Genomic DNA, 57,671 nt, shown 5'->3' with positions numbered 1-57,671 from the left:
TCAGACGAAAGTAAGACGATAAACAAAGAGTCTGTTGCGGTGCGAACAGACTCTTTAAATAGTACGTTTTTCGTTGGTTACTTAACTCGCGTTATAGTAAGTTTTGCCCCAGGGTTTAGGAATCGATGGTTAGACGCTAACGCCGAGTTTGCCAGTCCATCGTCTTGACTGATCACTCCGGAGTGAAAGGATACGGAATCATCAATATCATTGCGTGCAGCATTGAAGCCCTCTCCACCACCAGCAGGACCGGGGATTGTTGCGGCTAATTCATCATTAAGTTCCGTTCCCGAATCCCAAACATTCATGGTCATTTCAAATGTTTCACCAACCGCTAACGACTTTAGCGACAAGCCTGTTTCTCCAATAAATGCATCATTCGTGTTAACCAACATAGAAGCTACTGACACGTAGCCATACTCGATCGGATTCAGTGTAATACTTACCTCATCTGAGTGTCCTGGTAACAACAAGCCATTTCCTGATATACCTTGTTCAATATCTTCGACACTGTCAGCAAGAGCGATTAATTCGGCGTTACTCCCTCCTTCCGCAAGGTGTTCAAGTTCAATAGAGGCACTCTCACCAACACCAAAAAGCTCGTAATTGCTGTTATGTGCAAGCACTGCAAGGGGAGACATGGGCTGGTTTGAAGTAAGATTTTCCACGTTCACTGTATAACGGTAAGACTTACTCTTAGTCTCATTGTCGCTGCTCGGACAACCTGCGAGTAAACCAACCGAGGCAGCGATGAATAACAATCTGTATTTCATACATCCCCCTTACTTCACAACGATAGTGATCGTGGCAACAGGGTTCAGCCAACGGTGAGCAGTGTTATCAAGATCACTAATGCCTCCGGCTGTTTCGCTATCACCTAGGTTACCAGGATGGATATGAACGGTGTCGTTAGTGATTGCAGTTTCAACACCAGTACCGCCAGAACGAAACGTAATAAATGGGGGGGTGGGCATGCTTCCAGCCAGCTCATCGTTCGCTTCGGTACCAGCGTCATACCCTCTTAGGGTCGTTTTGTAAGTACCCGGCTGGGTGGGAATTTTCCAACTGTCCAACCCAACAAAACCGTCATTGGTAGGTAATAGCATCGCACTTAACGAAAGGTATTCATGGCTGCCTGTATCGATACTGAACGTTGTAGCAACGCCTGGGTTTAAAATGCCACCAGCAGGGTTCTCAACGACCACTCCACCAGCATTACCGATCAGTGTTGATAAGCCTGAGATATCGCCCCCTTCAGCCATTGACTCTAGCTCAACTGATGCAGCCTGCCCAGTACGAAACATGACTAAATCAGAGTCATGCCCTGCAACAATAAAAGGCGTAAAATAGATACCTTTAGTGGCATTGGTGATAGTGATATCGAGCTCTGCTGCATTCACAGATACTGACCCCATTGCCATCAAAGCTGAAGTAATTAAGAGTCCAAGTTGGGTCTGTTTTTTCATTGTGATTCCATCCTTAACTGAAAGAAATTTACCCAAGTCGGCAGCACTAACAGCGTTAAACTTGAGCGGGTCGCACGTTTAATCTCAAACGTTGCTGTTGTTACAATTAAGAATGCACGGCAAATCTATCAGCTCCTTCATCGAAATCTCATAAAACTCTCACAACTTTTTATCGAGTTCCTATCAAACGCCTTTACTACTTGCGCCTAGATGATGAGTATCTGACAATAACGCCACCTGTAGCGTATATCTGAAAATGTATGGTCAATCCGAAACTCATTGCTCTGTTACCTGATCTTGCTTCTTTTATTTTGGTCGTCAATGAAGGTAGCTTTACCGCGGCGGCAAAGCAGCTTGGGGTAACTCCTTCTGCACTAAGTAAACTGATCACCCGCCTAGAGAAAGCTTTGTCGGTTAAACTGTTCGAGAGAACAACTCGTAAGCTGGTCATAACCCAAGCCGGACAAAAAGTTTATGACCAAAGCATTGCCATGGTTAACGCTGCTCAACAAGCGATTGAACTTTCCGCAGAAGACCATGCTGAACCAACTGGTGCACTTACGGTTGCTGCGCCTGAAGCTTTTCTCAACTCAGTACTTCAACCGTTTGTCTTGCCATTTTTACAACGCTACCCAAATATCCAGCTCAAACTGCGTGCGGCCGACGGGGAAATTGACTTGTTTCGCCAAGGGATCGATGTGGCATTCAAACTGACCGACAAACCAGATGAAAACTTAGTATTGAAAGAGATAAGTAAAACCAACTTGGTTCTCTGCGCGTCCCCTCGTTACATCTCTACGCATGGAATGCCAAAGCACCCAACAGATCTCGAGACACACGACTGCATCTATTTAGCCGAAAACGATAAAGACAACATCTGGTCATTCTTCAAAGATGAGGCATTCCACTCGATTGCCGTAGCGGGGCGTTACGCAATCAACCACTCTCAAATGCGTTTAAACGGTGTGATGGCGGATCTTGGTATTGGAATCTTCCACGACTTCGTGGTCAAGGAAGCGCTTGAGCGAGGTGAAGTAATGGAAGTCCTGTCTGATTGGATGATCAAAAGTAACTACCACGGTGCGATTGCTATGCAATATCCGCAAACCAAGTATATGCCTGCTCGATTACGCGTATTCATTGACTTCGTCAACGAGCACTTAGTCGCGAAACAATAACTTAATAGCAAGAGCCAGCTAATTGCTGGCTCTTATTCGTTGATTAGTTAAATACCGCCTTCAGTCTCTCAACTCGATTAAACACTAGCCAATCCAAGGTTAACGCCACGACAATCGCTAAACCGCCTAAAGGAAAGGCTATGCTAATTGCTATCAAACTCACTAGCCCCGTTTTCCACACCCCAGGCTGCTCAAACTTAGGTGGAGCACCCAAAGATGCACGGCGACTTGGACGGCGAATCCACCACATCACGATACCTGAGACACAGATAAAAATGAAAGCCAAACAAAACAGCACATTCAACACTTTGTTTATCACACTGATGTCACCTTGATGAAGTGATACACCAGCTGCCATAAACTTGGCAAAGAGGCTGTAGTCTTGCCACGTTACATCGATCAATAAACGGCCTGAATATTGATCAAAATGAGAGGTTCTATCATCTCGGGGATCGGTAACATCACCGGCCATTGAATTAGCAGACACGGTATACACCCCGGTCTCAGAGCGAGGTAGATAGATCTTAAATCGAGTAAAACCTAATTGCTTCGCTTTTGCTGCGATTTCATCTATCGATATCGCACTATGGCTTCCCGTAAAGGAGTGCTCATCCATATTTGAATGGTCATGCTCTGCACCATCTTTCGATTCAGGGACAGGAGCGAGTTCGAGGTTCCAAGGCATTTCCTCAGACGCTCCATGGTTGAGATCTTTATGAAGCAATATTGACTCAGGTTTTTCACCCCAGGTGTAATAAGTGGGGAAAGTATTCCACCCCTGAACCATTTTAGCTCCCCAAATGCCCGCCCATGCTAGGCCAGAGATTAAAAAGAACAGGAGTACAATTGATAGAAGTCCGCCTAAGTTTGCATGTAAGTCACGTATCACAATGCGCGTGCCTTGTCCAAGGCGTACCTTCAGAAAACCCGCTCGGCTAGCGTTATCTCTAGGCCACCACAAATACAACCCAGTAACCAAAAGCAGAATGCTCAGACTGGCGGCTACCTCAATCAAGCGGTCGCCAACTTTTCCGATAAGTAAGGTGCCATGAATACTGTTCATTAACTCATAGATACTTTCGCTTCGATCTATCGTTCCTTGAACCTCTGCGTTATATGGATTCACCGCGACTACCAGCGACTCACCTTCTTCGTTTCGTATTGAAAAACGATTAGCAATTTTCGGGTCATTAGTAGGAGAAAATTGAGTGACGCTATAGCCAGGGAAAGTCTTCTTAACGGCCTCTAATTGCGTCGATATGGACGTAGTCTGCTCGTGAGGTGTCACGCTAAGAATAGAATCGTAACGAGCAAGTTCAATCTCATCATCAAAAAGCATCACTACGCCTGTGATAGACAGCATGAGCATAAATGGGATCACGAATAATCCTGCGTAGAAATGCCAACGCCATGTCATAAAGTAGATGGATTTTGAACGTGACGCTTCCTTGGGTTGAGGCTTTGTTGAGTTTCTCAACATGTTTATTTTCCTTTTTGCATTATTTTTCCTCCAAACGCATAAAAGCCACCGCACTAAATAAAATGCGATGTGAGTTCAGGCATTTGGAGTAGTAGTTGCTACTGAACGAGCAACTTTTTGACTTTACTGTTAATTATTTATAGTTATGCAGAAAGGAGCATCGGAGGGGCCCGAGGTACGGGAGTTTCAAAACGTCCACTTAGAGCCAAATAAGTATAACGATCTGAAACCACCAAACTCTGTCTTGAAAGTATTGGTGTCGTTGGAATTTCGTCATGATGGAACGTCGAGAAGTGGCTGAAAGGACAAGGCTTACCTTTATGGGTAACGGAATTATCGCCTTCTTCTACCTGAACCAATTCAAAGCCGTTTAACGTACATAGTGTCGCCCATACGCCCATGCTGTTACCATGAGCATTGATAACAGGCATCAAAGTCACTAGCACCCAACTAAGGGCACTAGCAACTAACATTGAGCGATAAAATGGAATTAATCTACGCATAACGGTGGCTTAACAAATTTGCCACAGGGTAACCAATTCTGATGACTAACTCAAAATATGCGTTGATAACTGATTACGACTTCACAGCTTTTTCACTAAACCATTAAAAAAACCCGCTAATCAGCGGGTTTCTCGATAGTTAAAAGCACTTAAGCTCCATACAAATCAGCCAAATAGCTTACTCCAAATGCTTGGATTGCGTTTGTCATGATATTCTTCTCGCAGCGCATCAACATGCCTCAACTCTTGTTTAGCGGCTTCAAGATCTCCCTGCTCTAGCTTTGCGTCTACCGAATCTAGCGCTTGTGATAACTTAGTGAACCCTTCGAAATAGATATCAAACTTCTCCGGCGGGTAGTCACCGCGTTTTGACTGCTCGACTAAGTCAGACAAGTTATCGATAGCCGTTTGCATTCCAGAAACTTCTGTTGCTTCAGCAGCTTGCTTAAACTCCACTTTCATCTGCTTCATCGTCGCTTTTAAATCAAAATCGGTAGCAAATGCATTCACCGAAATGGCTAATGCTAGGACTGGTAATATCTTTCTCATATCATTGTTCTTATTAGGTATTAAAAGTTTGCACAGTGTACTGAAAAATGCACTCTAACGCGGGGGATAATTTGTATCGACTTATAAATGGTCAAAGTCAGTAATTGCCGAACGCCCTCTTAGCTCCAAGAAACTTAAGAACTGCTTTGCACTACGCGTAATGACCTGCTCTTCCGGTACTGCAACCTTATCAAGCAGCTCGGATACTAAATTAAGGTTGCCTATGTCTTGGCAAAAATGTGCGTCGCTGCCAGTGGTAAAATAAACACCGATCTCTTTTCCGCGAGCCACTATTTCATAGCAGCGTTCGACGCTGCCTACTCGGCTATTCCCTTTCAAGGTTGTGTTGTTAACTTCAATGGCGACATTGTGCTCTTTGGCACAACGCAGCACCTTATCAAAGTCAAAGTCGTAATTTGGATTGCCAAGATGCCCCAATGCGTCAACTCGACCACCTTCGATTACATTCAACAGAGCCTCCGTGTGATCCGCTTTTTCCGCAGGCCTAAATACCGCCTCATGAAAACTCGCGATTGCCCAATCTAGATGACGATCCGTCGTAGGATGGATATCTACCTCTCCCTTGATATTGAGAATGTTAGATTCAACGCCTCGTATAATCCCAACCTCTTCAATGAATCGGGGCAATACACGTTGATTAGTAAAGAACCAGTAATGTGGAGCACCAGGCATGGATTCCGCATGGTCCGTCGTGCAAAGTAAAGTTAAACCTTTCTCTTTCGCAGCACGCGCATTCTCAACCAAAGTGCTGTAGGCGTGACCACTCGCATATGTATGAGTATGGGTATCAATCAGTAGTTTCATCGTTGTAAACACTCAGCATCGGGGATAAGCAATGTTAACAATGTTTTATTTCATTTTCCGCATTAAAAACCGAGCGCCGAGTTATACCACTGAATTTATGCAGTTCTACAACTTTCGACTAATACTTATTAAGTCAATAATAAAAGGTGAAGCATGAGAAAACGCAAATACTCACTCAGTATTCACATCACTAGCTTGTTTTTGATCTTAACCACTTTGGTGGGATCGGTACTCATTGCCATTAGCTATCGCCATGCTCAAGAGCTACTGTCAGGCAGTGCTAAAGAGCTGAGTGAAGAGAACAGCCGCCAACTTGAGTCTACATTTCAACTCAAAACCGGACCCATTCTAACAACTCTTGATTTTATGGCGTTGAGTCGAGTTGTCGAGCGAAACTCTAAGCCAGAGAAAGAAGTCAGATTTCTCACATCCCTGAACTTGATTTTCCAACGCAATTCAGGGCTTGTCGCCCTCTATTATGCAAACGAGCAAGGCCAATTTACCCTGTTTCGTGCCTTACGTTCTAACAGCGATAGAGAAAGATTTAATGCTCCCGCTAAAGCCGTCCTTATGGTTAACCAAACGTTCGTCAATGGTACAAATTTATTTCACTTTCTCGATGGCAACTATAAAGTACTGAAATCTAGAAAGAGCAACGACAACGAGTTTGACCCGCGTGTTCGACCATGGTTTTTGAACGCCGATAAAGATGGTGAAATTCGCCTAACTGAACCTTATTTCTTTTATTTTCTCCAAACTACCGGGGTAACCTTTTCACGTCGTAGCCCCGATGGAAAATCAGTCGTTGGTGCTGACTTTACCTTGAACTCACTCTCTGAACAAATTAGCCAACTGGGCTATTCCGACACCAGCAAGTTGATTCTGTTCGACAACCAATTCAATGTATTGGCACAACATCATAGCGATGTCGAGTTGGGCGGTGACCATCTAGAAAACCGAGAAAAGCTTGAGGAAAGCGTCTTTGCTAAAGTACTCGACCGCATATCCAGTCAAATATTGTACGAAAAAGGCTCAGTCAATGGTGTAGATTGGTCAATTACTCTGACACCTGTCAGTCTCAATCAGCATACCCGCATACTTCTGGCTGAAGCGACACCTCAAGACGACCTTCTCACCAACTTGCTTTCAATGAGAGATAAACAAGTCAAAGTCGCTTTTTCTCTTATGGCAATGAGTTTTCTCGTCGTCTGGATTGTTGCAAAGCGATTGGCGAACCCGTTGCAAAGTCTGATGTATCAAACCGACAGCATTGCCCGGTTCGACTTTAAGAAAACACGCTATTCGAAAAGCGTGATCAAAGAAGTCGCTAACCTTACGACCTCGATCGAACTAATGGAACACACATTGCACGATTTACTTCGCCTGCTACGGGAGACCGCAAGTAACCAAGACTTCTCAGTTTTAGCAAAAACCATCACCCACCAGAGCTATTTGGTCACAAGAGCCGAGACCATTGTTCTGTACAGCAAGGAGTCAAATGATAGTCCATATGAAATCTCAGCGAATCACGCAATAATCCCATTCAAAATTGACATCAACGAGTTTCTTCAATCGACAGCTTGGATTCAAAAAGATCTGTCAAAAGGCGAAGTTCTTCACTTTAACCGCGATGACAACACCGTCGCCAATTATCGAGAATCCCTTTATAACTCAGATTTCTACTTATTCCCCCTAATTAACCGGAGTAACGAATTGGTCGGTATTTTGCTGCTAGGGTATGAACGAGCTATTACCCAAGAGCAAAGCGATAAACACGCCTTCCTGAGAGAGTTACTCAGCTTCGCAGAATTGGCCAAGGAAAACATCGACAAGATCCGCCAACAAAAAGAGATGCTTAATGCATTTGTAGAGTTGATTGCATCAGCCATCGATACTAAATCCCCCTACACAGGTAGCCACTGTCAACGTGTACCTAAGCTATCCAAAATGCTGACGAAAGTCGCTTCAGAGGATAAACAGTTTTTCGCCCACTTCACTATGGACGACAGTGAATGGGAAGCGCTGCATTTGGCATCTTGGCTTCATGACTGCGGCAAAGTGACCACGCCAGAATATGTGATTGATAAAGCGACCAAGTTAGAAACCATCTATGACCGCATCCATGAAGTTCGAATGCGTTTTGAGCTACTTAAAGCTCAAGCTGAAATAGACTACTGGCAAGCAAAAGCGAATGATGAGAGCAACGAAGAAGACCGACTTGCAACTCTCACAACCAGACATCGCCAATATGATGAAGATTTTGCCTTCGTTGCTCAATGTAACATTGGCGGTGAAAGCATGGACGAAAAGTCAATCGAGCGCTTGAAACAAATCAGCCAATACAAATGGAAGCGAACACTGGATGACCAACTTGGCGTCTCATGGATCGAAAAAGAGCGCGCTGGCGAGCCAGCCACACTGCCAGTCATGGAGTCTCTCTTATTCGACAAACCTATGCACCATGTTCCTTGGCCAAATGATGTGAACCCGAAAGACATATGGCAAGAAGAGTTTGTTCTGCAACCTGGTGAGCTCAAATATAATCGCGGAGAGTTGTATAACTTGTCGATCAAAAGGGGCACTCTCAATGATGAGGAACGATTTATTATTAATGACCACATTATTCAGACCATTACCATGCTTAATCGCTTGCCGTATCCTGATCACCTAAAACATGTACCCGAAATGGCTTGTGGTCACCACGAGCGAATAGATGGCAAAGGCTACCCGAAAGGGTTGGCTGAAGATCAACTATCAGTACCGGCACGAGTGATGGCGATAGCTGATGTGTTCGAAGCTTTGACCTCAAGTGATAGGCCGTACAAAAAAGCCAAAACTCTCACTGAATCAATCGAAATCATGACCGATATGGCGATAACCGGACATATTGACCCTAAACTCTACATCCTGTTTTTGGAGCAATCGCTTGACAAAAAGTATGCAGAATTATTCCTGCACCAAGATCAGATCACCGACTTCGATCGCCCTACCCATATAAACAAAGTTAAAAACCATTTAAAGACTCAGTTTTGAGTCTTTAGATACACACTAAGATAGAATAATAACTCTATTTTTATACAAAATAGCAACAATTGATTTCATCAATAAAATCAATCCTCTATAGAAAAACCAGTCATTATTTAATCGATTGCCTTCCCAAAGGTTGATGTATATCAAATAGTCGTGGACAATACGCTGCCGAATCGAGTGTGAACTCGCTTTGCATAAGCAACACTTTGCTCAACATAACTCGAGCTTGTGCACTGTAGGTTTTACCTATCAAAGTAATAGGTAAGACCAATTATAAAAAATTAGGTACCACTGTTAGGTTTGGCTGCATGTAAGCGGCCCTCAATGGTCACAGAATAACTACCTCGTTTTTAAGGGAAAGATGATGGTAATACCAGAAAACAGCAGCATCGTTATTTTTGGTGCTTCGGGTGATTTGACTTATCGAAAGTTGACCCCAGCGTTATACCACCTTTACGCGAGTAAGCAGCTTCCAGAAAATTTCGCGATTCTCGGCGTAAGTCGAACAGAATACAGCGATGACTCTTACCGTGAAAAACTGAAGAACTCACTTCAGGAAATGGAAAAAACTGAGCCTGCTACGCTTGACGCATTCATTAATCATTTGCACTACCAAGCGATTAATACCTCCGATACCGCAGACTACAGCAAACTGGTTACCCGTCTTGACCAATTGTCAAACCAATATGGTTTCGAACAGCGTAATACCCTTTTCTATCTCGCTACGCCTCCAAGCTTATACAGTGTGATTCCTGCAAGTTTGGCCGCTCACGGATTGAACGGCGAAGATGACGGCTGGAAACGCCTAATTATTGAAAAGCCATTTGGCTATGATCTTGAGTCAGCTCAGAAGCTTGATAAAGAGATCCACGAGCATTTCCAAGAACACCAAATCTACCGCATCGACCACTACCTAGGTAAAGAGACCGTGCAAAACCTGCTGGTTTTCCGCTTCTCTAATGCCATGTTTGAGCCCCTGTGGAACCGTAATTTCATCGATTACGTTGAAATCACAGGCGCAGAATTCTTGGGTGTTGAAGAGCGCGGTGGCTATTACGATGGCTCTGGTGCAGTACGCGATATGTTCCAAAACCACTTGCTACAAGTTCTAGCAATGGTTGGTATGGAACCACCTGCGCAGATTAACGCAGACTCAATGCGTGACGAAGTGGTAAAAGTACTTCAATGTCTTAAGCCGCTTGAGGAAAACGATCTCCGTAATGACCTAGTATTGGGTCAATACACCGCCTCTGATGTGCGTGGCCAACACCTGCTTGGTTACCGTGAGGAAAACGGCGTAGCAGATGACTCTCGTACTGAGACTTACATCGGCTTGAAAGCACACATCAACAACTGGCGCTGGAATGGCGTACCTTTCTATGTGCGCACAGGAAAACGCTTGCCAACACGTGTAACTGAAGTGGTTATTCACTTCAAACAGACACCGCATCCAGTGTTTGGCCAAAATGCCCCTGAGAACAAGTTGATCATCCGTATTCAACCTGACGAAGGGATTCAAATGAGCTTTGGCCTGAAAGAGCCTGGTGCTGGCTTTAAAGCAAAAGAAGTGAAGATGAACTTCCACTATGCAGACCTGCAAGAGACTCAGATGCTTACCGCTTACGAGCGTCTGCTTCTTGATGCCCTTAACGGTGATGCTACTTTGTTCGCGCGTAGTGATGCGGTTGAAGCATGTTGGAAATACGTGCAACCTATTCTAGATTTCAAACAAGATCCACAAGCACTATTTGGTTACGCTTGCGGTACATGGGGACCAAAAGAAGCGGATGACTTGCTTCAACGTGATGGCCGCGCTTGGCGTTTCCCATGTAAAAACTTAACAGACACGGACTACTGTGAATTATGATCAATCATAAGATTTTCCAAACAGCCGATCAGGTTGTCGAAAGCCTAGCGAACGACATGAAAGCGTTTAGCGAACTAGATCGCCCTGTTCATATCTCACTCTCAGGTGGAAGCACGCCTAAAATGCTATTTAAGCTTCTTGCCTCAGAGGCTTACGCGACGTCAATTCAGTGGAAGAACCTACATTTTTGGTGGGGAGATGAACGTTGTGTGGCCCCAGATGATGCGGAAAGCAATTATGGTGAAGCCAACGCGCTACTTTTCAGCCTAGTGAATATCCCTGTTGAAAATATCCACCGTATCCGTGGAGAGGACGAACCAAAAGTAGAAGCGGCACGTTTCGCGAAAGAAATGTCAGACGTTATCCCTACTGAAAATGGCACGCCTGTATTCGACTGGATCCTTTTGGGCGTTGGTGCAGATGGCCACACTGCTTCTCTGTTCCCAGGTCAAACAGACTATCAAGATGAGAACCTATCTGTATTAGCGACTCATCCTGAATCGGGCCAAATTCGCGTATCTAAAACCGCTAAAGTTTTAGAAGCCGCAAAACGAATCAGCTACCTTGTACTAGGTGCAGGTAAAGTTGAAATCGTAAACGAAATTCATACCACTCCAGCAAATGACCTGCCTTACCCGGCAGCAAAAATCCAGTCCAAAGCTGGTGAAACGGAGTGGTACTTAGATTCTGACGCAGCAGCAAAAATCGCGTAGTGCGAGCGTCCTTTAGAAAGATTGGAGAGAAACAATGAAAGGTGATATCGGTGTAATTGGCCTAGCGGTTATGGGTCAAAACCTTATCCTAAACATGAACGACAACGGTTTTAAAGTTGTTGCTCACAACCGTACTGCTGCGAAAGTAGACGAGTTTCTAGAAGGCCCGGCGAAAGACACAAATATCGTTGGCGCATACTCTCTAGAAGAGCTAGTTGAGAAGCTAGAAACACCTCGTAAGGTAATGCTTATGGTACGTGCTGGTGACGTTGTTGACACCTTCATCGACAACCTAATCCCACTTCTAGACGAAGGCGACATCATCATTGACGGTGGTAACACTAACTACCCTGACACAAACCGTCGCGTAGCACACTGCCGTGAGAAAGGCATTCACTTCATCGGTACTGGTGTATCTGGTGGTGAAGAAGGTGCACGTTTTGGTCCTTCAATCATGCCTGGTGGCGCTCCAGAAGCTTGGGAAGCGGTTAAGCCTATCTTCCAAGGTATCTCAGCTAAAACTGACGCCGGCGAGCCATGTTGTGACTGGGTTGGTAACGACGGTGCAGGTCACTTCGTTAAGATGGTACACAACGGCATCGAATACGGTGACATGCAGCTAATCACTGAAGCTTATCAATTCATGAAAGATGGTCTGGGTATGTCTGCTGACGAGATGCAAGCAGTATTCGCAGATTGGAACAAGACTGAACTAGACAGCTACCTTGTTGAAATCACTGCTGACATCCTTGGTTACAAAGATGAAGACGGTGAGCCTCTAGTTGAGAAGATCCTAGACACAGCAGGCCAAAAAGGTACTGGTAAATGGACTGGTATCAACGCACTAGACCTAGGTATTCCTCTAACGCTTATCTCTGAGTCTGTATTCTCTCGTTGTCTATCTGCGCTTAAAGATCAACGTGTTGAAGCTGAGTCTCTATTCGGTAAGACAATCACTCCAGTTGAAGGCGACAAGCAAGAGTGGGTTGATGCACTACGTCAAGCTCTACTAGCTTCTAAGATCATCTCTTACGCTCAAGGCTTCATGCTAATGCGCGAAGCATCTAACGAGAACGGTTGGGACCTAAACTACGGTAACGTAGCACTAATGTGGCGTGGTGGTTGTATCATCCGTTCTGCATTCCTAGGCAACATCCGTGATGCGTACGAAGCGAACCCAGATATCGCATTCCTAGGTTCTGATGAGTACTTCAAAAACATCCTACAAGGCAGCCTAGCAGCATGGCGTAAAGTAGCAGCGAAATCTCTAGAGTCTGGTATCCCAATGCCATGTACGATTTCTGCGCTATCTTTCCTAGACGGTTACACAACTGCTCGTCTACCAGCTAACCTGCTTCAAGCTCAACGTGACTACTTCGGTGCTCACACTTACGAGCGTACTGATCGTCCACGTGGTGAGTTCTTCCACACTAACTGGACTGGTACAGGCGGCAACACTGCGTCTACTACATACGACGTGTAAGAAAATACTTAAAAAGGAGGAGTACGGTATTTATTAAACCCAGCGACTCCTACTATAATTAAGTTGCATATGGAGGATGTTAACTCAGTTAGCATCCTCTATTTTTTGAAACCTAAACAAGGAACGGCACAACTTCGTGTCGGCTATTGGTGGCTACTCTAACCTGGATGGTTAAACATTAATAATTTGAGGTTCTTAAGATGACTATTAATAAGTACTTTGTATTCGTTCCACAAGTAGAGGAACAAAACACTTCAAAGGACAATAAAGTGGTAACAGATAAGGAGACTCAACGTCAGGCTTTAGTAAAGCAAGCGCAGCAACAAGGCGGCTTGTGATCGGCTAGGTTTCAATTAGAAAGAGGAGCAGAAATGCTCCTCTTTTTTATTCGCTCAACAGCAGCAATCTCGTTAGTTTACGAAGAAAGTAGCCCAAGTGCTCTGAGTTTACGATAAACCGTATTGCGACTAACACCCAAGATCCGAGATACCTTGCTAACGTTGCCATTATTCGCTTGATAGGTCTCAATCAAAGTCGAGTTGAGCGTGGACTTCAAATCTAAAGTGGTACTCGCCGCCTTCATCGGCATTTGCTCTTGTAACAATGCACATAAGTGCGCGGGTATATGTTCAACTCTAAGCTCAGCTTCATCATTAGCGATAAGTGATGTGACCTTAAGTAAGTTATCTAACTCTCTAAAGTTGCCCGGCCAATGATAGTCGATTAGCAATTGCATCAAGCTGCTTGAAATCGTTTGAGGTACTTCTTTATATTTCGCATGAATGGCTTCAATTACGGCCGCTTTATCTTGACGAAGATTGAGTGAAGGCAATTTCACCATCAATCCATTGAGTCGATAGTATAAGTCCTCACGAAACCGCCCTTCTGAAACGAGTTTAGGTAGATCTTGATGCGTCGCAGCAATCACCTGAATATCGACTTGATAGGATTGCGTGGAGCCAACCGGCATAACGATCTTATCTTGCAACACGGAGAGTAAGCGGCATTGGGCATCTAGGGGCATTTCCCCTATCTCGTCAAGAAAAAGAATGCCTTTATCCGCTTGCCTAATTCTCCCCAAATAGCCCTGTTTGTTAGCGCCTGTGAACGCGCCGCCTGCGTACCCGAACAATTCTGACTCAATTAACTCTTTCGGTAATGCGCCGCAGTTGACCGTAACTAAAGGCTGGTTCCGTCTATCGCTTTGTTGATGTAGCGCCTTAACGAATTCTCCTTTCCCAACCCCAGTTTCGCCAAGGATCAATAAGCTAATGTCCTTCCCCATCACTCTAATGGCCTGCTGCCACGCTTGCTCAACGTTGTGGTCGCCATAGTGAAGCTCGGAAGAGGGATGTAAAGTCGATTTCCTACGCTTCTTCACGTTGAGGGAACGCTTTTCAAACACCAGTTCAGTTCTGTATTCCGGCTGTTTGAACAGGCTATCAAAGGATTCTCCAAGCAACGGAAAATCAGATATTAGCTGACTTGCGACTTGGTTGTGCGCCACAATCTGGCCTAACTCGTCAGCGATAACGATGCCTTGCCAGCCGCTATTGAGCACTGACTCACTCTGAGCCAAGTTAATTTGCATGACTCCACCTGGTGCACAGGTCAACAGTTGGTTTTCAACTAACTGAACCATGTTTTGAACCAACAGCTGAGTTGTTACATCATGCTTACTTTGCTCACTAGTAACATCAAGAATACCGACCAACTCGCCCTGATGGTCAAACAAAGGGCTCGCTGAACAACTAATGAAACGATGCTGTTTGATAAAGTGTTGCTCACCAATAATGGATACGGCTTTCTTCTCAAACAAAGCCGTACCTATCGCGTTAGTGCCTTTTAAACGCTCTTGCCAGCATGCACCAGATTCTAAAGCGATCGACATCAAACGCTCGCGGAACCGCTCTTGACCCCAGCTTGCCAAGATCACGCCTTCAGCATCTGTTAAAATGAGACGGCTATCTGTCCTCGCAAGAACCTGATTAAAAAGAGGCAATGCACATTGTTCCACCGCCTCAATCACGGCGTTTGATTTATGTAGACGCTCTTTGAGGAGAGCCCCCGAAACATGGATATCTTCTGGTTTCTTGATTTGTTTTAAGCCAGCGTTCAAGCTCCTCTCCCAAGAAGAAGCAAGCCAAGACTCTAACTGAAGCGTTTGTAATTCCATAGCTGTTCCATTTGTGAACAATTCAGGTGTTCCATTTTGGAACAGGTGAACAACTTGTTAACACCCGTTCTACGAATTTGTGTTTTAAACAACACTCTCTAAGTCTTGCTAACTCTAGCTCGGCAAACTTTTTACAACAAGTTTTTAACATCTGGTCTGTGATTTGCGTTATCGGTAGTGAAACAAAAAATTGAGTAACAACGAGTACTCAACAAATTAAACGAGAAACGTATAAGGATATTCTATGATTTACGCGCAACCAGGCAGCCCGGACTCTGTAGTCAGCTTCAAATCTCATTACGATAACTTTATTGGCGGGGAATGGGTAAAACCTACCAGTGGCGAATACTTCGACAATACGTCGCCAATAAATGGTCAACCTTATTGTAAAGTTGCTCGATCGACGGCGGCTGATATTGATCTAGCGCTAGATGCAGCTCATAACGTTCGAGCGCAATGGGCACAAACCAGCGTAACTGAGCGCGCAAATATACTATTAAAGATTGCCGATCGCATTGAGGCACACATCGAAGAGCTCGCGGTTGCCGAAACATGGGAAAATGGAAAACCAGTCCGCGAAACGTTGGCAGCCGATCTCCCCTTGGTTGTCGATCATTTCCGCTACTTTGCAGGATGTATTCGTGCCCAAGAAGGAAGTGCTGCAGAGCTGGATGTCAATACTGCGAGCTACCACTTCCCTGAGCCGATTGGTGTAGTGGGACAAATCATCCCGTGGAACTTCCCAATGCTCATGGCCGCTTGGAAATTAGCGCCGGCACTAGCGGCTGGTTGTTGTGTAGTTCTCAAACCTGCAGAGCAAACCCCGACGTCAATTTTGTTACTCATGGAAAAAATTGGAGACTTGATCCCAGCTGGTGTTGTCAACGTGGTAAACGGGTTTGGTAGTGAGGCGGGACAAGCATTGGCCACAAGCAATCGAATCGCTAAACTTGCTTTTACAGGCTCAACAGAAGTCGGCAACCACATTCTAAAATGCGCTGCAGAGAATCTCATTCCTTCAACCGTCGAGCTTGGCGGTAAATCACCAAATATCTACTTCCCTGATGTATTTGATCACGAAGACGAGTACCTAGACAAGTGTATTGAGGGAACTCTGCTCGCCTTCTTTAACCAAGGTGAAGTGTGTACTTGTCCATCTCGCGTGCTCGTTCACGAATCAATCTACGACCAATTCGTCGCTAAAGTCGCAGAACGCGCTCAGTCGATCCAACAGGGCAACCCTCTCGATACTAGCACTCAAGTAGGGGCGCAAGCGTCTCAAGAGCAGTTTGACAAAATATTGAGTTACTTGGAGATTGGACGCCAAGAGGGTGCGAAAGTGGTATTTGGCGGTGATGTAGCTAAACAAGAAGACGATCTAGAGTCTGGCTACTACATTCAACCAACACTGTTACAAGGGCACAATAAAATGCGTGTGTTCCAAGAAGAAATCTTTGGTCCTGTGATAGCCGTGACAACGTTCAAGGACGAAGCAGAAGCTCTCGCTATCGCCAATGATACGGAATATGGCCTCGGAGCGGGTGTTTGGACACGTGACCAAAACTTAGCTTACCGTATGGGACGCAACATCGAAGCGGGAAGAATTTGGATTAACTGTTACCACGCCTACCCTGCTCACGCTGCATTCGGCGGATATAAGAAATCGGGTATCGGCCGAGAAACACATAAGATGATGCTCGACCATTATCAGAACACCAAAAACCTGCTCATTAGCTATGATGTCAATCCACTGGGTTTCTTCTAACCACTAGATAGCAATCTAGAGTATTGTAAGAGAGCGTTGATTACGCTCTCTTTTACGTATGAGCGTCTTTGTTCTCCGTCTGCTTACGCTTGTCATAAAGATACAGAGCTGCACTCAGTACCAGTGCGATAATCGATACAGTTAACAGGGCGGGCATTTTCAACACCCAAGCAAAGGTAGCAGCTAAAAATGCAATAAAGGTGACCATGCGACTGTTTGACATTACTCGACCTAGCTTTCTGTCCATACATCCTCCACATAGAAAATGAAGATTTGTTAACCTACTGTTTCTCAAATCCATTATGCATAAGATGAACAAAAATTAGTCTAAAATAACCTCAAAAACTGTGTCTGTGTGACGAAGTGCAAAGGCCTAGAAGCGAAGTTAGGCATACGTAGACCAAAAGAAATAACAGGTCATGCCTATACTCGAAAGCGCAACAAAATTTTTCACATGGCGCTGTTCAATGTTTCTCGATACGCGTGCTGCTACATACCCTCCCACAAGCGTGCCAGACATAACAATCAACCCTCGGGTCCAATCTATCGCTCCATCCATTACGAATATCACTATTGCAATAATCGAAACACACGATGAGACAAGCAGTTTAACTCCGTTCATTTGGTTGATGTCTGAATAACCAGCCAAAACAAGGTAGCTTAGAATAACAACACCAAGACCTGCGTTGAAAAAACCACCATAAGCTGACACTAGAACCAAACAAATCGCTAAAGCTACCTTTGACCACAGAGGATCGATTGAAGCGTTAGCAGAGAGGTCAACAAAGAACTGATTTATGTGTTGTCCACATAAGAAAAGGATCGTAGCAAAGAGCAACAGCCAAGGTATTGACTCTAAAAATATTGCTTCGTTGATGGTGAGTAAGAAGTAAGCGCCGAGCCCGCCACCAAGCATGCTCCAAAAGACAATAGCACCCAGGTTGCTTGTCTTTGACAAAATATCTTGTTTAAAGCCATATGTACCACTGATGTAACCCGCACACACAGCAAAGGTATTTGTTGCGTTCGCCATTATGGAGGGGACGCCGACAAACAGCAAAGCAGGAAAGGTAAGAAAGCTTCCTCCTCCGGCAACACTATTGAGCACTCCCCCTAACACACCAGCGACAAAGAGTAGAATCCATTCCATAGTAATTGGTGTTCAAATTTTGATAGGTAGTTCAATGTAACGCAGAGAAATATCACCGTAAATGCTCGCCCGATTACAATGAGTTAACGCTCACTGAATATCTAACGCCACATCTTTCCAGTCTTGCAGTTCCTCTCGATAATGCCGAGCCTGCTTTGGAGTAGCCCGGTTCACTATTTGAACCAAATACTGGTTCGCAACTGACCGGTTATGTTCAATTTTCTTCTCCAGTTCAGACGAGTAATAACTGGTTGGCTCAAATAAAAGCGTATCAAAATGTGGTTTAAAGTAGCTCGGATTCAGTCGATTAAACAGAAGCGCATTAATCTCAATTCGCATTTGAGTTTGGTGATTCACCCAATCAGAGGAAGTAACGTGAAGCTCTTGCGCCCAAAGCTTAATTAACTGCTGCTGCTCTTTGGTCACGGAGCCAAACCACTTATCCACACTGTCAGAAATTCGTTCGGCGTACACTTCCCGAGTTTGATCGACATTTAGCTTCTGATATTTCTTCTTGTACTTGGTATGACGTATGCGAATGTTGTTCATTAACTCGTCGACTTGCTTATCAGACAATTTCTGAGCGAGTTCAAACAACTCTGGAGCGACTCTCGCGACGATTCGCTGAGTATGTTCTTGTAACTTAGCTTCTTGGCTTTTTAAGTCATCTAAGGTGAACGACGCCAAATCAAGAGCCATTAACTCATCCAGATGATTAATGTAGTGAGGAATCTCTTCACGTCGATGCCATTCACTAAGCTTAGCGATTTTCTGCCCAACCAACTCCTCTTGCTCGTCACTCAACTCAACATAATCTTCAACATACTCGATCAGCAGCCAATCCATGTTGTTATAGACAAACTTAGTGCTGCATCCGACCAATACGAGACAAACGAAAACCAGTGTCCACACTCTCATAACTTTTCCTTGTGATCTTCACTGCGTTTCAAACTCATAAAATAGCTCTGCGTCTCTTATATTTGGTAAAGCAAGTTCAATACCATTCTTTAGCTAGTCATATTAAGCCGTTCATTTGACTCTGGATCATTGACGAAAGTGAGTTAACGTCAATTCACCCGCATAAATATCAACCATGTTACCTCGCTCTGTTACGGCAATGTCTTTCCTCTAACGAAACATTGATAAACAGCTTCTTATGTCAGTAAGGCGTAACAAACTGGTAACGAACGTCAATAATACCTTTACCAAACTTGGGAAAAACCTTACACACCCTGACTGACCCCTTACGTAAGTGAAGATAGTATGGTTTCCAACGGTTAGCCAAGAGGAGAAACCAACATGAAAAAAATCATTCTTTTAGCATCACTGGTAATGAGCACATCTGTTTTCGCAGCAACAAATACAGTTCAATCTGATCGCACTTTCTCTACGGACAACTACGCGACAAAAGAGCAAGCGTATCAAGCAGGCTTCGATTTAATGAACGATTTCAAGCAAATGTCACAAAATGAGTTAGAGAACAAATTAGTGACTGGCTCAAATGATGCGATTTACAACAGCATTAAGCTCAATGACATGAATGTCGCCATCAAAGAGTTTGGCAATGCCAATGGTCAGATCGAATATAAAGCGGTCGTCGATGTCGATTTCCAATACAAACACCGAGATAACAATCACAGCTAAATCACCACACTCCCTGCCTTTGCCGCTGCTCACTAGTAGCGGCTTTTTTATACGCAAATATTGACTCCCAGTTAACACAATGGTTGCATAAGCCCTCTAAGGTAATATGTATACTCTTCCTTTACTTGATGTTTCATATTTACATTTCACGTTTAAACATCAAATTAGTTAGGTGATATCAATGAACAAATTGATGGCAACAGCTGCCCTTTCAATCGTCGCACTTGCTGGATGCGCCCAGCAGTCAGAGCCTCAAAAGCAAATTAGCCCTAAGAATCCAATGTGTTCAACAGAAGTTATGCCTGGTGGCTGGTCAAAATCGGATGTAACTCCAGATGTTGAACGCGCTGTAAACACCGTTATTACTCAGATGAACTCAGCATCAGGGCTGAAACAGATCAATGAAGTCCGCACCCAAATCGTAAGCGGAGTTAACTACGCAATAGAATTTACTCTCGACAATGGTGAAGTGTGGAACACCGTAGTTTATAAAAACTTACGTAATGACTACATGATAGAGCGAGTCGCAACACAAGGGCCTTTGTGTCCTTAACCTATTGAAAGATTGAGATAAACCCGAAGCTTTGGGTTTATCTCTAGTACCCTATGTTTGTAACAACCAAACGATGATCCGAGCCATTCGGATAAACGTCACTTTTTCTGGAGCAAATCCTTCGTCCTGCCTCAGTAGACTTTAGCCACAAGTGATCAATAGCAATCATAAACTGGGCTGGAGTTTTAAAACGATTCACCCAATTTGGCCAGCTCGCAACTGGAGCAGTCTGGAAGCTCGGAAACAAGCGAGCAAAACGTAAACTTGTCGCGGAAAGATTAAAATCCCCAACAATCAACACTTCATCTGAGGGATATTGAATAGTCAGAGCTTCAATCTCCTCTATAAGATGGTTACGGCGTTGCCATAACTGTGAGGTCCTTGGTGATGGAGGGTGCGCTGTGATCAACACAAATGATTGCTGCTTATTAGGCCGCCAGATACCACGGATTATCGCTTGATGATCGGAGGTGAAAAACACTGACATATTGCGAAGCTCAGTCCGGCTTAAAATCATCTGTCCTGACGGGTACCCTACTCCTTCCTGACCACCATATTGATAGGGATAGATGTCATCCAATGAGGTTAATCTTTCTCCAAACTCAGGTGAAACCTCTTGCAACACAATGAGGTCCAAAGAAGCATTGTGCAAATAGCTTAACGCTTGATTGATGTTTTTATTTTCATACAACAAGTTGAACTGGCCAATTGAAATGGGATTCGCGCAATCCTCGGTGAGTTTTTGTACGCTTACAGGACTAAGCAACCAAAAGGCGCAGGCAAAAACAAAGCTGACTAGGGTGTATGCCCATTGACGCATGGTCGCTAGAACTACGACCAAAATTATGTAAGTGGCAAAAAACAGGCTTGGGTAGGACACAAGATTTTCTACCCACCACTTACCCTCATAAAATGTTAGTGCGGCCCAAAACAAAGCTGGGGCCACCGCGACAATCCCGATAATCCAACGCAGTGTCGTCACCATAATGTGCAATAAAGTTAACTAAAGTATGAACGACAAATCAGATTTCGCGTTTTATCTCCCAACCTAATTGTCTTTTTTATCAAAGCCTCCTTTACATATTGGCATTCCCCTGTAACATTTTGTAATATCTTAGTATGCAATTTGCACAAGGAACAATTGTACTCACATGGCTCAAATCACCGACAAAAAGCTGCTTAATTTAATCACTTATGCTCCAGCAACAATTGTCGGTGCGTTTACTTTGTTATGGCTTGTTTTAGCTGTTACCGATGTTCTATTAAGCTCTCAAGAGAAGTTAGTTGCCTTCAAAGAACAATACCAGCAACGTGAAAACGAGATCCTCACCAGGCAAGTCGAATATGTTGCCCAGCAAGTAAAGTTTGCGCGCGAACAAACAGAGAAACAGCTTGAAGATACAATTCAGAAGCGGATCTATGAAGCGCACAATATTGCTACACGACTCTACGAAAGCAACAAGCACCTTCCCGAAGCTCAAGTCACCAAGATCATTACGGATGCCTTAAGAGATATCCGCTTCAATAATGGCCGCGGTTACTTTTTTATCTATAAAACTGAAGGTATGAATGTGATGCACCCTCTTCTACCTAGAGTAGAAGGGACATCTTTATGGGATTTCAAAGATGTACGAGGCAGTTACATCGTCAGAGAGATGGGAGAGCAGGTAAAACTAAATGGTGAAGCATTCTATCGCTGGTGGTTTGTTAAACCAGATAACAAAAACAAAGAGTTCGAAAAAATTGGCTTTGGTAAATACTTTGAACCTTACGATTGGTTTATTGGTACTGGTGATTATGTCGTCGATGTTGAAAACGATATAAAACAAACGGTACTAGCATGGATTAAAAATCTCCGCTTTGGCGATTTCGGCTATGTTTTCGTTTTGGACGCTGATGGGACGATTTTGTCACACATTGATGAAAGCCTCATTGGTCAAAGTTCACTTTCAATCGGCAGTAGTGACAACATCGCGGGTGCGGAACAGCTCCTTAGCGCTAACGACCAGTTTGTTGAGCATCAGGCCATTTATGCCCCACCTGGCGTGTCGGATTTCAGCAAAAATAGTTATGTTCTCAACGAGCCCCAATGGGGCTGGAGTATAGGTTCCGGAATATATGATGAGACCAGCCAGCGTTTTCTTGTCGAACGCCAGAAGCAAAGCGAAGAGAATCAAAGACATGCTGTGAGTCAAATGCTCACAATCGGTGTGATAACCACACTTATCGTCGCGCTATTTTCCTTAATGCTCAGCAAACTAATTGCCTCTCGATTCGAACGTTTCCAAGGCAAGATCAACAGTGATTTTAGTCAGCTACAAAAAACGAAAGATAAGCTTGAGCACATGGCTCTGCACGACGAGCTAACTGGATTACCTAATCGTACTCTGCTACACGACCATATTGTTGAAGGCATAGCCCGTTCACAAGAAGCATGCCAACAACTAGCGGTCATGTTCGTCGACCTCGATGACTTCAAAAAAGTAAACGACTTATACGGACACAGTGCCGGGGATCGTCTACTTAGTGAGATTGGCAAAAAATTCGAAGCCTTTCTCCAGCCTCACGAGTTCGTTGCTCGCTTTGGCGGAGACGAGTTCATCTTCTGTTTTCCTGCTCTAAACAACCTTGCTGAAACGGAACAAAAGGTCGAATTAATCAAGAATGTCTTCAAACAACAATTCGTTATCGATAATAAGGTACTGTACGCCAGTTGTTCGATTGGTGTGTCTATGTTCCCTACCGATGGCAACGAACCAGAAGATCTGATTTCTAAAGCAGATATCGTGCTATACAAATCCAAAGCGCGTCAGAAAGGCGATGTACTGTTTTTCGATAGTAAGATTAATCAGCAGGTTCAATATGACTTCCTGCTTGAACGAGAACTTCGTGGGGCAGTTGAACGAGGCGAACTATCTGTAGTGTATCAACCTCAATTTGAAGCGGAGACTGGCAAGCTCTACGGCGTGGAAAGCTTATTACGTTGGTACAACCCTCAACTAGGACACGTATCACCTTTGGAGTTTATTTCCCTCGCGGAAGAGATTGGCTTAATCAATGAACTCGGAGAGTTTGTCTTAGAGCGCTCGTGTGAAGAAATCGGCTCAATATTTCCCGACAGCACCGTGACTCTATCTGTCAATATCTCACCAGTGCAATTGATCAACGAGTCTTTCGTCACTCAGTTGCTGTCTGCCACTGCTAAATACAATTTGCCACCACAACGAATAACGCTCGAAATTACGGAAAACATCCTAATTAATGACTTACCCAAAGTAACGCCGATCATCACTCAACTGAAAGAATTCGGCTTTACTATCTCTTTAGATGACTTTGGGACGGGTTATTCCTCACTAAGCTACTTGAGTAACCTTCCGCTTAACGAACTGAAAATTGACCGTGTTTTCATCGATAAGATGCTTAACTCAGAGCAAAGTAACTCATTGGTTAAAGCCATCTTGGCGATCGCTAAATCTGCTGAAATGCGAGTTGTGGCCGAAGGTGTAGAGACTCAAGCTCAGAAAGACCTCCTCGTTGAATACGAATGTGATTTACTACAGGGCTACTTTCTCGAAAGACCAATATCTGCTGAGCAGCTAGAGTCAAAATACGCGAACGCCGATCAGTGAACAGATTAGTTATGAATAAATTGTAAAGTGCTGCTCATCTATTAATAAACATGTTACTATCTCTCGCTTTTTGACGCACCTCACATAATTAAACACGTTATATGAGGGTAAATGCATAGACCATGAATACAATCAGGGTCAACAAATAGCGAACCTTTTAATGTCTAATTTAACGCAGCCAGTGGATGGTGTTTCTCTAAAGCCAAGCAACCGTGCTGCCATCACTTCTGAAATACGAAGCGACCATTTCTTTTATAAACTTGAATGTCACAACCCTGTATTCTGGCTAAGTGGATGTTTCTTAGTCTTTTTCGTTGTTTTCGCTCTTATTGATGCCGAGTACTTAACCGCACTTGTTAACGACGGCTTCTCCCTATCAACCCAAGTCTTCGGCGCTTATTGGCAAGTCTTGTTACTGGCAAATTTTTTGGTAGGCTTGTTTCTTGCTCTCAGCCGAATGGGAGATGTCCGCCTCGGAGCCCTCTCGACACCGGACATTGATACGGGTAAATGGCTGTCAATCGTACTTTGCACTCTTCTTGCGGGTGGAGGCGTGTTCTGGGCCGCAGCCGAGCCTATTGCTCACTTTGTATCTCAACCTCCTATTTATGGTGCCAACTCTTCCCCGAGATCAACGGCTATCAATGCACTTTCTCAATCCTTTATGCACTGGGGTTTTCTTGCCTGGGCAATACTTGGAGGATTATCTTCTATCGTACTCATGCACCTTCACTACGGTAAGGGGCTGCCACTAAAACCTAGAACGCTGCTTTACCCGGTGTTTGGTGAACGCATACATGGCATGATAGGCCACGTGACTGATGCGTGTTGTATAATCGCGGTAGCAGCGGGCACAATAGGACCAATCGGCTTTCTAGGCCTACAGATTAGCTACGCTCTGAATTCTCTATTCGATATCCCAGATACTTTTGTCACGCAGACACTCGTTATTCTATTTGCCATTGTTGCCTACACACTCTCAGCACTGAGTGGACTTAGCAAAGGTATTCAAATTGTTAGCCGTTACAATATCGTATTGTCCGTCCTACTTATCGGCTACATTCTGACGTTTGGCCCAACTAACTTTATCATCGATGGTTACGTGCAAGGCGTGGGAAGAATGGTTGATAACTTCTTCCCGATGGCGCTGTATCGCGGTGATACAAACTGGCTAAGCTGGTGGACGGTCTTTTTCTGGGGCTGGTTTATTGGTTATGGTCCGATGATGGCAATCTTTATTGCACGAATTTCCCGAGGCCGCACATTAAGACAGTTGGTGCTTTCGATCAGCATAGCGGCTCCATTAGTGACCTGTTTTTGGTTCAGTGTTGTTGGTGGCAGTGGATTAGCCTTTGAGCTTCAAGAGCCAGGGTTAATCTCAGAAGCGTTTGCCGGCTTTAATCTGCCAGCGGTATTGCTTGCGATGACTAGCCAATTGCCTTATCCCACCTTAATTTCGATACTGTTTTTAGTTCTAACTACGACATTTATTGTCACAACAGGTGATTCGATGACCTACACCATCAGTGTCGTGATATCCGGCTCTACCGAACCTAACGCGATGATGAGGTGTTTCTGGGGAGTTATGATGGGCTTGGTCGCAATTGCTCTAATTTCGATTGGGGCAGGAGGCATCTCAGCTCTTCAATCCTTTATCGTTATCACGGCGGTCCCCGTATCCTTCATTTTGCTACCAAGCATTTGGTCCGCACCCAAATTGGCTAACCAAATGGCTAAAGAGCAGGGACTAATATAGTTCGATTCATCCTGATGTATGAATTACGCCCCCCCAAAAGCAGTAGGTACCTATCACCCGCCTACTGCTTTTAGTTGTAGAGTCTATGTTCATTTGACGTAGGTTCTATTCGTGCAAGAGAGCCAATGAAGAGCCTTCGCCAAAACTAGTCATTATTTACATCAACAATAGGTAGAACGTTTGTAGCCCGAACTTTTCATTAATGGAAATTATCTTTCCATAGTTGATGTTTAAATCCTCGTGATAAAAGTGTTACTTTAAACACCATTGGTTACACAGCTATAAAGCGATTCTAAAAACCAACGGATCTCTTTAACAGTTGAGATATGGACATCGGCCAATCTCCAAATAGACAATTGACTAATTGTTACCTTTTTAACCCGCGCAGTTGACTACTGTGCGGGTGTTTTTCTTTTTGGCCCTCGCATACTACCTAGTTCACACTTATTGCATTAATTAATCACTTGATTAAATAGTGTTGAATTAATCACCTGTTAACTCAATTTCAACATCTTATAATTAATCAAATGTTTAATTATAAGAGCATAGGAAATGGGCAACATAACTCGAAAGGTAGGACGTCCTAGCCAAAAAACTGATGCAAGAGAAAGTCTTATTGAGCATTCGCGTGAACTATTTACAGTGATGCCATATGAAAAAGTATCGACCCGTTTGATCGCACAGCGGGCCGGCGTCAACGTTGCCATGATCCGCTACTACTTTGGAAACAAAGAAGGGCTGTTCGAAACCATGCTTCGTGAAACGATGGCCCCCATGCAAGTTCAAATGGCGAAACTACGTTCTAATGGCTCACAAGCGAACTTCCTCGACATCATGCGCACCTACTATCGTGAGATGATTAAAGTTCCTCAGTTTCCACGACTCATCATGCAAGTGATGAACATGTCTCCGTCTGACACTCAAAGGATGCTACTTGAAAAGGTTTTCTTGGACGTAACCCAACCAATGCAAAATCTAATGTTCGAAAGAATGACAAATAGCGAAATCCTTAGACCCGGTGTAGATCCAAAGCTATGCAAAGTATCTTACATCAGTTTAATGGTGTTCCCTTTTATTGCCCCTCCGGCCCTACTTGCCATTCACGGCATCGAACTCAATGAAGAGTTTTTGGATCAACTTATCGAACATAACATTGAAATGATGAAATATGGATTTCTTAACACGCAAGGTAAAACCGATGAAAATCAATAAGAAGCTACTGTTCTTTCCAGCCCTTGCAGTGGGCATTTTTATTCTGATTACTGCAGTAAAAATGAAACCAGAGCTCCCAGTTAAACCCGCTGGTGATCGCGCACGTTTAGTTGAAACTGTGCCCCTAGAATTGCGAGCCATCGCACCGGTTGCAATTGGTTTTGGTAAGGTGACTCCAAAGGTTGAATGGAAGGCTATCGCTGAAGTCACAGGAAAGATCGTTTATCGAAACCCCATGCTACAAAAAGGGCAAGTTCTTCAAGCTGGTACAGAAGTGTTGAGAATCGACCCACTCGATTACAAGTTAAAACTGGTTCAAGCACAAGCGGATTTCAAATCTTCACAAACCTCTCTCGCTAAGCTGAACCAAGAAGAAGCTAACCTCAAGCAAACACTAAAAATTGAGAAAAATCGCCTTGCTATCGCAAACAAAGAGCTTGAGCGCAAACAGAACTTGCGGAAAAAAGGCCTCACATCGCAGTCAGATGTCGATCAACAAGAGCAGAGCACTTTAGCTCAACGTAAACTTGTTCTCGATATTGAAAACCAAATTGGTTTGATGCCGGACGAAAAACGCGTTGCAGAAGCGATTGTCAAGGTGAACAGCTCCAAGGTAGAAGAAGCACAGCGTTCATTAGAAAAGACTATCGTGACATTACCCTATGATCTCAGAATCTCTGAGGTTGAGGTCGAGCAAGATCAAGTTGTTAATCTACAGCAGACCATGATTATTGCCCACGGCATTGACGTCATGGAAGTAGAGGCGCAGCTGTCGATTCATGACATGCATACTCTTGCGTCCAGTATTGGTGAGTTTTCCCGCGATGATACTGGTATTCCGAAGCCCGACACCACATTTATTGAAGCGCGCGTCGAACTTAGCAGTGGTAACGTTAAAGCTTCTTGGCCAGCGAAAGTCTCTCGTATTAGTGAAACGGTTGACCCGAATCAAGCGACTGCGGGCGTAATCCTGGAAATACAGCAAGACTATCGAAATTTGAATCCAACCTCCGCGCCACCCTTAGTCAATGGTATGTTTGTTCGTGCCTTTATCGAAGGACAAGAAAACCCTAGCTGGGTGATCCCTGAGCGTGCTTTGCATGGAGATAAAATCTATCTACTAAATGGCAATAATCAGTTGGAGATTAAACAGATCGAGGTACTCTATCGCCGAGATAACCAAGTGGTTATCGATGGTGAGATAGAGCAAGGCCAAAAACTAATTATCAACGACCTACTTCCAGCCATCGAAGGAATGCAACTCAAACCAGCGTCAGAAAAGGAGCCTAAGGTATGATCCGATTCTTCGCTAAACACCCGACGGCAGCAAACTTGTTAATGCTGACTTTACTGCTGTTAGGTATCACATCACTGCCTAATATTAAGCGGGAAACTTTTCCTGAGTTTGATCCTCCCTACATAATGGCAGGCGTGGTCTATCCAGGCGCGTCACCTTTAGAGGTCGAAGAAAGCATTTGTGTACGGATGGAAGACGCCGTTGACGGGTTAGCAAACATTGAAGAAACACAGTGCGAAGCGGTTGAAGGATCTGCACGCCTCGTATTAAAGCTCAATGAAAAGGCAGATATTGGACGCATGCTTGTTGATGTCCAAACACAAATCAACTCCATCAACGACTTCCCAAAAGAGATCGAATCGCCAGTCGTTCAAGAACTAGACTGGAATGAACCTGTTGTTGATGTTGCGATCACCGCGGACACAACCTGGCCAGAACTGAAAGCTTACGCAGAACAGCTTAAAAGGACGTTAAAGCTTGATTATGATGTGTCTCTCGTTGATGTCGCCGGTTTCTCTGACCACCAATATCGAGTCGAGCTTGACACTCAAGCCATACGCCAACTTGGTTTAAGTGTTGGAGATATTGCAGAACAAATCGGCCGTCAAAATGTAAAATTACCAAGTGGCAATATTGAAACGCCAAACAAGCATTTTCTAATTCGTTTTGACGAACGGCGCATCACACCAGAAGCCCTCGAGACCATAGTTGTGGGCTCTGGTCCAAACGGCTCTCTCATTCGTCTGAAAGACATCGCGACAATCACTGATCGTTTTGAGTTGGACGAACAAAAGGTATTATTTGACGGTCACCCTTCTGCATTATTAAAGATCAGTAAAAATAAAGAGGACGATGCGCTTCGTATCAAAGAGCGCGTGAGCCAATTTGTTGAAGAACAACAAGCAATTGCACCGGATGGAGTGACATTACAGCTTACCAACGACCTTTCCTCAGTTTTATGGGATCGTCTCACTATGATGGTCAGCAACGGTTGGCAAGGTATCGTTTTGGTGTTTGCGACTATGTGGCTTTTCTTCAGCCTTCGTTACTCTTTTTGGGTGGCGGCTGGACTGCCTGTCGCATTCTTAGGTGGGCTATTTTTAATGGCTCAGCTAGGCTTATCAATCAATATCATGTCTCTTGTCGGACTATTGATGGCCATCGGTATCATGATGGATGATGCCATTGTTATCGCCGAATCTATCGCGTCGCATCTTGATCGCGGAGAAGACATTGATAATGCCGTCATCAAAGGCGTCAAAAAGGTCCTCCCTGGTGTCATCTCGTCCTTTTTGACTACAGTCTGTATCTTTGGCAGCCTACTTTTCTTACAAGGAGAAATGGGAGCAGTACTCAAAGCTGTGCCACAAGTACTTATCCTCGTGTTAACTCTAAGCTTGGTGGAAGCTTTTTTAATACTTCCCAACCATCTTTCTCATTCATTGCATAAGGAAAAAAGCGAAAAACCACCAGCGAAATTCAAAAAGAAACTGCTCGATGGGTTTGAAAACTTCCGCAACACGAAATTGGTTTCTGCTGTCGACCGAGTCGTTGAATATCGCTACGCCTTTCTGGGTGGTGTGATTACGTTACTGCTTATTTCTGCAGCAACTCTTGTTAGTGGGGTCTTAAAGTTTCAACCTTTTCCAGAGCTTGATGGTGATATCGCCGAAGCACGTATTATCTTGCCTCCAGGCTCTTCCCTGTCTCAAACTGAAGCGGTTGTGGATAGAATCGTCACCTCAGCTCAAAAGCTCGGCGAACAGTGGAGTGAAGAGAAAGAAAATGGCACTCCACTCGTTGAACATATCACCAGTCAGTTCAATGCGAATGCTGATGCTAATGAGTCAGGCCCTCATATCGCGACAGTTCGGTTGGATTTACTAGGAGCAGAAAGCCGAAATACACTCATCGATGAATTTATTGCGGCATGGCGTGAAGACATTGGAGAGTTAGCCGACCCTATCTCTTTGGTATTTAAACAACCCACTATGGGGCCTGGTGGACGAGCGATTGAAATTCGTGCAAAACATGATGACTTAGAAGCTTTGAAAGCGGCCTCCATTGATATTCAGCAATATCTGAATGAGTTTGATGGCGTTCATGGCGTTCTCGATGACATGCGGATGGGTAAAGAAGAAGTCTTAGTTAAGCTAAGACCCGGCGCTGAAACTTATGGTGTCAATGGGCAATTAATAGCAAGCCAACTTAGAGCAGCATTTTTCGGGCAGACAGCGGACGAGATCCAAGTAGGCGTTGAGAATATCTCGATTGAGGTAAGGTTAAACAAAGTTCAAGCAGGTGACTTACAGCAACTAGCAAACTTCCCGATCATTATGCCTGACGGTAGTCAAATACCCCTTGCCACGATAGCTACATTAGATTTCCAACGTAACTATGTGCGAATTCAGCGTATCGATGGGTTGCGAACAATTAGCGTATTTGGTGATACTGACAATACTAAGGCAAACTCTACCGCCATCATTGGTCAATTTCAGCAGGAAGAAGCACCTAAGCTGATGAAAAAGTACCCAGGGTTACGCTTTGACTTCGAAGGTGAAGCTAAAGATACCGCAGAGACAGGTGCATCAATGGGTAAAGGTTTCGCATTGGGGCTGTTCGGTGTGTTCGCTATTCTCAGCTATCAGTTCCGTAGCTACCTAGAACCTTTCGTTGTTATGCTAGCTATTCCGCTCGCCTTTATAGGCGTTGTTTGGGGCCATATTTTACTGGGGCACTCCTTAAGTATGCCTAGTATGATGGGCTTTGTTTCACTTGCAGGTATTGTCGTTAACGATTCGATTTTGCTGGTGCAATACATTCGCCATCACGTCGATGAGGGGGACAGTGTCCATGACTCTGTTGTCAAAGCCAGTCGAGAACGCTTCCGAGCAGTATTCTTAACATCAATGACAACCGCTGCGGGTCTTTTACCGCTACTGACTGAAACCAGCCTACAAGCTCAGGTTATTCAACCGCTAGTCATTTCAATTGTCTTTGGTATTTTCGCCTCGACACTACTTGTCTTGTTTATGATCCCTGCCGCTTACGCTATTTTGGCTGACTTCGGCCTTGTCCATAAACATGAAGAGATTTAACTCAAAGTAAAAAAGCGGCTATCAAGCCGCTTTTTTTTACCCTAATTTACCATGAGAACTGCACACCAGCTCCGCCCATTACATCAGAAGAAATATTTTTCGTTCCGCTTGCGTAGTTCACAGTGCCTGACACACTCCAGCCAGTACCTTCAAATGAGTGAGCCACACCGATTGCAACCGCTTCAACATCACCAGCAAAGCCTACGCCTGCACCAAATGCCGTTTGACCATTTGCAACCATTGGACGAGCGTTAACCGTCGCATGTAAACTCGCTCCTACTTGGTCCATTCTGTCTTCCATTTTTAGAAAACGTTGATTAGTTTCCGCTGCAAAAGCTTCAAAGTCAGCACGAAGGTCATCCACATCACTGCGAGGCAAGCCTGCAATAATATCATCATTAATCGGAGCTTCAATGGATGGTTCCTCTGGTGATGGACGATCTGGGCTGTTATCTACTGGCGGTTGAGTTGGGGTTTGCTGATTCGCCTCTCCCTCGTAAATGGTGTTACCGTCAGAGTCCTTCACTACCCAATCACCATTGGCATCTTTTGTAGCGTAGAATCGGTCGCCATTCGCGTTCACACCCTCCCACACGCCATCTTGGTTTCCAATAATTCGATAGTTTTCACCGTTTACTAAAATATCTCGGCCATTTTTGCCACTCACAACGTAATCTAGCTTCCCTTCCGTCGTGTTGTCACCCCCCCACATTGGCGGTTGTTTTTCTGGGCGTGGTGGCTGAGGCTTAAGACCAAATCCGCCATCAAAATCAACACGTTCGCCGTGAATTTTGTTAATCAAGTTTCCGTCAGCACCAAAAACTTCATAATGGCCTTCTTGGTTTTTCTTCACATAGAATACGTTGCCATTTTCATCTTGAAGCGCCTGAACCTTATCACCCAGCCCACTGTCAACCGCAGTGTAAGTGTTGCCATTTGAGTCAGTGACTACACCTGTGCTGTCATTGACTGACCAGTTGTACCATGCCATAGCAGGAGCCGCAGTTAATCCAAATGAAGCGATGATTGATGTGATAAGTAATTGTTTTTTCATATGTGTAACTTCCGATTGATGTTCAAAGTTGATGTGTGCATTTTGAACATTCACAGCAGTTATTAGAAATCACAATTCAAAATAACCGTAATAAGCATTACTTATTACAAAGCGAATTACGCTTCATCGCCACTTGATATCGATATTGAATATCATTACCCTTCATTCAACTAATCAAAAGGATAAAACTTCATATGAGAACGACTCTTAGGGAAAAGGTGGTAACTGTCTGCAATAAGAAAATCGCGCAGAAAGGAGATAATGTCGGCGTCTCATTTTACGCCTTTTTTGCTAACAAAAATGATGATCCAGAGTTATTAATGGAAGCGGCTACTTGGTGGATTCAAACGCACAAACTCGATCATTTTGAAAAAGCACATAAGATTATTGAAATGGTCGAAGCTGGAAAATAGTAGATTTCAGAAAGGAAAGGCGGAGAACATCTCCGCCCTTCTGTTTTAGTTGGTCAGCGCGACTTGCTTACGACCTATCAAGCCTTTAATCCGGCGGAAGATATTTTTAATATCTTCAAGCATCAAATACAGACAAGGTACCAAGACAAGGGTAAGTAAGGTAGCAAACAACACCGAGAACCCTAATGCAACAGCCATCGGAATAACAAACTTCGCCTGAAGGCTCGATTCAAACATAATCGGAAGTACACCTACAAACGTAGTGATAGAAGTCAACGTTATTGCCCTAAAGCGCGCACAGCCAGCTTCAATAACCGCCTGCTTAATCGCGATGCCTTCGCTTCGCACCTTATTGACGTAATCTGTCATAACCAACGAATCGTTCACTACAACACCCGCAGCAGCAATTAAACCAAACGTCGACATCATACTTAAGTCCAAACCAAACCAATAATGGCCCCAAATAGCCCCCGTGAGACTAAATGGAATAACAGACATAATGATGAGCGGTTGAGTATAACTTTTAAGCGGGATCGCTAGCAGCATGTAAACAATAATCATCCCTGCCACAAAGAAGATTTTCTGCTCGTTCTGTTGCGCTTGCTGCTCTTCAATCGTGCCGCCTAACTCACTCTTAACGCCAGTGTACTTGGATAAAATCTTCGGAATGATCTCACCATTCACTTGCTCGACAATGGCACCTGGTTCAACCAATTCTTCATCTATAGAACCATACACGTAAACGCTTCTAAAACCGCCTTCACGACGAATGGTACTCACACCTGGTTTTTGAGTAATCTCGACGACGTCCCCAAGCATAACCTTCTTACCTTCCGGTGTTGTGATTATCGCGTAACGCAGTGATGAAAAAGCTTCTCGGGTCAACTTGGGATAACGAACCATTACCTTAATCTCTTCGCCATCACGCAACACTCGTTGAGCTTCACCGCCGTAAAAGCTGCCACCTACCTGAGTTGCAATATCGAATAGATCAAGCCCTAGGTCATAAGCGACTGGTGCGAGAGATAGCAAAACTTCTTGGCTGCCTGCATCAATAGACGACGAGATATCAAACAAGCCTTCTTGCTGTTTAAGCGTAACAATTAACTCTCGACCAGCGGCATTCAACGTTTCAATGTCGGAGCCATAGAGAAGGAAGCCAAACTCATCGCCCTTTTCATCATCGTTAACGTTGTCCGACACTGTGAGTGTTTTTAACCCAGGTAGCACAGGCATTTGTTCGCGCCAGCGGCGCGCTAACTCAAACGTGTTAAATGGCCTTAGCTCTTCATCAACGAGCGGAATGACCAATCGTCCCTGCTTGCGCCCTTCATTGAACGTCAGAATGTCCTTAATCATTTTTTGACCAGTCTCACGCTCGATTTCAGAATCAATAGCAAGTACTGTACTTTCAATCTGCTTCAGTGCAGAGATGGTTTGCTCACTGGAAACATTGTCGTTCATTACAAGCTTGATGCTTGGAAAGTCATGGGGCACTTTGGGAGATGGCACAATGCGAACATAATTTGCCATCACTAAGGCAATACTCACCACCAGCAAAGCGACAAACCCTGTAAATACGCTCCATCGCCAATGTGTGCACACAGTAACGAATCGTTTGTAAGGCCCATTAACAAAGCTAAAGAAACGTGTATTAAACCTGTCTCGCCAACTGCCTTTTTTAATTGGCTTAAACTTTGAGTGAGCCAAATGAGAGGGCAAGATGAGCTTTGATTCTATTAAACTAAACAACAGGCAAAGAATCACAATGGAAGCAATTCCAAAAAAGAATGCCCGTTCAATTCCCTTGGACATTAGGAAGGGAGCGAACACCGCAATCGTCGTGAGGACACCAAAGGTCGCCGGGGTCGCAACACGTTTAACGCCACGGACTACATTGTCGACACCCCCACCCGTTTTCTCTATCTCGGTATAAGCACTTTCTCCAATGACAATCGCGTCGTCGACCACGATACCCAAGACCATGATAAAGGCGAACAAGGAAACAATATTAATACTCACACCAATTGCAGGCATCAGCATCACGGCACCTAAGAAACAAACAGGCAGTCCGACCATCACCCACATTGCCAGCTTAAAGCGTAAGAATATACTCAACATTAAAGCCACCAAAACCGCACCTTGGAGTAAGTTTTTCAACATCATGTCGAGGCGAGCGTTGAGGTAGTATGTCATGTCTACCAGGGTTTTGATTTTTAAATCTGACGGCAAAGTTTTGTTTTTCTCTGCGATATAGCTTTTTACAGACTCAGCAACCGCAACCATGTTCTGGTCTTTGGTTGCCTTAACGGAAAGATAGATGGCATTCTCACCTGAGTACTTAAAATAACGATCATCTTCAGTAAATCCATCTTTGATGGTCGCTATATCTTGAAGTAAGACTTTGCCGCCGTTTGCGCCAATTTTGACTGGTATCTGACGAAATTCTTCACCACTGTAGTATTGGTTTTCAATTCGAACCGAAATCATGCCTGAGTTCGTACGCACTTCACCAGCCGAATAGTTAGCGGAGTAACGCTTAATCGCGTTACTGACATCATTCAGGGTTAGGCTGTACTTTTGTAAAACACGAGGCTCAACTTCAATCGCTATTTCATATTCCGGCGCCCCTAAATCAACCAAGGCAACATTATTAAGCTGCAACAGCTCGTCTTCTATTTGCTTGGCAATCGGTTTCAGTTCAAGAAGCGAGCGGTTACCGACAATCGCCATTTCTATAACATCTTGGCGAAACTCAAACTGATAGACCTGAATCGGCTCCATTCCAGCAGGAAAGTTAGCGATCGAATCGACCTTTTGTTTCACTTTGTCGAGAACATCTTCCGTTTTCTCATCCACCTCAATCTCAAGCTCTACGGAGCCAGAACCCCTACTTGCGGTTGATACAGCTTTCTTGATCCCAGTTACATCCTTAAGAGATTCTTCCACCTTAATCAAAATGCTTTCTTCAATCTCTTGAGGCGAAGCCCCAGGATATTGTGCATGGATATTGATATAGTTCACTTCGATATTCGGGAACATTTGCCGCTGAATAAAGAAAAAACTCGCTGTACCAACAATCAGAATAAATGCCATGAGTAAGTTGGCAGCTACAGAGTTATTAGCGAAATAGGCAATCAAGCCTTTTTGTTTGGTCTCTTCCATGATGTATCCCTAAAACACGATGGCTTCATCTGAAACATTCACGTCCACTAATAACCCTTTCTGAGGGTATTCAGGAACAGTTAGCACCACCTGGTCGTTGTCGGACAAGCCTTCGCCAATCAGCATAAATTCCTTCTCGGCCCTTAAAACATTCACTGTTCTCGGCTCCAACTCACCTTTGTCATTGACTACCCAGACTTGCTGGTTATTCACCAACTCTTGGGGTAGACGATAAATATGTTTGAGCTCTTTACCGACAAACTGAACCTCGACGTACGAACCAAACTTCACAGGTGTCGCCGCAGATTTAATTGCGTAGGGATCGTCAACTTTAACGACCACGTTGAGCATGCGCGTACTTGAATCGACGACACCTAAATCACGGTCGATAACACCTTCACGCTCAACATTGTTGATACCTCTAAGAATCACTGTGGCAGGCTTACCAGCATACTGTTCAGGTAAGAAAGCACTATCGAAGCCTGCAATAGGAATATGAATTTCCCCGGCCTCAACATTGTTCAACGTTGCAACATGCGCTCCAGCCGCAATAAACTGACCAACACCAATATCACGAGAAACAACTAAAGCGTCGTACGGTGCAACAACTTTACAGTTCTCTAGATCTCGCTGCGCGCGCTTAAGTTCCGCTTGAGCAGACTTAACCTGTGCCGTCGCACTCAATACTTGAGGCTTTCTAAGATATAAATCGGTCACTTGTTTTGCAGGCAATTTCTTCGCTTGGCGCTTGGCAACTTCTGCTTTCGCTTTTTCCTCGATGAGCATGGCTTTCGCACTGGCTAGTTGAGCTTCGGCCTGCAATACAGAAGCTTGGTAATTATCGTTTTCAATTTGAAAAAGTACTTCACCACGTTTAACGACACCGCCAATAACAAAATTAGGGTGCCAACTGATCACTTCACCTGAAACTTGTGCAGACAATTGTGTCACTTCAACTGGCTGTAATTCACCATGGCTTGAAATAACCACATTGTAGTCACTTGATTGAATCGGTGAAACGGTGACAATAGGTAAGCTCTTTTCTGCCCTCTCCTCTTCGGCTTCCGGAGCAGTGGAGGCAATCGCGCTGTAACCTCCATACGCGCCAGCCAAAATGACACACGGCAGTAACCAACGTAACGACTTAGATATCATGACTATTCCTTATCTAGGTATGGTGCTTAACATTCTTCGATGCTGAGCATGAGCTAAGAATGAAAATTATATTTTTTATACGTACAGACTCATGCTTCGACACCAATTGAATCAAAACTATCCATGAGAATGAGAGTATTTATAAAAATCACCTATATTAGCTTTGTAACTTAGTGCTCCTAGCCATACAGCAAAGTGCATGCCAACAGATAAAGTCAACATTATCAAACAGTTAACCAAAACAAGCACCACTCCAATTCATAAGAATGGCGAATATAAACAAGTTTAGGTATTTTTCACCATCATGAAATTAGGTATACCGACAGGGGAAAAACGGGAATAGAAGAGTTGAAGATAGAAATAGAGATTAGAGAGTAGAAATGAAAAAGGAGCCTATTTGAGGCTCCTTTTAGAATGCTTGAATTTCCAATAAGTTTAGGAATCGATTAAGCTTTTTTTAGGCTTTTAACTGGGTAAGTCAGAGTCATGCCGTCAACGCTAACGCGAATGTAAGCACCGCCACTGCTAATACCAACTACTACCATTTGACCTAGGTCGATACCTTGTGTAGCTACTACTACATCATCAATTGAAAACATACTAAACACCTTTATGGAAAGACGATAAAAACTAGGAGCGTATTTAATATGAACTGCGCCTCATGTACTAATCAGGTATTTTGTCGTTAAGATAAGAATATGTTTTCGAGCGAATAATGCTTAACGCTCGAACATCATCGCAAGGAAGAAAAATGTTTAAAAGTGGAACAGTATTTTTGTTTGATTGGGGGGATACCCTAATGCATGACGCCCCGGATCAGAAAGGGAGAATGTACCTTTGGCCAACGGTGGAAGCCGTAGAGGGTGCAGAAAGCTTATTGAGGAATCTTTCACGCAATCACCTTATATACGTGGCGACAAGCGCTAAAGACTCGAAAGAAGTAGAGATACAGCTGGCTTTTCAACGGGTTGGACTAGACAAATACATTAGTGGGTATTTTTGTAAATCGAACCTTGGATTAGAGAAAAACAGTCCATTGTTTTACAAACAGATCGCAACCCAACTTAATGTGAATTGCAGGGACTTAATTATGGTGGGTGACACATTTGAAAAAGACATTACACCAGCGATTCAAGCAGGATGCCGAGCCATATATTTTAATCGCGATAACCGTCACGTCGACTCAAACATTGAGCAAGTTCACTCCTTGGGTGAGCTTATAACAAAAACGGCTTAGCATGGTGCTAAGCCGTTTTTGTTACTACTGAAACTAAAGGCTACGCGTTGCTTGGCTGTGGTTGATAACGACCAGGCTTGTGGTTCATAGCTAAAATGAGATTTGTCGCTACTGCGCCAACAACAGACAGTAGAATCAGCGTGATATCTACGATGAACAGTGACATGACAACAATCAAGCAGTCTAATGCCATTTGCACTTTACCCGCTCGAATTCCGAACCTCTCTTGTAAGAAAAGTGCGAGTATATTGAAGCCACCTAGGCTCATCTTGTGACGGAAAATCACCAGCATTCCGATACCTATCAACCCACCACCAATAAGTGCAGCATAAACAGGATCGATACGAGCAATTTCAATAACATTGTGCAGATGATCTACCGCAAGGGAGACAATCGATACGGCAATAAACGTATTAACTGTAAATCTCCAGCCCATACGCATAACAGAAAGAATGTAAAAAGGCAGGTTTAAAGCAAAAAAGACTTGTCCAAAACTGAAATCACTAACTTTAGTTAGGAAAATAGCCAAACCCGCAGTACCGCCAGTCAGTAATCCAACCTTACTAAAAAAGATGACACCCAATGACACCAAAGCACTGCCTAGAGTAAGTGCTAGAAGGTTTTCACGTAAGCTATGTTCTTTATCCATAATATACTATCCCTATACAAACTGGCTTAAAAAACAGATACAAGCCAAAACATGCATAAGATGTCTATTATTGATAATAATGTCGAGTTTAGAGCAAAATTCTCCCACTCACTTTTCGTTAAAAATACTTTACACAACCTATACAAAGTTGTTTATTTTCAATCGGTTTAACTTGGCAGTTTTCGCGCTGACGCTAGTTCGACAACATCACTACTCGACCTCTGACACTGCATTCTTTCACCATCATAACAACTCGCCCCAGTGACTTGCTTCGAGCGATACATCGCTTCATCGGCCATACTCAACAACACTTCTTTATTCTTCGTATGGTCAGGGAAATGACTCACTCCAATGCTCGCACTGACATTTAATTCACGTTCGTTGAAGTTAATAGGTGCGCAAATCGCTTGCATAATTTGATCAATTTTTTGCGGTAAGATGTCAAAATCATTGAGTAGGTCTAGACAGATAACAAACTCATCCCCACCCAACCTACCAACAAAGTCTGACTGCCTAATAGCATTACTCAAACGATCAGCGACAGTGACCAAAATGACATCTCCTGCGTCATGACCATAAGTATCATTGACGACTTTAAAGTCATCTAAATCGATAAACAAAATAGCCAGTTTACACCCTGTTCGGTTAGCTTTAACGATTGCATTTTCAAGCGATTTATCAAACGCCCTACGATTGTACAGGCCTGTAAGCGGGTCATGTTCAGAAAGGAAAATCAGCTGCTCTTGCTTCTTCTTCAGCTGCATAGTCTGACGTTTGACCTCTTCTTCGAGTTCATGTTTCGTGACGGTTGATTCTCGTAACGAGATGGTCATTTGATTAAAAAAGAATGCGATGCCTTTGAACTCAGAGTCCATTGATTCAGTATCCACTTTGGCATCAAAATTACCTTTTGCCAGTTCTACTATTGCCGTTTTTACGGACTCGGTATCAGATTTAAAACGCAACAGAATCAACCATGCAATGAAGCTGACAAGTAGAGAACAGACAATCAACCACGCGGCTGCATAGGTCATTACACTCGACAAGTTACTTGAATTGCGATTCAAAACGACTTGATGGACATGAGCTAACTCTTCCGTCATGTTTTGTACAATCATGTTGTATCGCGAATGTAACAAGCGTGTCGCGCTGATTCCGTTTTGACTACTGATATCTCGGCTATAAAGGCTTTTTTCTTGACTAAGCAAGGCATGCAAACTTTGGTTCATTCGCTGAATGTTGTCGAATTGAACCCCTTGCTCTTTATATGCCGTCAACTGTGTTGCTAATTCTGCCTGAGCGTACTCGACTTGAGTTAAGCTAGGCTGATCCCCAAACTGCAAAAACACCCAAAGTTGGCTGCGCAGTAAATCTACCCTTAGCTGAAGATCGATTATCGTGTCGAGCTCTACTTTGGTCTGCTTCTGCTCAGTACTAATTTTCGTGAAAGACACCACAATGAGAAGGGTTAATAGCATGGTCGTGGTCGAAAGCAAAAATAGCTTTTTAAACAATGAACTGATCATGGTTAGTGTCTCTGCAACGTTGCCTGTTGGTAGGGTTGGGGAAAGAAAACATCGCGGAAGTCTGGCGGATTGCCAGAAACCAAGCCTGACTCATGTGCCCATCTGGCTTGAAACTGCAAATTGGAAAGCAAAGAATTTCCCAAGGAAAGGCGAAATACATAGTCTCGCCAAGACCACTCAACTTGGTCCACCGAGATATTTAAACGCTCCGCAACAACAGCCTGAGCTTGCTCAGGGTTTACATTGATCCACTGCACCGCTTCATTCAATGCGCTCAATAATCGTTTGGGTTCATCTCCCACAAACTCTAGGTAGGGTCGAGTTGACAGTAGATTAAATGAAAGTTGGTATATGCCCCGAGTTCCAAGGTTTCGCACTTCTGCAGCAGAATGTAAGTTTGCCTGATAACCCATGGGCTCCCACGCGGAAATTGCTTCAACACGATAGGAAAGCAACGCTGGAACAAGCTCATAAGACTCTAGGTAAACCTTACTGACATTTAAGTCCTTTAAGTCATTGGCTAACAGCATTGAATCAAAATAAAACTCGCTCGCTGTCCCTTTAATTAGCCCAACCCGCTTTCCTTCTAGCTGTGCTACACTGTTTATATTATTTGGCCCTAAGGTTAGTAGTTTCAGGTCACTATCCGATTCGACGAAAGAGACAAGTAACGCTAAATCATTATGTTCGTAGCTTTGGAACATCACTACAGATTCAGATGCGGCCGCATAGTCAACGCTTTCATCCAACATAAGCTGAGTACATGCACTGCCACTCACACAAGGAAACAACTGCACATCTAGTGCATGTTTTTCAAACAGTTTGAGTTTCTCGGCAACAAGGAATGGTGAAGAGATCGGAGTCAAAGATACCCCGATCCGAATGCTTGATACTTCTTGCTTCTCTTTTGAGAGATAAGAATAGCTCGCCGAGCCTAATAACATTAAGCACATCGAACCAAACCAAAATCCTTTACGTTGCAAAAGCGGCATGAGCCTCATACCTCATTTTTATAATAAACCTAGCTAACATTACATTAGACTATGATTTGTGTTGCACATGAGGAATCACACTGTAATAGAGATAAGTTGCTACGTAATTGTTTCAAACGTGCAATAGATCACAAAAGACTGGAACTTGCCTACCACAGTTCAATATCTGAAACAGGCAAGAATAGAAACGCTTCTTTGGTACGGTTAGATCACTTTGATACCGAGTTGCGATAAAAGCTGCTCTTGTTGCCAATCGCAGATGGTTGCACCATGCAGCGAGACTCTTCTGAGGTCAACGCCTTCTAAGTCAATGTGGGAGAGGTTGCATTCTTCAAAATTAGCATTGGCCCATTGCTCTAAACTGAACTCCCCGCTAGACAGGTCGGAGCCTTTAAAGCTTGCGCCAAATACATGCGCCCCAGTCCAACGATTTTCAAACAGGTCGCATTTCTCCAACAAAGCTCGTTCGAAGTTAGTGTAAGAGAGGTTACTCCCAGTAATATAGGCCGAACAAAAGTAAGCTTTATGGCTGATCCGATTGGTAAAGTTCGCGCGAAGAAAGTTTGCGCCTTTTAAGTCACTGTTTCTAATTTCAATACCGAAACAATCGGCCGCCACAAACTGACTCATCGCTAGTTGACAGTTTTTGAAGCTGGCGTCCTTCAACTTGGCACCATTGAAACTGCATCCTTCGATAGCTTTTGGTTCAATGAATAGGCAATCAATAAATTGTACATCTCTTAAATCCGCTTTATCGAAACAGCAGTTAAAAAATTTACACAGCTCAAACACCGCGGATTGATAGTCTTGGTTGGAAAAATCATGGTCAATAAATGTTTGTTGGCTAAACGTCATATTCCCTCCTGATTGACGTCGACACATTAGCACTTAAACCAGGTAACATTCCACCACCGCAAACCATTGAAAAACAACAACTTTAAAAACCCTTAAATCGCCATTCTAAGGCGCCAAACAGGCCCGTTACGCCCGCTTTATCTTAAAATCCATATGTGCCTATCAAAAATCTATTTTTAAACCTTTTAAAAACCATCGGCGAGCTCACAAATTTCTCGCCCCAAAAACCAAATTTAGTGCAGTAAAGAGAGGTAACAGATTGCGAATTTCTTCAATTTTGCTCTAATTGCCCCATCTTGCTCTTAATCAGAATAAACCAATGGAAGAAATCTACTTGGCAGGCGGCTGCCTTTGGGGGGTACAAGAATTTACTCGACACTTACCTGGAGTGGAATCCACTCAAGCAGGTCGGGCTAATGGAAGTAGTCATTCGACACAAGGCCCTTATGATGGCTATGCGGAATGTGTAAAAGTTCGTTTTGATTCGAGTAAAGTCTCGGTCGAAGATTTGGTTAACTATCTATTTGAAATCATCGATCCATATAGCGTCAATCAACAAGGTGAGGATATCGGCGAGAAGTATCGCACAGGTATCTACAGTCAAAATCCGCAGCATCTAACTGTCGCCCGTGAATGCATTTCAGCAAGAGCGGATAGTGATCGCATTGCGATAGAGGTAAAGCCACTAACCAATTATGTTAAAAGTGACGACGAACATCAGGACAGGCTATTCCGTTTTCCCAACGATTACTGTCACATCCCTTTAGACCTGCTGCACAAATACCGCCAATCCTAGTTTCATAACTTGGCTTGCAAGCGCGCTGCTTGCTAAGGTAGGCCTAGATACAAAGGAGTGATAAGTTCATGTTTCAACAAGTTATTGGCATTCTTTTTCCAGTATTTGCCTTGATCGCAGTTGGTTACTCTGTGGGGCGTTGGCTAAAGCCGGACTTTCGCCCTATCAATCGTATCAACATGGATACATTTACTCCTGCACTGGTTTTCTCTTCTTTGGTGTCTATGCCCTTAAACCTTCAGCAGATACCTTTGCTTTCGGCCTCTCTGATAGCTGTCCTTCTTCCGGGTGCTGTTATGCTTATTTGGTGTCGGCTGTCAGGGCTAAACTTCAAGACTTGGGCGCCACCCCATATGTTTCGAAACAGTGGCAACCTAGCGATCCCACTTTTTACCTATACATTCGGTGATAGTGCATTGGCACCAGCGGTACTGTTGTTTGTAGTTTCGGCATGCATTCACATTAGTCTAGGGCTGGCCGTATTGAGTGAAGGAAATCCGCTTAAGCAAATTATCAAGATGCCAATCTTCCTAGCTGCCGTCATTGCTCTTAGCATCAATCTCCTCGATATAGGCGTTTGGAAACCACTCTATGATGCAACGATTCTACTCGGTCAAGCAGCAGTACCGGTTATGCTGCTCTCTCTCGGCGCCCAAATGTGTAATATGCGCTTAAGTGGTTTAAAGGTTGGCCTACTTTGTACCGTCCAATCTCTAATTACGGGTGGTATCGCATTCACGGTCATTTATACATTTATCCCGTTACCAAGAATGGAAATGCAGATGATGGTCCTTTTCTCAATGCTGCCGCCAGCGGTAATGAACTATCTGTTCGCTGAACGTTTTAACATTGAGCCCGTTAAAGTTGCGTCTATGGTCTTATATGGCAATTTTTTCAGTATTCTCACTTTACCCCTTCTGCTCACATTTGCTTTATCACTATGACCATTCTTCAGGATCGGTGAGCATGGTCTTGCCTTCAAATTTTTCAGCGCGAATATCCTGAGGGTTATAAATTGCGCAAGACTTCATAGAGAGGCAACCACAACCAATACAGCTTCCCAGATCTTCTTGCAGCGCTTTTAGCTGAAGAATTCGGTGTTCAAGCATCGCTTTCCACTCGGAAGCCATTTCTTCCCACTGCTCTTTGCTCGGAGCTTCGTGTTTGGGTAAGTGGGCTAGCGACTGAGCTATCTCTTCTAATGTAAGCCCAACCTCTTGCGCTGCCTTAATTACAGCTACTCGACGTAACACGCTTCGGTGATAACGACGTTGATTTCCCTGATTTCGCCAGCTAGTAATTAATCCCCTTTGCTCATAAAAGTGCAAGGTAGATACCTTTACACCCGCCCTTTTGGCAACTTCACCCACACTCATTTCCATAATCTTCCCTCCTCGGTGAAAAATCCCTTTACCTCAAGTTTACTTGAGGTTTTAGAGTAAGACCATGCTTAATAACTGAGGGACATAGCATGGTGCAAAATTTGCGAAACAAAACACTTCCATATCTTTCTGGGCGCTTTTTTGATGGTATCTCTTCGGGTCTTTTTATGATGGCCTTACCATGGTTAATGTTGTCAACACCAGAAATGGGAACCTTTGTCGCTCTTATTGCACTCGCGTGTACTGGGTTATCATTTGTACTAACTCCCTTTTTCTCAACGCTCATCGACCGTCATTCGCGCAAAATAATACTTATCGGCGTTCAGGTAGTTCAAGCAGCGACTGCAGGAATTATTTTTGTAGCTGTATGGTTCGGATATAGCTCAAACTGGCTGCTCGCGTTCGCCCAATTAGTTTTCTGGGTATCAAGCAATTTGGGCTGGGCTACGAACAACGCCTTTACCCAGGAAAACTATCAACCAGAGGAATACGCGTCGATCTCTGGTAAGCAAGAAATCATCATGCAAGGGACAACCCTTGGAGCTGGCGCTCTGGGTGTCGTTTTACTGGAAAAATGGGGCATCGTAGACTTTGCTCTATTTGCTACACTTGCTTCTTCACTAGCTGCAATAAGTTACATTGTCACCCCATATCAGCGACAATTAAGATCTAATATTGCGGTCGACTTCTTGGCGCAGTTAAAGGAAAGCAAGCACATATTTGTCGCTCAGCCTCATTTCTATGCCTTTTTGATGCTCTCTTCTCTGAGCTACCCGGTGTTAACCTACCTTGGAAAGTTGATCCCAATCTGGTTTGCCGAAGTGGGCATATCCGGAGATTGGGTCGCTGCCTATAACATTGCTTTTGGCTTAGGATCCTTGCTAACAGGATTGTTAGTGTCACGTTTACTTAAGCTATCAAACCCAATAAATCTCATTCTTTGCTCGATGAGTCTTACCGCACTCGCTTTGATTGCAATGAGCTTATCCTTTAACCCTATCTATCTGATACTTTCTACATTGGTGTTCGGATTTTTCAACGCGCTGAATCGAATCGCTCGAACCAATTGGATGCATCATAGCGTTCCAACAGAACAACGTGGCCGAGCGGACGGGGGTCTAGCTATGTTCTCCACATCAGTGCAAAGCGTTAGCTACGTCACGATTGCGCTACTTAGTCAATATGGTTATACGCGTTACGGCTTCACCCTAGCCGCCATCGTATTAATAAGTGCCGTTGCTGTTATGTACACATTAGCGAAGCAAAAAACCTTAAGCGAGGCTCTTGCTGTTTAGACTTAACAGAATAAAAACCCCGATAAGATCAACGTTTGATTAACTTTCCGAGAGGCGATCTATTTTTTTACTAAGCTTCTATCAGAGTTTCCTAAACTTTAGATGGAACAAAAAAATAACGTCAGGAAGGCAAACATGGAAGCGGTAGGCAATGTTAATACTGAGAGCTTTTCGGTTGATTTGAAACATGCTCTTATCTGGGTAGCGCGCGCACTTGATTATGTCGGAGTCGATGATATACACCATAATCATCGCGTCGGCTACATCAGTTACGAATGCGCAAAACTATTGAACTGGGATGTAAAAAAACAAGAATTTTGTTTCTTAGCAGGCCTTATTCATGACTGTGGCGTTTCTCAAACCGAAGAGCATACCAACTTGGTCTCTAAGTTTAAGCCGGATGATCCAAGCGTTCACTGTATACATGGCTACAACGCGCTTAATCAATGCAATATCTTAGCTCAATTTGCCAACATTGTTCGCCACCACCACACGGCATGGGACATCCTAGAAGGACTGCATCTTTCGCCATTTGAAAAAGACATTGCCGCACTAATTTTCATCGCAGACAGACTCGATGTGCTTCGCGCTAGACATATAAATAGTGAACATAGTGATTTAGTTACACTTAAAAAACGCAGCATCGCGGAACAGTTAAATCAGTATAAAGGTTCATTATTTCGTCCAGATTACATTGACGCTATGTCAGAACTCACAAGCCGAGATGGTTTCTGGTTTTCAATGGAGCCAGAAAACATTGAAGCCATTCCACTGACCTTTACGCACTTAGACTGGTTGCAGCAAGATTTAACGATTGAGAGCCTAGTGGAACTAGGCACTTTCATTGCAGGAATCGTCGATGCCAAAAGCCCCTTCACTTATCAGCATTCAATCAAGGTGGCAGAGTTGTGTAAGTTCATCGCCACTAAGCTTAAGCTGCCACTTAAAACCACGCAGCAACTCTACGTCGCTGGCTTAGTCCACGATATAGGCAAGTTACGAACCCCTGACGAAATTCTTCACAAACAAGGCAGCTTAACCAGGGAGGAGTATACCCGTATTCGCCGACATACGATTGATACCGAAATTGCACTAAAAATGGTATTTCCTGATTCCAAAATTGGAGAATGGGCGACAAATCACCATGAACGAATTAATGGTAGTGGCTACCCCAATAACAAGTCAGGGGAACAACTCGATTTACCATCACGTATCATCGCCATCGTCGACGTGTTTCAAGCTCTTTCCCAAGATCGTCCATATCGAACCCGACTTTCAAAAGAGGAAATCGTCGAGATTATGTATCCCATGGTGAAAAGAAATGAGCTCGATAAGGACGTCTACCATTGTCTAGAAATTAATCTAGAGCAGTGCTATCAACTTTCAACTGACTTATCAGTACACGGCATTTGAACCAGAAGGAGTCGGGCATGTTTCACCAATTAATTGACAAAATCACTCATCTCTCGACTGCGCAAAGTGTGCTGGTTTGCTTGTCTAGTGCGCTCCCTCTTTTCGGTTATCTAATCATACTAAAAGCATGGGTAGCCTTAATCATCACCGCATCTTATGTGCTCCTTTTTGCCATTGTCCTGGGCTCAATGAATACAATATTCGCCCAAGTGAGAAAAGTGGCAGTTCATCTGTCAGAGGGTGATTTAACCGAGCGTATTCCCCATAAAGAGAATGTAACGCCTCCGATTTATCACACCATTAATCGTATCGGCTCAGATATCTCACGTACGGTGAATGCTCTGGGAAAGTCCACCAGTCATCTTCTAGAAGTTGCCGATACCGTTCAAAAGGACTCCCAGCAATCTAAGCAAGGCGCGATTGGCCAAAAGCAAGACGTCGATAAAGCTGAGTTAATCATTACAGAACTTTCAGAAATCACTCACCAAGTCTCTGACTATTGTGAGTCGACCTCTGATCTTGCGAGCGAAGCTAAACGCCAAGCAGACCAAGGCTCCCGAGATATGGTTGATTTGGAGCGAGCGCTGGATAACGCCAATCAACATATTGATAACTCAAATACCCACTTTGAGTCGCTAATGGCTGAAACGGCACAAATCAGTCAAGTAATGGAAACCATCAGCGGGATTGCCGAGCAAACTAACTTACTCGCGTTGTACGCCGCGATTGAAAGCGCTCGCGCGGGCGAACAAGGGCGAGGCTTCGCTGTCGTAGCCGATGAAGTGCGCTCATTAGCAATGAGAACTCAAGAAGCGACGGAGGAAATTCGAACTAAAATCACCAATCTTCAAACAAAGACCGACGATGTCATGGCGACCATGCAAGAGAATAAGTCGAGCATGGCTCATTCCTTGAAAATTGCGTCAACCGCAGAAAATACGTTCAAGACCCTAAATCAACAAATTGAGGAAATTCAGGCGCTAGGTGGACATATTGCGACGTCGTCTGAACAACAAACCGCCCAAACGGAAGAGCTCAAGCAATGTCTTCAGCTCATCGCAACAGAATCAGAAAACAACGTTCTTTCCACTCAGGAAACCTTGATTGCTAGTATTACGGTAAGAAACCTCTCAGGCGAAATAGATTCGCTGCTGCGCCGTTTTGCAATGGACGAACGTCAAGTTGCGAAAGAAGATGCTCGCAGGGACCGATTAATGGACTGGACCGATAATCTCGACATTGGTATCGATGAAATCAATCGCCAACACCAGACTTTGCTCCATTTGATCAACGAGCTCTACCATTTGCTCAACCACAACTACGGATTACCATCAATCAAGCGCGTCGTGCAGGGGCTGATCGACTACACGGCCAACCATTTCACCTACGAAGAAACTCTGTTTGAACAAGTCAACTATAGCCAATATAAACAGCATAAAGAGAAGCACGAAGAGTTAGTAAAAGAAGTGCTCGATTTCCAGCGACGCGTAGAAAGAGGAGAAGAAATCGGTGATGAGCTAATGTCTTTTCTGAAAAACTGGCTCACTCACCACATCATGAGAGAAGACAAAGCCTATGCGGACGAGTTTAAGCAAGGCGGCATTGGTTAAACATAGCGCGTAGGTAGCGCGCTATGTTTAACTAAAGCGAACGTGAGCAATAAACTGTCGCCCATCGTCGAGGGTATCAAAACGCCAACCCATACGTTCACAAATTCGCTCAACAATCACCAAGCCGCAGCCATACCCTGCGTTGTAAGTTTCGTTACCGTCATGGTGATTACTTATGGTTAGCCGACTCTTGGACAAGTCTAACGCAATGTCGTCAATCGAATAACTAAATGCATTTTTGATCAGATTATTCATAACAATCAAAACAAAGCTCTCCGGCGCGTGGACTGAGAAGGAGCCTTGAACAGTAAGTTGGTAACTTAAGCCCTGCTTAGTAAACAGTGGTGCCATCTCATCGAGTTGCTGTTGCAGAGCATTACAAAGCTCGTTATCGACAAAATGCGTCTCTTCTATCGTCTCTTTACCTAGCAGCAAAAATGCTTCCGTTAACACACGCATCTGCTCTGTTGCTTGCTGAACTCTTGCGATCGCTTTATAAGCGACTGGGGGGTGGTTAGGGACCTTCGCTAACAACTCAGCTGAGCCCGAAATCACCATGATTGGCGTTCTTAATTCATGAGAAGCGAATCGACTAAACTCTTTTTCGCGCTGAAAATACCCAGAAATTGTATTTTTGGCATCGACTAGTGTTTGCTCTATATGACGTGTCTCTGCGTAAGCACTTTCGATATCAAATGTCGGCGCGCCCGGTGTCATTTGGCCAATTTTTCTCTCAATACTACTCAGCGGTTTGGATAGCGACCGGACAACATAAACGGCGTAAAAGACAACCAGAATAGAAATCAAACCACCTAATAGCAAAGTGTAGTTGTGCAATGTCCACTCATACTCATCTAAGTAGTCATCAGCATCGTCTTGGAAAACGATGTACATCAAACCATCGCCGGAAGGGTTATTTAGTACGATAAAGTGTTTGTCTTCCGCCCCAAGTAAGTATTCGTAAAAGCCTGGCTTCACATAATGAGACAGCCACCCAGGAACACTTTGCGAACTGAAATAGGTCGAAAACTCTGCCGGGTTTGGCAAAACAGTTCTGTCACCATAGTTTTTGTAATCGGTCACATAGCGAGTAGCTTCAGTATCAAGCCAGTGATGAAGGCTAATCACCTCCATTTGATTTTCCGCTAAATAAATCACAGTCCAAAAAGCGCCAAACATGACTAATGTCATCAGTCCAAAACTAAGCTTAATCTTGCGGTAAATGCTCGGATAAGTGTTATGCTTTGATTCGATACCCTTTTCCATGAATCGTCTCCAGCCTTGTTTCATTAAAACCTTTATCTAACGCTGTTCTTAAGCCATAAATATGACTTCGCAGAGCATCACTACTAGGTTCATCATCACCCCAAACTGCCGAGATGACTTCATTACGACTAACAATCCCTGGCGCCTTGCGAAGTAACACTTTAATAATCTTAAGTTGGATACCACTAAGCTTGACCGCTTTCCCCGAGCGAACGACTTCGTTGGTTTTGGTATTCAACACAATGTCAGCAAAACTCAAATTGCCAACATCTTGCCTTGGGCCTCGGCTAGCTAACGCATGTAAACGCAAACTAAGCTCTTCCAATGCAAAGGGCTTTAGGAGGTAGTCATCCCCACCAGCTGTAAACGCGGCAACCTTGTCATCTAGGCTATCCTTCGCGGTGAGAAAAAGTATAGGGGCGTTACAAAACAACTCTTCACGTAACTTTTTCACCGCAGTAATACCGTCGACCTTAGGCATCATGATATCCATGATAATGACGTCATAATGATGACGTCCCACCAATTGAACCGCAGCTTCGCCATGATAGGCGCAATCTATGGTCATACCTTCGAGTTCAAGATAATCTGCGATGGTCTCAGTTACGTTGTGGCTATCGTCTACTATCAAAATTTTCATAATTTCACGTTTCTTCACGAGTGCTTCACGTTTAGGGCGCTAGGATACACCCGAATCTATCATACGAATGTCAAAAAAGGGTCTTAGATGAAAAAGTTTGCATTAGCGTCTTTTGTGAGTCTTGTACTAGTTGGTTGTGGCGGCGGTAGCGGCAGTGATTCTGACGCTAATAAAACTGAATCATTCTCTATCCAAGGTACAATTGATTCTGTACAAGGCGACTCAATTACAGTAAATGGTCGTCACTACAAAGTATCACGCGTTGAGTATAAAGATCGCTCTCTCACAAGAACCTCTCTACAGCCTAATATGATGGTTGAAATTTCTGGTTCCCAAGCGAAAAGTGCTTCTGTCACTGTCGAAATAGAGCCGACTATCGTTGGCCAAATTAGCGATATCAACGGCACGTCATTCAAAGTGAATGGCATCTCTCTAACGTTTGATTCATTACCAGAAAGTGATGTTGAAAACGGGGATTGGGTAATGGTATCAAGCCTACCAACAGCCGATGCAGGCTATAAAGTTCTTTCTGTGGTAGCGTTTGAAAGCAGTGAAGCACCAAATGAGGTTGAAGTTGAAGGTTTTGTAAACAACCTAGATCTCAACCGCTTATCTTTCACTTTGGGCGCTAACCTTAATGTTGACTACTCAGCAAGTGATAGCGATGACCACCACGAACTGGCGAATGGCTTGTGGGTGGAAGTCGAAGGTTCTATGGTGTCAGGTACGCTTCAAGCGACAGATATCGATGTAGAAGATTACAACGAGCTCGAAAATGGCACAGAAGTAGAAGGTGTCGTAACTTGGGTTGCGAACGACTACTCATCCTTTGAACTCAACTACCGCGGTAAGTTTGTCGTAACGAGTAAAACCCGTTTCGAAGACGGTACACGTGAAAACTTGAAAGCTGGTGAACAAATTGAAGTAACGAGCCAGCGTCAAGGGTCGGATCAACTTGCTGTTGAAATTCAGTTCGAGACGGATCACGACGGCGATTGGAGCAACAATGAGATCGACCTAGAAGGAAACGTTGTTGACCTTAATGAAGAAGAAAACCGTTTTGTTATGATCCATGCTGGTAAAGAAGTGACGGTTTTTACCAACTCAACCACGCGATATGACGATCAACTCACGTTCGCGACTTTGGCCAATCAACGTATCGAAGTTGAAGCAAAGTTGATCAATCAACAGTATTACGCAAGCGAAATTGAACGCGCTGACGACTAAACTTACAGATGAGCCGCTTACTAACAGCGGCTTTTTCTCAATCAAGTTAATGATAAAAGTGTAAATAAAATCACTTTTACAATTATACACTTAAAACAAATCCAACATTAGAACTCACTAACATTCGAATCCATGGCTATACTTTCAGTCATACAAAAGTATTAGTTCAGCCAATTTAAAATCCAATTGGTACGTTTCTTATGCAAGTGGGTTCAAGAATGAAAAAGCTTCTCTTTTATTCTCATGATAGCTATGGGCTCGGAAACATTCGTCGAATGGTTGCGATTGCCTCATTCTTAGTTAATCGCCATCGGGATCTGTTTATCTTGCTGTTAACAGGCTCTCCAATGTATCACGCGTTTCGCACGCATCCTCAAATCGATTACGTAAAACTGCCTTGTTTAAGCCGCGATATGAGCGGAGAGTACCAGCCCAGACTCAAATGTTTTCAGCCCTCCCAGCTAAAATCATTGCGCGCCCAATTGATCCTCAGTACGTTCAATGAATTTAAACCGGATTTATGCTTAATCGACAAAAAGCCAACTGGCCTGTCTGGAGAGCTGAGCCCAATTTTTAATGCCTGTGATACATGTAGTAAGTGTAATCTCATACTGCTACTTAGAGATATCTTAGACTCCCCCACCAAAACGAAACAGATATGGGAAAAACATCAATATCACCGAACAATAGAACAGCACTACGATGAAGTGTTAGTTGTCGGTGACGAATCTGTATTTGATTTACCTAAGGAGTATGACTTCCCCTCAACGGTAAAGAGCAAGACGAGCTTCTGCGGTTACCTTTCTAAACCTGTAACAGATCTCATCCCCTCCCCTTTTGAATCAACAGAATCCAGCAAACAAGTTGTTATTGCGGTGGGAGGCGGTAACGACGGAGAGGTGTTAATAGATACGTACTTGAACACTTTGGAGATAGCTGACTTTCCAGAGCATTTACATCATCACATTGTGCTTGGACCGGAAATGGATGATGAAACTGCAGACCGACTCACATCCAAAGCTAATCAGCATAAACACACAACAGTAGAAAGATTTAACCCTGACTTCATCTCACTGATTAGCAATGCCGATTTGGTCATTTCAATGGCAGGCTATAACACCGTTTGCGAATTGATGAGCTGTAATACTCCAGCAATTCTTATCCCACGTTCAGTACCTGTAGAAGAGCAGTTAATTCGCGCACAAAAGCTGAGCGGTAAAGGTAAGTTTGAATACTTAGATAAAGAAGAAATGACACCAAACGATCTTTTGCGGCGGATGCATTTATTACTCTTCGATAAAAGAGCAACGTATCCAACCAAGGAGGTTAACCGGCGCGGAATGTACGTTATCGAAGACAAAATCCTCTCTTATCTCCTCTAGTATTTGTTGATTAAGGACACTGCGTTATGCATTTGGCTTATGTGGTAAAACGATATCCAAGATATTCGGAAACTTTCATCGTCAACGAAATCCTCGCTCATGAAAGAGCTGGTGATAAAGTAAGGATCTACGCGTTATTGCCTCCTCAAGATACTCACTTTCAGGATATCATCGCCAAAGTCGATGCTCCGGTGGCTTATTTATCCAGTAAAGCCGAGCGCGCCAGCACATTTTGGGAACTACAGAAACGCGCAGCCGAGGTATACCCCAAGTTATGGCAGGTCTTAGGAGAGCACTCAAAAGCTAGCGCGAGAGAGATAACGCAAGCATTAGAACTTGCATTGCACCTGCATAAACATAAGGTTGACCACATCCACGCTCACTTCGCGACTACTGCAACTACCGTGGCGCAAATAGCAGCTCAGCTTTGCCAAGTCCCTTCCAGTTTCACCGCACATGCAAAGGATATCTTCCACCAAGACAACGATTTCACGCAGTTGAAGAAAAAGTTTGATGCCACCCAATTTGCCATCACCGTCAGCGAGTTTAACCGCCACTACCTTATTGAAAACCTTGGTGTGGATAGTCGGAAGTTATTCCGCATATACAATGGGTTGGATTTAGAGAGTTTTCCTACAACTCCATATGATGAACGACCAAGAGAGATTATTGCCGTCGGCCGACTAGTAGAAAAAAAAGGGTTTGACGATCTCATTCGGGCTTGCGCTATTTTACGAGATCAAGACGTTGTTTTTCGTTGCGAGATCATCGGTTCTGGCGACCAAAAAGGGCTACTGAACTCCTTGATTGAACAATACGATTTACACCAGCACGTACAGCTATCCGGCCCAATGCCCCAGGGACAAGTCAAGCATAAGTTGTCTAACGCAGCGGTATTCGTCGCCCCATGCGTGGTTGGACACGATAATAACCAAGACGGCTTACCTACGGTATTAGTCGAATCAATGGCATTGGGAACGCCTTGCATTTCAACAGATGTCACGGGGATTCCTGAAGTGATACAAGACAACAACACTGGATTGATGGTCCCTCAACGAAACCCAGATGATCTTGCTAAGGCGATTAGCCGGATACTCGATGAACCAGAGCTAGGACAAAGATTAGCAGCCAACGCTAGACGTCAGATCGACGAGTATTTCAATATAGATATCAATACCCAAGCTTTGCGGCATTACTTCCACACGTGGAAACGGAGTTAAAATCATGAAAGGTGCCTATGTATGTTCAGATAGAGGCGTACCCGCTTTCGGGAGTAAAGGTTGCTCTCTACACATTCAAGAGGTCGTTCGAGCGATGAAAGGCCATGGACATGAACTCTCCCTGTTTGCCGCGGCAACTGGCGATAACTGTCCAAAAGATCTCTCCTCAATCGAGTTCCATCGAGTAAAGCACTCTAAGATAAACGACAGGCACCTTCGCGAGCAGTCAGATATACGAGACAACGAACAAACAATTCATCAACTGACTAAATACGCACCTTACGAATTCATCTATGAACGCTACTCGCTCTGGTCTCACGCAGGGATGAGCTATGGCTATAAACATAACCTTCCCACCATATTAGAAGTCAATGCGCCTTTAATTGAGGAACAAAAAAAATACCGTTCACTCTATGATGAGCATTCTGCCTACTATATCTCCCAGCTCTGCTTCGACCACGCTCAGACAATCATTGCAGTATCGCAGCAAGTTGCCGACTATTTACAAGGTTTCAGCGAGACTAGAGGGAAAGTGCATGTCCTACCCAACGGTGTTAACACAGATAAGTTTCAGTGCGCGAGCGGGAAACATACCCCAAATGGGGGCACAACAATTGGATTCGTTGGAACCCTAAAACCTTGGCATGGAGTAGATCACCTCTTAGAAGCCTTTGCTTTATTGCTTAACATGCATCCGAAGTGTCACTTACTTATTGTTGGTGACGGGCCTGAAAGACAAAACCTTGAGCAGCTTGCGCATCAACTCAACATTGCCCAATCAGTCACATTTACAGGAGCCGTAGCCCCCGACTGTATACCAGATTATTACCAACGAATGGATATTGCTGTTGCCCCGTATCCTGAACAGTCCTCTTTCTATTTCTCGCCTCTAAAGATATATGAATATATGGCAGCCGGTTTACCTACCGTGTCATCCAACATGGGACAAATAGGTCAAATCCTGTCTCATGGCGAAACTGGGTTACTTTACGATGCGCAACACCCTGAGACACTCGTGTTTTCACTTTCTTATCTGGTACACAACCCGTCGATTGGCCAGCGGTTAGGAAAAAACGCTCGATTGGAAGCAGAGAGCAAGCATAGCTGGACGCTTAGAGTAAAAGATATCCTATCGCTTGCTGGCGTATCTAAGGTGGCTTAATGGCACGCCCTAAGGGACTCAAAGAAAGCTTACCCGGATTACTGAAATTTGCTCAATATACTCGTCCGTTTATTAAGGAGAAGCGCGGGATTATTGGATTGGCTTTTTTTTGCCTGTTTCTCCAAGCGCTACTGCGAATTGTTGAGCCATGGCCACTGAAGTTTATTATCGACCGATTAGTCATATCCAACCCAGATAGCAAAGAACACTTTGCCCCTTTATCGTCCTACTCTCCCATTGAGTACATAGTCATTTTTGCTGTCATTCTTGTTGTGATTACTGCTCTTCGGGCAGCAGTCACGTACATAGCGACGATTTGTATGGCGGTTGCAGGCAATCATGTCATCACTCGCCTAAGAGAAAAGCTCTTCACTCACCTGCAAGGATTATCCGTTCTCTATCATCAAAAGCAGCGCAGTGGTGATCTGGTTATTCGTTTGATCGGTGACATGGGGATGATAAAAGAAGTCTCAGTGACCGCCATCGTGCCCTTGCTCAGTAGTGGGTTGATCTTCTCACTGATCCTATCTGTGATGTTGTGGCTTAACTGGCAACTCGCTCTTATATCCTTAATTCCTCTTCCTATTCTTTGGCTTGTCACTTTGAATAAAAGCAAACATATACACACGGTGGCCAAAAAAAATCGCAAAAGAGAAGGCGACATGGCTGCAACGGCTGCTGAATCCATCGGAGCTATTAAGTCCGTACAAGCGCTTAAAATTGAAGAGCGATTCGGTGATGTCTTTCGCCAAGCCAACAGCAAAAGCCTAAAAGAAGGAGTGAAAGGCAAAAAACTTGTGGCAAGTTTACAGAGGACAGTCGAAATCTTAGTGGCAATTTCGACTGCGCTGGTGCTGACCTTTGGCTCTATCGAAGTATTAAACGGCCACCTCACCCCTGGAGGACTCATCGTATTCATTTACTACCTTCGCCGCGTGTTTCGTCCAATTCGAGACTTCACTAAATACACGGCTCGTTTGGCAAAAGCCTCCGCAGCAGGAGAGCGCGTTCTGAATGTGCTGGATGAAGAACACGCCATTACAGATTTACCTAATGCGCTTACAGCCCCCCGGCTAAATGGTGATATCGAGTTCAGTAGCGTTAGCTTTTCTTATCCTGGAGAGTCTAAGCCTGCCCTACACCATATCAACCTCCACATACCAAATAGAAAACGAGTCGCCATTGTCGGAACTTCTGGTAGCGGTAAATCAACGCTGATCTCACTGTTACTTCGACTATACGACCCTAGCAAAGGCCAAGTAAGCATTGGAGGGCAAGATATTCGCACTTTTACGCTCGAGAGCTATCGAAATCAGTTCTCAGTCGTCATGCAAGAAACCGCTCTTTTTTCTGCTTCCATTAGTGACAACATTGCAATAGCGAAGCCTAGCGCTAGCGCAGAGGAGATTAAGACAGCAGCACAGCTCGCCAAGATCGATGATTTCATTCAATCACTTCCTAACGGCTATGAAACACATGTGAGCGAGCGAGGAGTAACGCTATCAGCGGGTCAACGTCAGCGTATCGCCATCGCCCGTGCCGCGCTCACGAACAATCCAATATTGATACTCGATGAACCGACAACTGGCCTTGACCCAGAAACCGAGAAATCTGTCAGTCATGCGCTCTATGACTTATCCTTAGGTAAAACCACTTTTTGGATCACTCATCGTCAGCAATGTGCAGAGTTATGTGACATCCAGGTAAGCGTACAAAATGGTCAGCTGATTGCTGCCAAAGAGTCCGAGTCGCTTTCCTCTGACACTCATTTACATTATGGAGCAAACTAGGCAATGGATTCTCAGGAAAAGCCGAAAGACACTAGTATTCCCGGTATTGACCTTCTTTTTGAAAGGTC

Annotated in this window: 49 protein-coding genes (1 of these 49 cut by a window edge); 27 read left to right on the top strand and 22 right to left on the bottom strand. The window is 44.1% G+C overall.

Translation table 11 applies throughout. The annotated features are described in order from the left end of the window. Positions 1-77: 77 nt before the first annotated feature. Positions 78-773 (bottom strand): spondin domain-containing protein, encoded by a 696-nt coding sequence (locus AC4MRV_RS06275; RefSeq protein ID WP_491186572.1) that lies wholly within the window; start codon positions 771-773, stop codon positions 78-80. A gap of 9 nt (positions 774-782) precedes the next feature. Continuing rightward, positions 783-1,466 carry a spondin domain-containing protein gene (locus AC4MRV_RS06270; protein ID WP_491186571.1) on the bottom strand — a complete coding sequence of 228 codons (684 nt, stop codon included), beginning with the start codon at positions 1,464-1,466 and terminating at the stop codon, positions 783-785. Positions 1,467-1,726: 260 nt separating this feature from the next. Here AC4MRV_RS06270 and AC4MRV_RS06265 point away from each other — a divergent pair, with 260 nt between their 5' ends. Beyond that, positions 1,727-2,644 (top strand): LysR family transcriptional regulator, encoded by a 918-nt coding sequence (locus AC4MRV_RS06265; RefSeq protein ID WP_491186570.1) that lies wholly within the window; start codon positions 1,727-1,729, stop codon positions 2,642-2,644. 43 nt (positions 2,645-2,687) lie between these two features. On the opposite strand, the gene AC4MRV_RS06260 is transcribed toward AC4MRV_RS06265, so the two are convergent. The 4 genes from AC4MRV_RS06260 to AC4MRV_RS06245 all read right to left on the bottom strand — a co-directional run bounded on the left by AC4MRV_RS06260 (position 2,688) and on the right by AC4MRV_RS06245 (position 6,001). Continuing rightward, positions 2,688-4,124 carry a PepSY-associated TM helix domain-containing protein gene (locus tag AC4MRV_RS06260; RefSeq protein ID WP_491186569.1) on the bottom strand — a complete coding sequence of 479 codons (1,437 nt, stop codon included), beginning with the start codon at positions 4,122-4,124 and terminating at the stop codon, positions 2,688-2,690. A gap of 143 nt (positions 4,125-4,267) precedes the next feature. Beyond that, positions 4,268-4,627, bottom strand: coding sequence for a hypothetical protein (locus AC4MRV_RS06255; protein ID WP_491186568.1), 360 nt, complete (start codon positions 4,625-4,627; stop codon positions 4,268-4,270). A gap of 165 nt (positions 4,628-4,792) precedes the next feature. After that, positions 4,793-5,176, bottom strand: coding sequence for a cytochrome b562 (locus AC4MRV_RS06250; protein WP_491186567.1), 384 nt, complete (start codon positions 5,174-5,176; stop codon positions 4,793-4,795). Between the two features lie 81 nt (positions 5,177-5,257). After that, positions 5,258-6,001 (bottom strand): phosphatase, encoded by a 744-nt coding sequence (locus tag AC4MRV_RS06245; protein WP_491186566.1) that lies wholly within the window; start codon positions 5,999-6,001, stop codon positions 5,258-5,260. A 153-nt stretch (positions 6,002-6,154) separates the two neighbouring features. Between AC4MRV_RS06245 and AC4MRV_RS06240 the strand changes: the two genes are divergently transcribed. From AC4MRV_RS06240 to AC4MRV_RS06220, 5 genes are all read left to right on the top strand, one after another. Then, on the top strand, positions 6,155-9,034 hold the full coding sequence (locus AC4MRV_RS06240) for an HD domain-containing phosphohydrolase (RefSeq protein ID WP_491186565.1): 2,880 nt from the start codon (positions 6,155-6,157) through the stop codon (positions 9,032-9,034). A 361-nt stretch (positions 9,035-9,395) separates the two neighbouring features. Continuing rightward, positions 9,396-10,898, top strand: a complete 1,503-nt coding sequence (gene zwf / locus AC4MRV_RS06235) for a glucose-6-phosphate dehydrogenase (protein ID WP_491186564.1) — start codon at positions 9,396-9,398, stop codon at positions 10,896-10,898. After that, the gene (gene pgl / locus AC4MRV_RS06230; protein ID WP_491186563.1) at positions 10,895-11,611 is read left to right on the top strand and encodes a 6-phosphogluconolactonase; all 717 of its coding nucleotides are present in this window, start codon (positions 10,895-10,897) and stop codon (positions 11,609-11,611) included. Before zwf ends, pgl begins: the two co-directional genes overlap by 4 nt. A 34-nt stretch (positions 11,612-11,645) precedes the next feature. After that, positions 11,646-13,094, top strand: a complete 1,449-nt coding sequence (gnd, locus tag AC4MRV_RS06225; protein ID WP_491186562.1) for a decarboxylating NADP(+)-dependent phosphogluconate dehydrogenase — start codon at positions 11,646-11,648, stop codon at positions 13,092-13,094. Positions 13,095-13,294: 200 nt separating this feature from the next. Next, positions 13,295-13,432 carry a hypothetical protein gene (locus AC4MRV_RS06220; RefSeq protein ID WP_491186561.1) on the top strand — a complete coding sequence of 46 codons (138 nt, stop codon included), beginning with the start codon at positions 13,295-13,297 and terminating at the stop codon, positions 13,430-13,432. A 77-nt stretch (positions 13,433-13,509) separates the two neighbouring features. Here the strand turns inward: AC4MRV_RS06220 and AC4MRV_RS06215 are convergent, their stop codons facing one another. Beyond that, entirely contained in the window at positions 13,510-15,270 is a 1,761-nt protein-coding gene (locus AC4MRV_RS06215) for a sigma-54-dependent Fis family transcriptional regulator (RefSeq protein WP_491186560.1), read from the bottom strand. 244 nt (positions 15,271-15,514) lie between these two features. Here AC4MRV_RS06215 and exaC point away from each other — a divergent pair, with 244 nt between their 5' ends. After that, positions 15,515-17,035 (top strand): acetaldehyde dehydrogenase ExaC, encoded by a 1,521-nt coding sequence (gene exaC, locus AC4MRV_RS06210; RefSeq protein ID WP_491186559.1) that lies wholly within the window; start codon positions 15,515-15,517, stop codon positions 17,033-17,035. A 52-nt stretch (positions 17,036-17,087) separates the two neighbouring features. Here the strand turns inward: exaC and AC4MRV_RS06205 are convergent, their stop codons facing one another. The 3 genes from AC4MRV_RS06205 to AC4MRV_RS06195 form a co-directional block, all read right to left on the bottom strand. Next, entirely contained in the window at positions 17,088-17,282 is a 195-nt protein-coding gene (locus AC4MRV_RS06205; RefSeq protein ID WP_491186558.1) for a hypothetical protein, read from the bottom strand. A gap of 138 nt (positions 17,283-17,420) precedes the next feature. Beyond that, positions 17,421-18,185, bottom strand: a complete 765-nt coding sequence (locus tag AC4MRV_RS06200) for a sulfite exporter TauE/SafE family protein (protein ID WP_491186557.1) — start codon at positions 18,183-18,185, stop codon at positions 17,421-17,423. A 90-nt stretch (positions 18,186-18,275) separates the two neighbouring features. Then, positions 18,276-19,103, bottom strand: a complete 828-nt coding sequence (locus AC4MRV_RS06195) for a DUF6279 family lipoprotein (RefSeq protein WP_491186556.1) — start codon at positions 19,101-19,103, stop codon at positions 18,276-18,278. A gap of 381 nt (positions 19,104-19,484) precedes the next feature. On the opposite strand from AC4MRV_RS06195, the gene AC4MRV_RS06190 reads away from it, so the two are divergent. Together AC4MRV_RS06190 and AC4MRV_RS06185 are read left to right on the top strand one after the other, a co-directional pair. Continuing rightward, complete coding sequence (locus AC4MRV_RS06190; protein ID WP_491186555.1) at positions 19,485-19,829, top strand: DUF3316 domain-containing protein; 345 nt, start codon at positions 19,485-19,487, stop codon at positions 19,827-19,829. Between the two features lie 181 nt (positions 19,830-20,010). Further along, positions 20,011-20,382, top strand: coding sequence for a cystatin domain-containing protein (locus tag AC4MRV_RS06185; protein ID WP_491186554.1), 372 nt, complete (start codon positions 20,011-20,013; stop codon positions 20,380-20,382). Positions 20,383-20,425: 43 nt separating this feature from the next. On the opposite strand, the gene AC4MRV_RS06180 is transcribed toward AC4MRV_RS06185, so the two are convergent. Then, complete coding sequence (locus AC4MRV_RS06180; RefSeq protein ID WP_491186553.1) at positions 20,426-21,367, bottom strand: endonuclease/exonuclease/phosphatase family protein; 942 nt, start codon at positions 21,365-21,367, stop codon at positions 20,426-20,428. Between the two features lie 166 nt (positions 21,368-21,533). Here AC4MRV_RS06180 and AC4MRV_RS06175 point away from each other — a divergent pair, with 166 nt between their 5' ends. The 5 genes from AC4MRV_RS06175 (at position 21,534) to AC4MRV_RS06155 (ending at position 31,374) form a co-directional block, all read left to right on the top strand. After that, complete coding sequence (locus AC4MRV_RS06175) at positions 21,534-24,011, top strand: bifunctional diguanylate cyclase/phosphodiesterase (RefSeq protein WP_491186552.1); 2,478 nt, start codon at positions 21,534-21,536, stop codon at positions 24,009-24,011. 160 nt (positions 24,012-24,171) lie between these two features. After that, positions 24,172-25,767 (top strand): BCCT family transporter, encoded by a 1,596-nt coding sequence (locus tag AC4MRV_RS06170; RefSeq protein ID WP_491186551.1) that lies wholly within the window; start codon positions 24,172-24,174, stop codon positions 25,765-25,767. A gap of 552 nt (positions 25,768-26,319) precedes the next feature. After that, complete coding sequence (locus tag AC4MRV_RS06165) at positions 26,320-26,979, top strand: TetR/AcrR family transcriptional regulator (protein ID WP_491186550.1); 660 nt, start codon at positions 26,320-26,322, stop codon at positions 26,977-26,979. Further along, positions 26,966-28,276 (top strand): efflux RND transporter periplasmic adaptor subunit, encoded by a 1,311-nt coding sequence (locus tag AC4MRV_RS06160; protein ID WP_491186549.1) that lies wholly within the window; start codon positions 26,966-26,968, stop codon positions 28,274-28,276. The genes AC4MRV_RS06165 and AC4MRV_RS06160 overlap by 14 nt, the downstream gene beginning before the upstream one ends. Further along, on the top strand, positions 28,273-31,374 hold the full coding sequence (locus tag AC4MRV_RS06155; RefSeq protein ID WP_491186548.1) for an efflux RND transporter permease subunit: 3,102 nt from the start codon (positions 28,273-28,275) through the stop codon (positions 31,372-31,374). The genes AC4MRV_RS06160 and AC4MRV_RS06155 overlap by 4 nt, the downstream gene beginning before the upstream one ends. 46 nt (positions 31,375-31,420) lie before the next feature. Here AC4MRV_RS06155 and AC4MRV_RS06150 read toward each other — a convergent pair whose 3' ends face one another. Further along, positions 31,421-32,428 carry a YadA C-terminal domain-containing protein gene (locus AC4MRV_RS06150; protein ID WP_491186547.1) on the bottom strand — a complete coding sequence of 336 codons (1,008 nt, stop codon included), beginning with the start codon at positions 32,426-32,428 and terminating at the stop codon, positions 31,421-31,423. 194 nt (positions 32,429-32,622) lie between these two features. On the opposite strand from AC4MRV_RS06150, the gene AC4MRV_RS06145 reads away from it, so the two are divergent. Beyond that, the gene (locus tag AC4MRV_RS06145; RefSeq protein ID WP_491186546.1) at positions 32,623-32,841 is read left to right on the top strand and encodes a DUF6500 family protein; all 219 of its coding nucleotides are present in this window, start codon (positions 32,623-32,625) and stop codon (positions 32,839-32,841) included. 45 nt (positions 32,842-32,886) lie between these two features. Here AC4MRV_RS06145 and AC4MRV_RS06140 read toward each other — a convergent pair whose 3' ends face one another. From AC4MRV_RS06140 to AC4MRV_RS06130, 3 genes are all read right to left on the bottom strand, one after another. Beyond that, on the bottom strand, positions 32,887-36,006 hold the full coding sequence (locus AC4MRV_RS06140; protein ID WP_491186545.1) for an efflux RND transporter permease subunit: 3,120 nt from the start codon (positions 36,004-36,006) through the stop codon (positions 32,887-32,889). Between the two features lie 9 nt (positions 36,007-36,015). Then, positions 36,016-37,161, bottom strand: a complete 1,146-nt coding sequence (locus AC4MRV_RS06135) for an efflux RND transporter periplasmic adaptor subunit (protein ID WP_491186544.1) — start codon at positions 37,159-37,161, stop codon at positions 36,016-36,018. Positions 37,162-37,607: 446 nt separating this feature from the next. Then, positions 37,608-37,760 carry a hypothetical protein gene (locus AC4MRV_RS06130; protein WP_005476051.1) on the bottom strand — a complete coding sequence of 51 codons (153 nt, stop codon included), beginning with the start codon at positions 37,758-37,760 and terminating at the stop codon, positions 37,608-37,610. Between the two features lie 152 nt (positions 37,761-37,912). Between AC4MRV_RS06130 and AC4MRV_RS06125 the strand changes: the two genes are divergently transcribed. Beyond that, positions 37,913-38,398, top strand: a complete 486-nt coding sequence (locus tag AC4MRV_RS06125) for an HAD family hydrolase (protein ID WP_491186543.1) — start codon at positions 37,913-37,915, stop codon at positions 38,396-38,398. 40 nt (positions 38,399-38,438) lie between these two features. On the opposite strand, the gene AC4MRV_RS06120 is transcribed toward AC4MRV_RS06125, so the two are convergent. The 4 genes from AC4MRV_RS06120 to AC4MRV_RS06105 all read right to left on the bottom strand — a co-directional run bounded on the left by AC4MRV_RS06120 (position 38,439) and on the right by AC4MRV_RS06105 (position 42,420). Continuing rightward, positions 38,439-39,047 carry a YitT family protein gene (locus AC4MRV_RS06120; RefSeq protein WP_491186542.1) on the bottom strand — a complete coding sequence of 203 codons (609 nt, stop codon included), beginning with the start codon at positions 39,045-39,047 and terminating at the stop codon, positions 38,439-38,441. Positions 39,048-39,214: 167 nt separating this feature from the next. Beyond that, complete coding sequence (locus tag AC4MRV_RS06115; RefSeq protein WP_491186541.1) at positions 39,215-40,573, bottom strand: diguanylate cyclase domain-containing protein; 1,359 nt, start codon at positions 40,571-40,573, stop codon at positions 39,215-39,217. A gap of 2 nt (positions 40,574-40,575) precedes the next feature. Continuing rightward, positions 40,576-41,565, bottom strand: coding sequence for an ABC transporter substrate-binding protein (locus AC4MRV_RS06110; RefSeq protein WP_491186540.1), 990 nt, complete (start codon positions 41,563-41,565; stop codon positions 40,576-40,578). 204 nt (positions 41,566-41,769) lie between these two features. After that, positions 41,770-42,420, bottom strand: a complete 651-nt coding sequence (locus tag AC4MRV_RS06105; protein ID WP_491186539.1) for a Qnr family pentapeptide repeat protein — start codon at positions 42,418-42,420, stop codon at positions 41,770-41,772. 319 nt (positions 42,421-42,739) lie between these two features. Here AC4MRV_RS06105 and AC4MRV_RS06100 point away from each other — a divergent pair, with 319 nt between their 5' ends. Together AC4MRV_RS06100 and AC4MRV_RS06095 are read left to right on the top strand one after the other, a co-directional pair. Further along, on the top strand, positions 42,740-43,216 hold the full coding sequence (locus tag AC4MRV_RS06100) for a peptide-methionine (S)-S-oxide reductase (RefSeq protein WP_491186538.1): 477 nt from the start codon (positions 42,740-42,742) through the stop codon (positions 43,214-43,216). A gap of 68 nt (positions 43,217-43,284) precedes the next feature. Beyond that, positions 43,285-44,160 (top strand): AEC family transporter, encoded by an 876-nt coding sequence (locus AC4MRV_RS06095; protein ID WP_491186537.1) that lies wholly within the window; start codon positions 43,285-43,287, stop codon positions 44,158-44,160. Here the strand turns inward: AC4MRV_RS06095 and soxR are convergent. Then, positions 44,155-44,598 (bottom strand): redox-sensitive transcriptional activator SoxR, encoded by a 444-nt coding sequence (soxR, locus tag AC4MRV_RS06090; RefSeq protein WP_491186536.1) that lies wholly within the window; start codon positions 44,596-44,598, stop codon positions 44,155-44,157. The genes AC4MRV_RS06095 and soxR overlap by 6 nt on opposite strands. A gap of 89 nt (positions 44,599-44,687) precedes the next feature. Between soxR and AC4MRV_RS06085 the strand changes: the two genes are divergently transcribed. From AC4MRV_RS06085 to AC4MRV_RS06075, 3 genes are all read left to right on the top strand, one after another. Beyond that, positions 44,688-45,893 (top strand): MFS transporter, encoded by a 1,206-nt coding sequence (locus AC4MRV_RS06085; RefSeq protein WP_491186535.1) that lies wholly within the window; start codon positions 44,688-44,690, stop codon positions 45,891-45,893. Between the two features lie 135 nt (positions 45,894-46,028). Next, positions 46,029-47,306, top strand: a complete 1,278-nt coding sequence (locus AC4MRV_RS06080; protein WP_491186534.1) for an HD-GYP domain-containing protein — start codon at positions 46,029-46,031, stop codon at positions 47,304-47,306. A gap of 17 nt (positions 47,307-47,323) precedes the next feature. Then, positions 47,324-48,916 (top strand): bacteriohemerythrin, encoded by a 1,593-nt coding sequence (locus AC4MRV_RS06075; RefSeq protein ID WP_491186533.1) that lies wholly within the window; start codon positions 47,324-47,326, stop codon positions 48,914-48,916. A 27-nt stretch (positions 48,917-48,943) separates the two neighbouring features. Here the strand turns inward: AC4MRV_RS06075 and AC4MRV_RS06070 are convergent, their stop codons facing one another. Together AC4MRV_RS06070 and AC4MRV_RS06065 are read right to left on the bottom strand one after the other, a co-directional pair. Further along, positions 48,944-50,182 carry a sensor histidine kinase gene (locus AC4MRV_RS06070; protein ID WP_491186532.1) on the bottom strand — a complete coding sequence of 413 codons (1,239 nt, stop codon included), beginning with the start codon at positions 50,180-50,182 and terminating at the stop codon, positions 48,944-48,946. Continuing rightward, positions 50,154-50,822, bottom strand: a complete 669-nt coding sequence (locus AC4MRV_RS06065) for a response regulator transcription factor (RefSeq protein WP_491186531.1) — start codon at positions 50,820-50,822, stop codon at positions 50,154-50,156. Before AC4MRV_RS06065 ends, AC4MRV_RS06070 begins: the two co-directional genes overlap by 29 nt. Before the next feature lie 87 nt (positions 50,823-50,909). On the opposite strand from AC4MRV_RS06065, the gene AC4MRV_RS06060 reads away from it, so the two are divergent. The 6 genes from AC4MRV_RS06060 to AC4MRV_RS06035 form a co-directional block, all read left to right on the top strand. After that, a complete protein-coding gene (locus AC4MRV_RS06060; RefSeq protein ID WP_491186530.1) occupies positions 50,910-52,049 on the top strand; it encodes a DUF5666 domain-containing protein in 1,140 nt (379 codons plus the stop codon). A 218-nt stretch (positions 52,050-52,267) separates the two neighbouring features. After that, positions 52,268-53,431 (top strand): glycosyltransferase family protein, encoded by a 1,164-nt coding sequence (locus AC4MRV_RS06055; RefSeq protein WP_491186529.1) that lies wholly within the window; start codon positions 52,268-52,270, stop codon positions 53,429-53,431. A 26-nt stretch (positions 53,432-53,457) separates the two neighbouring features. After that, the gene (locus AC4MRV_RS06050) at positions 53,458-54,651 is read left to right on the top strand and encodes a glycosyltransferase family 4 protein (RefSeq protein WP_491186528.1); all 1,194 of its coding nucleotides are present in this window, start codon (positions 53,458-53,460) and stop codon (positions 54,649-54,651) included. Between the two features lie 4 nt (positions 54,652-54,655). After that, complete coding sequence (locus tag AC4MRV_RS06045; protein WP_491186527.1) at positions 54,656-55,813, top strand: glycosyltransferase family 4 protein; 1,158 nt, start codon at positions 54,656-54,658, stop codon at positions 55,811-55,813. Continuing rightward, complete coding sequence (locus AC4MRV_RS06040) at positions 55,813-57,603, top strand: ABC transporter ATP-binding protein (RefSeq protein WP_491186526.1); 1,791 nt, start codon at positions 55,813-55,815, stop codon at positions 57,601-57,603. Before AC4MRV_RS06045 ends, AC4MRV_RS06040 begins: the two co-directional genes overlap by 1 nt. A gap of 3 nt (positions 57,604-57,606) precedes the next feature. Further along, on the top strand, positions 57,607-57,671 hold the beginning of the coding sequence (locus AC4MRV_RS06035) for a phosphotransferase (RefSeq protein WP_491186525.1). The gene runs 2,167 nt beyond the window's last position; 65 of the gene's 2,232 nt are visible here — the first part of the coding sequence; the start codon lies at positions 57,607-57,609; its stop codon lies beyond the right edge, outside the window.

The sequence above is a fragment of the Vibrio sp. genome (genome assembly GCF_984391705.1).
Note: the sequence above shows the minus strand (reverse complement) of the source record. Positions and strands in the feature narration are given on the sequence as shown.

Bases quoted from the DNA above. Each gene is read 5' to 3' on its own strand.
- soxR (WP_491186536.1), bottom strand. From the start codon at position 44,598: ATGGAAATGAGTGTGGGTGAAGTTGCCAAAAGGGCGGGTGTAAAGGTA.
- AC4MRV_RS06175 (WP_491186552.1), top strand. From the start codon at position 21,534: ATGGCTCAAATCACCGACAAAAAGCTGCTTAATTTAATCACTTATGCT.
- AC4MRV_RS06060 (WP_491186530.1), top strand. From the start codon at position 50,910: ATGAAAAAGTTTGCATTAGCGTCTTTTGTGAGTCTTGTACTAGTTGGT.
- AC4MRV_RS06050 (WP_491186528.1), top strand. From the start codon at position 53,458: ATGCATTTGGCTTATGTGGTAAAACGATATCCAAGATATTCGGAAACT.
- AC4MRV_RS06155 (WP_491186548.1), top strand. From the start codon at position 28,273: ATGATCCGATTCTTCGCTAAACACCCGACGGCAGCAAACTTGTTAATG.
- AC4MRV_RS06265 (WP_491186570.1), top strand. From the start codon at position 1,727: ATGGTCAATCCGAAACTCATTGCTCTGTTACCTGATCTTGCTTCTTTT.
- AC4MRV_RS06075 (WP_491186533.1), top strand. From the start codon at position 47,324: ATGTTTCACCAATTAATTGACAAAATCACTCATCTCTCGACTGCGCAA.
- AC4MRV_RS06100 (WP_491186538.1), top strand. From the start codon at position 42,740: ATGGAAGAAATCTACTTGGCAGGCGGCTGCCTTTGGGGGGTACAAGAA.
- AC4MRV_RS06250 (WP_491186567.1), bottom strand. From the start codon at position 5,176: ATGAGAAAGATATTACCAGTCCTAGCATTAGCCATTTCGGTGAATGCA.
- AC4MRV_RS06140 (WP_491186545.1), bottom strand. From the start codon at position 36,006: ATGGAAGAGACCAAACAAAAAGGCTTGATTGCCTATTTCGCTAATAAC.
- AC4MRV_RS06215 (WP_491186560.1), bottom strand. From the start codon at position 15,270: ATGGAATTACAAACGCTTCAGTTAGAGTCTTGGCTTGCTTCTTCTTGG.
- AC4MRV_RS06085 (WP_491186535.1), top strand. From the start codon at position 44,688: ATGGTGCAAAATTTGCGAAACAAAACACTTCCATATCTTTCTGGGCGC.
- AC4MRV_RS06150 (WP_491186547.1), bottom strand. From the start codon at position 32,428: ATGAAAAAACAATTACTTATCACATCAATCATCGCTTCATTTGGATTA.
- AC4MRV_RS06165 (WP_491186550.1), top strand. From the start codon at position 26,320: ATGGGCAACATAACTCGAAAGGTAGGACGTCCTAGCCAAAAAACTGAT.
- AC4MRV_RS06125 (WP_491186543.1), top strand. From the start codon at position 37,913: ATGTTTAAAAGTGGAACAGTATTTTTGTTTGATTGGGGGGATACCCTA.
- AC4MRV_RS06045 (WP_491186527.1), top strand. From the start codon at position 54,656: ATGAAAGGTGCCTATGTATGTTCAGATAGAGGCGTACCCGCTTTCGGG.
- AC4MRV_RS06275 (WP_491186572.1), bottom strand. From the start codon at position 773: ATGAAATACAGATTGTTATTCATCGCTGCCTCGGTTGGTTTACTCGCA.
- AC4MRV_RS06120 (WP_491186542.1), bottom strand. From the start codon at position 39,047: ATGGATAAAGAACATAGCTTACGTGAAAACCTTCTAGCACTTACTCTA.
- pgl (WP_491186563.1), top strand. From the start codon at position 10,895: ATGATCAATCATAAGATTTTCCAAACAGCCGATCAGGTTGTCGAAAGC.
- AC4MRV_RS06135 (WP_491186544.1), bottom strand. From the start codon at position 37,161: ATGATATCTAAGTCGTTACGTTGGTTACTGCCGTGTGTCATTTTGGCT.
- AC4MRV_RS06205 (WP_491186558.1), bottom strand. From the start codon at position 17,282: ATGGACAGAAAGCTAGGTCGAGTAATGTCAAACAGTCGCATGGTCACC.
- AC4MRV_RS06040 (WP_491186526.1), top strand. From the start codon at position 55,813: ATGGCACGCCCTAAGGGACTCAAAGAAAGCTTACCCGGATTACTGAAA.
- AC4MRV_RS06190 (WP_491186555.1), top strand. From the start codon at position 19,485: ATGAAAAAAATCATTCTTTTAGCATCACTGGTAATGAGCACATCTGTT.
- AC4MRV_RS06180 (WP_491186553.1), bottom strand. From the start codon at position 21,367: ATGGTGACGACACTGCGTTGGATTATCGGGATTGTCGCGGTGGCCCCA.
- AC4MRV_RS06145 (WP_491186546.1), top strand. From the start codon at position 32,623: ATGAGAACGACTCTTAGGGAAAAGGTGGTAACTGTCTGCAATAAGAAA.
- zwf (WP_491186564.1), top strand. From the start codon at position 9,396: ATGGTAATACCAGAAAACAGCAGCATCGTTATTTTTGGTGCTTCGGGT.
- AC4MRV_RS06070 (WP_491186532.1), bottom strand. From the start codon at position 50,182: ATGGAAAAGGGTATCGAATCAAAGCATAACACTTATCCGAGCATTTAC.
- AC4MRV_RS06220 (WP_491186561.1), top strand. From the start codon at position 13,295: ATGACTATTAATAAGTACTTTGTATTCGTTCCACAAGTAGAGGAACAA.
- AC4MRV_RS06240 (WP_491186565.1), top strand. From the start codon at position 6,155: ATGAGAAAACGCAAATACTCACTCAGTATTCACATCACTAGCTTGTTT.
- AC4MRV_RS06065 (WP_491186531.1), bottom strand. From the start codon at position 50,822: ATGAAAATTTTGATAGTAGACGATAGCCACAACGTAACTGAGACCATC.
- AC4MRV_RS06200 (WP_491186557.1), bottom strand. From the start codon at position 18,185: ATGGAATGGATTCTACTCTTTGTCGCTGGTGTGTTAGGGGGAGTGCTC.
- AC4MRV_RS06185 (WP_491186554.1), top strand. From the start codon at position 20,011: ATGAACAAATTGATGGCAACAGCTGCCCTTTCAATCGTCGCACTTGCT.
- AC4MRV_RS06195 (WP_491186556.1), bottom strand. From the start codon at position 19,103: ATGAGAGTGTGGACACTGGTTTTCGTTTGTCTCGTATTGGTCGGATGC.
- AC4MRV_RS06105 (WP_491186539.1), bottom strand. From the start codon at position 42,420: ATGACGTTTAGCCAACAAACATTTATTGACCATGATTTTTCCAACCAA.
- AC4MRV_RS06080 (WP_491186534.1), top strand. From the start codon at position 46,029: ATGGAAGCGGTAGGCAATGTTAATACTGAGAGCTTTTCGGTTGATTTG.
- AC4MRV_RS06170 (WP_491186551.1), top strand. From the start codon at position 24,172: ATGTCTAATTTAACGCAGCCAGTGGATGGTGTTTCTCTAAAGCCAAGC.
- AC4MRV_RS06245 (WP_491186566.1), bottom strand. From the start codon at position 6,001: ATGAAACTACTGATTGATACCCATACTCATACATATGCGAGTGGTCAC.
- AC4MRV_RS06130 (WP_005476051.1), bottom strand. From the start codon at position 37,760: ATGTTTTCAATTGATGATGTAGTAGTAGCTACACAAGGTATCGACCTA.
- AC4MRV_RS06270 (WP_491186571.1), bottom strand. From the start codon at position 1,466: ATGAAAAAACAGACCCAACTTGGACTCTTAATTACTTCAGCTTTGATG.
- AC4MRV_RS06055 (WP_491186529.1), top strand. From the start codon at position 52,268: ATGAAAAAGCTTCTCTTTTATTCTCATGATAGCTATGGGCTCGGAAAC.
- exaC (WP_491186559.1), top strand. From the start codon at position 15,515: ATGATTTACGCGCAACCAGGCAGCCCGGACTCTGTAGTCAGCTTCAAA.
- gnd (WP_491186562.1), top strand. From the start codon at position 11,646: ATGAAAGGTGATATCGGTGTAATTGGCCTAGCGGTTATGGGTCAAAAC.
- AC4MRV_RS06160 (WP_491186549.1), top strand. From the start codon at position 26,966: ATGAAAATCAATAAGAAGCTACTGTTCTTTCCAGCCCTTGCAGTGGGC.
- AC4MRV_RS06260 (WP_491186569.1), bottom strand. From the start codon at position 4,124: ATGTTGAGAAACTCAACAAAGCCTCAACCCAAGGAAGCGTCACGTTCA.
- AC4MRV_RS06115 (WP_491186541.1), bottom strand. From the start codon at position 40,573: ATGATCAGTTCATTGTTTAAAAAGCTATTTTTGCTTTCGACCACGACC.
- AC4MRV_RS06095 (WP_491186537.1), top strand. From the start codon at position 43,285: ATGTTTCAACAAGTTATTGGCATTCTTTTTCCAGTATTTGCCTTGATC.
- AC4MRV_RS06255 (WP_491186568.1), bottom strand. From the start codon at position 4,627: ATGCGTAGATTAATTCCATTTTATCGCTCAATGTTAGTTGCTAGTGCC.
- AC4MRV_RS06110 (WP_491186540.1), bottom strand. From the start codon at position 41,565: ATGCCGCTTTTGCAACGTAAAGGATTTTGGTTTGGTTCGATGTGCTTA.